Here is a 57,187-nt window from a genome sequence, read left to right on the forward strand (position 1 = left end):
CATCGCCAGCACCACCTCGCCCGCGCCGAGCGCGACGGCGTGATCCGACAGGCTGGAGATCGCCTCGCGCGGAACCGCGTCCGGCACCGCGCGCTCGCTGCCCGACATGGCGACGAACCCCGCGATGGCAAGGCCGCTGCCCGGCGCGTCGGCGAGCGCCCGCAGCCGCGCCGCGCGCTTGCCCGCGCCGAGCACCAGGATGCGCCGCCTGAACGCTTCGGCGCCCGCCACCTGCGTCAGCGCGAGCCGGATCACGAACAGGGCCGCGATCGCCAGTCCCATCGCATAGAGGCTGTTGACGCGCCACAATGTCGCGGAAGGCAGCAGAAAGCCGACGACCGAGATGAAGATTACGCCAAGCGAAACCGCGGCCAGCAGGCGCGCGGTCGCGAACTTCATCGATCGCAGCGCCTCGCTGCCATACATTCCGGTCGCCATCATCGCGAGCGAATTGGACAGCGCGAAGGTCGCGATCCGCGCCCAGCGCTCGCCGAACGTCCCGGCGTCGAAGCCGGAAAGATGGGCATAGATATGCCAGGCCGCCTCGGCCGAGCCGAGCAGCGCGATGAACTCGACCAGCGCCAGCCAGACCACGGCATGCGGCACATAATGTTTGAACAGACGGAACATCGAAAAGCCTGGCCCTTTCAGATGCCGACCCTAGCGCCGAGGTCTCAACTGTCGGTTAATTTTACACTCGTTTCGTCCCTATCGGGCAACGGTCCGCAGTCAAACGGCGGGATGGGACGGGGGATGTTGCAAGCCGCACCGGTCGCCGCCGGCCCGTTGATACCTGCCGCCGGTCTATTCGGGGGTGACCGCCGATATGCCGGGCGGTAGACTGCGGCAATGGTCGCATCCCCTTCCCTCACCGCCCCTTCCTTCGCGGACGCGCCTTTGGGCCTGCTCGCTCATGCCCCGAACGAACTCAGGGGTCGCCATTGCCACGACACGGCCTATGTCGCGATCATCCTCGAAGGCGGGTATCAGGAAGCCGGCGACGAAGGGCGCTTCGACGTGGGGCCGGGCGATGCGTTGATCCATCATGCCTTTGAATCGCATCTCGACCGGGTCGAAGCGCGCGGCGCGCGGGTGCTGATCCTCGACCTGCCGGCCGCGTTGACCGGCACGCCGCACGTCCGCGGCCGGGTGCGCGATCCCGATGCGCTGGTTCGTGTCGCCGGCCGCGACGCCGCGGATGCCGCCGCCCTGCTCATCGAGGATTTCGCGGTCGCGCCCGCTGCCGCGCATGATTGGCCCGATTTGCTCGCCCACGACCTTCGGACATTCGCCCCCTTCGCGCTTCGCGATTGGGCAGAGACCCACGGCGTGCGCGCCGAGACGCTGAGCCGGGGTTTCCGCACCGCTTATGGCTGCACGCCGAAGGCCTATCGCGCCGACATCCGCGCCCGCGCCGCTCTCGCCGCGGTCCGGACGAGCCACGAACCCCTCGCAGCCATCGCGCATCGCCTGCATTTCACCGATCAGGCGCATATGACCAGGGCCGTCGCGCGCATCAGCGGCGTCACCCCCGGCCGATGGCGCGAACATCAACTGGATACAATACGGCGCTGACCGGACGGGCTAGAACCGCTGCCGAAACATATTTTTTCGGAGATTTCCATGCTCGACCGCCGCACTCTTCTGGCCGCAATCGCCGCTGCATCCGCTGCCGCCGCTGCGCGGCCCGCCCGCGCGATGCTTGCCGATCCGGCGACAAGCGAAAGCGGCAGGTTGAACGCACTCTACGAATATCTGTTCGACATGCTCGTCGAAAACGACCCCGAATTCGCGACCGCCCTGGGGCTCGACAAGGGGCCCGGCGCCGCGGCCAAGTCGCGCCTCGCCGATCGGTCGCCCGCCGGGATCGAGCGCAGCCACGACCTTTATCGCGTCGGTCTGGAGGGACTTAAAAAGATCGACGCGTCGAAATTGTCGGGGATGGACCTCGTCAACTACGAAACCTTCCGCGGTCCGTGGGAGCATTATGTAAAGGCCTACGACAATTTCACTTACGGCCTGCATAGCTGGCCCGAACCGCATCCGGTCACCCAGCTCAGCGGCACCTATCGCTCGATCCCCGATTTCCTCGTCAACCAGCACGGCATCGCCGATGCCGCCGATGCGGAAGCCTATCTGTCGCGCTGCGAAGATTTCGCGGTCCAGCTCGACAATGAAACGGGTCGGATGAAGACCGACCATGCGGCCGGCATCCTCGCGCCCGATTTCGTCATCGACCGCACCCTCGGCCTCTATGAAAAGATCATGGCACCCGCCGCCGACGCCAATCGCCTCACCACCAATCTCAAGGCCAAGACCGAAGCCAAAGGCATCGCAGGCGACTGGGCGCGCCGCTGCGCGGCGATCGTCGATAGCAAAATCTACCCGGCGATGCGCCGTCAGGCGGCCGAACTGGCGCGCATCCGTCCCAGGGCCACGCACGACGCGGGGGTCTGGCGCCTGCCGAAGGGCGACGAATATTACGCCTATGCCCTGAATTTCGCGACGACGACCGAGATGTCGGCCGAGGAGATTCATCAACTCGGGCTCGAACGCATGGCCGACCTTTCCGCGCGCGCCGACGCGATCTTCCGCGAACAGGGCATGACCGGCGGGACGGTCGCGCAGCGGATGCGCGCGCTCGGCGCCGACAAGCGCTTCATCTATCCGAACACCGATGCCGGCAAGGCGGAGCTGATCGGCAAGCTCAACGAACAGATCGAGGAAATGCAGCGCCGCCTGCCCGAGATGTTCGGCCGCCTGCCCAAGGCGAAGGTCGAAATCCGGCGCGTCCCGGCCGAGATCGAGGACGGCGCAACCGGCGGCTATTATCAGATCCCGGCGCTCGATGGCTCGCGCCCCGGCGCCTATTATATCAACCTGCGCGACACGACCGAGAATCCGTCGTGGACGCTGCCGACGCTGACCTATCACGAAGCGACGCCGGGCCATCACCACCAGATCGCGCTTGCGCAGGAGGCAACGGGAATCCCCCGCCTGCGGCGCCTGCCCGCCTATTCGGTCTATACCGAGGGCTGGGGCCTCTATGCCGAACAGCTCGCCGACGAAATGGGGGTCTATGACCGCGATCCGTTCGGCCGCCTCGGCTATCTGCAATCCTATATGTTCCGCGCCGCGCGGCTCGTCGTCGATACCGGCCTCCACCATTATCGCTGGAGCCGCGAGAAGGCGATTGCCTATTATAACGAGGCGCTCGGCACGCCCGAGCCGTCGAACGTCACCGAGATCGAGCGCTATTGCGTCTGGCCGGGCCAGGCAACGAGCTACATGGTCGGGCAGACGCGCTGGGTCGCGACGCGCGAACGCGCGCGGGCGGCGCTGGGCGACCGCTTCGACATCCGCGCCTTTCACGACACCGCGCTCGCCGCGGGCGCAATGCCGATCGACGTGCTCGGATCGATGATCGACCGCTGGGTCGCAGCGCAGAAGGCCTGATGCGCGGCGGTCGGCGGGACTTTCCGTTCAAGAGAAAAATCCGATCCCGTTAAAGTCCGGCGCTTGCTAAACCCCGAGCTAGAGCATCGAGCCTCAAATCTGATCCACCGTCCCGTTCGTGTCGAGCGAAGTCGAGACACCCATCGGTGTCACGCAAGGCCGATGGGTGTCTCGACTTCGCTCGACACGAACGGATAAAAGGCGTTGCAGACTTAACGCACGATGCTCTAATCGCCCGCGAAATCGAACGCGCTGACCCCGCGCTCGCCCTCCCTGAATCGCAGCGGGCGGCCGAGCGGCGGCGTCGATCGCTGGACGCAGCCGGTGCGCGTGCAACGACGGCAGCCGAGTCCAACCGGCGTCGCGGGCGATCGCATCAGGTCGATGCCGCGCGCTGCAATCAACGGCGCGGCGACCTTGGCGTCGACGCCGACGCAGACGGCGAAGCGCGCGGGGGTGCCGCTGCCCGTCGCGCCGGGCGCCGCGACCGAGCGGCTTTGCGTGAACCAGCGCGAGCCGTCCTCGATCTCGACGAGATCGGCGACCACCTCCCCCGGCCGCGCGAACGCTTCATGGACGCCCCACAAAGGACAACGCGCGTCGCCGTCGACGAGCGGCGACTGGCTCGCCCCGGCATAGCGCTTGCTGCCCTGCCCCGCGCGATCGATCCGCAGCATGAAGAACGGCAGCCCGCGCGCGCCGACGCGCTGGAGCGTCGTCAGCCGGTGCGCGACCTGCTCGTATCCCGCGCCGAAACGCCGCTGAAGCAGCAGCAGGTCGTATCCCGTTGCGTCGCAGGCGCGCAGGAAGCGGCTGTACGGCATCATCAGCGCGGCGGCGAAATATTGGATCAGGTGGCGCTCGAACAGCCGCGCGGCAGCGCTCTCGGCGAATTCCGCCCCGGCGACGAGCGCGTCGATTTCGCCCTTCGCCTCGATCTGCGCCAGCGTCGCCGCCGCCTGAAAGGTCCGCGACGCCGGGCGCAGCAGTTCATTCAGCATGAGTTGCCGCGCATGCCAGTCGAGCCAGCGCAGCCGGTCGGGCATCACATCGCTCGGCAGGATGCGGATGCCGAGCTGGTGCCGCGTGCGCAGCCGCTCCGAAATCGTTCCGTACAGGTCACCCCCCGCTAGCCGCAGCTCGTCGGCAAGCTCCTCGGCGCGCGCGTCGAGATCGGGGAAATGGTTGCGCCATTTCTCGATCGCGCGGCGCACCGCGGCCACTTCGGGCGCGTCGCCCTGACCTTCGGCGCGCTCCTCGGGCGCCGCGTCGAACAATCGCGCAAAGGCCGCGGCGGTCGCGGGCGCGGTCTGCAACCATAGCTCGACCTCCTGCGCGCCGATGCCGAGATCGGCGAAGCGTGGATCGGCGAGCCGCCGCCGCAGGCCCGCGAGCCCACCCGGCACCTCCTCGGCGCCGAGCCTGGCGGCGTCGAAGCCGAAGCGCTCGGCCAGCCGCACGATTACCGTGGCGGAGAGCGGCCGCTGCCCATGCTCGATCAGGTTGAGATAGCTTGGCGAAATATCGAGCGCCTCGGCCATCGCCGCCTGCGTCATTCCCGCCTCGCGCCGCACCTTGCGCACCGCCGGCCCCGCAAACACGCGCCGTTCCGCCATGGATTGTAACTTTCTTTACTAATTTACACGCCGATTTACACCTAACCGGCATATTTCACAAATTTTATTGACAAATCTTTTCCCTTTCCGCGACACTTTCGCCACCTTCCACCCATCACCTCCTCACAAGGATACAGACGATGGGCTATCAGGAAGACATGGCGCAGGCAGGCCGCCTCATCCGCGATTACGACGGCACGTGGGACGGCATCAGCGGCGAAAGCATCGCCCGCATGCGCGCCCAGAACAAGTTCCGCACCGGCCTCGACATCGCGCGCTATACCGCGCGGATCATGCGCGCCGACATGGCCGCCTATGACGCCGATCCCGCCAACTACACCCAGTCGCTCGGCTGCTGGCACGGCTTCATCGCGCAGCAGAAGATGATCTCGATCAAGAAGCATTTCGGCACCGTCAAGGGCCGCTACATCTATCTCTCGGGCTGGATGGTCGCGGCGCTGCGCAGCGAGTTCGGCCCGCTGCCCGACCAGTCGATGCACGAAAAGACCAGCGTTCCCGCGCTGATTGAGGAAATCTACACCTTCCTCCGCCAGGCCGATGCGCGTGAACTGGGCGGTCTGTTCCGCGAACTCGACGCCGCGCGCGCCGCGGGCGACGAGGTGAAAGCAAAGCAGATCCAGCACGCGATCGACCATCACGAAACCCACGTCGTGCCGATCATCGCCGACATCGATGCGGGCTTCGGCAATGCCGAGGCGACCTATCTGCTCGCCAAGAAGATGATCGAGGCCGGCGCCTGCGCGCTGCAGATCGAGAATCAGGTCTCGGACGAAAAGCAGTGCGGCCACCAGGACGGCAAGGTCACCGTGCCGCACGAGGATTTCATCGCGAAAATCCGCGCCTGCCGCTACGCCTTCATGGAGCTCGGCGTCGAAGACGGCATCATCGTGACGCGCACCGACAGCCTCGGCGCGGGCCTGACCAAGCAGATCGCCGTCTCGAAGGAACCCGGCGACCTCGGCGACCAGTATAACGGCTTCCTCGACTGCGAAGAGGTCGAGGGCGCGGGCAACCCCGGCGACGTGCTGATCAACCGGGGCGGCAAGCTGATGCGCCCGAAGCGCCTGCCCTCGAACCTCTATCAGTTCCGCCCCGGAACCGGCGAGGATCGCTGCGTCATGGACTGCATCGCCAGCCTTCAGAACGGCGCCGACCTGCTGTGGATCGAAACCGAAAAGCCGCACATCGAACAGATCGCCGGCATGGTCGACCGCATCCGCGAAGTCGTTCCCAACGCGAAGCTTGCCTACAACAACTCGCCGAGCTTCAACTGGACGCTCAACTTCCGCCAGCAGGTGTTCGACGCCTGGGAAAAGGAAGGCAAAGACGTCAGCGCCTATGACCGCGCCAAGCTGATGAGCGTCGATTATGACGGCACCGCGCTGGCGGACGAAGCCGACAACCGCATCCGCACCTTCCAGCGCGACGCGGCGAAGCGAGCGGGCATCTTCCATCACCTGATCACGCTGCCGACTTACCACACCGCGGCGCTGTCGACCGACAATCTGGCGAAGGAATATTTCGGCGACGAAGCGATGCTCGGCTACGTCAAGAACGTCCAGCGCGCCGAAATCCGCCAGGGTATCGCCTGCGTGAAGCACCAGAATATGTCGGGCAGCGACATCGGCGACGATCACAAGGAATATTTCGCCGGCGAAGCGGCCCTCAAAGCCGCGGGCAAGGACAATACCATGAACCAGTTTGCGGCCTGATGGCAGCGGGGAATCAGTTCGCCGCTTAAGCGAGTTCGGCGCGAGGGGACCCGTTGCACCCCCTCGTGCCACCCTCTTTGGCGCGGGGCGCCTTGCACGAAACCCCGCGTCTCCCGAGCTTTCCTGGGGAGGAAAGCCTGTCCGTCGGAAGCCGCAAGGCCTCCGGCGGACATTTTTATTGGAGCCGCGAAAAGGAAAAGCTCGCTCTATGACAACGTTTTCCCTTGCCCCATTCGCCACGCCGATGCATTATGCTGCAACGCACAAATTCCCTCCAGACCCTCCCCGAGGCTATTTCGCGATGAATGACAACCGGCTGACGCTGATGGAAGCGATCGCCCGCCGCCGCAGGATCACGGCGCTCTACAACGGGACGCGCATGACGCTTGCCCCACATCAGTTGTTCGAGCGCCACGGCGCGCTGTTCGTCAGCGCCCTCAATCTCGACAAGAACTGGCGCTCCGAGGACGAGCGCCGGCTCGGCCATTTCAAGCTCGACGGCCTTGGCGCAGCCGCGCTCGAGGAAGAGGAGTTCGAACCGCTCCCCTCCTTCGAGGCCGCCGCGCCGCGCGACGACGACATCCTACTGATGGCGGTCTAACCGCCGGCGGGTTCCTCTGCCTTCGTCTTCACCAGCGACCAGATCACCCCGCCCGCGATCAGCGCGACCGTCACGCCCAGGCTGACGAGCGGCGGGAATTTGCCGCCGTCGAGCAGGAAATCGGCGACGAAGATCTTCGACCCGATGAAGACGAGCACCAGCGCCAGCGCATATTTGAGATAGTGGAAGCGATGCACCATCGCCGCGAGCGCAAAGTAAAGCGCGCGCAGGCCGAGGATCGCCATGATGTTCGACGTATAGACGATGAAGCTATCGGTCGTGATCGCGAAGATCGCGGGCACGCTGTCGACCGCAAACACCAGGTCGGCGAGGTTGATCACGACCAGCGCGAGAAACAGCGGCGTCGCGGCGAGCGCGAGCTTGCCGGTCTTCGTATCGGGAGCGCGCACGAAGAATTTCTCGCCATGCAGTTCGGAAGTGATCGGGATATGGCGCGACAGCCAGCGGACGACGGGGTTGCCCGCGACGTCCATCGGCTTGTCGCCCGCGAACAGCATCTTGACGCCGGTGAAGATCAGGAAGGCTGCGAAGACATAGAGCAGCCAGCCATATTCGGTGACCAGCGCCGCGCCGCCGGCGATCATGATCCCGCGCAGCACGATCACCGCGACGATGCCCCAGAGCAGGGCACGATACTGGTAGCGCGGCGGGATGGCGAAGGTCGCGAAAATCAGCGAAATGACGAAGATATTGTCGATCGACAGCGCCTTCTCGATGAAGAAGCCGGTGTAATATTGGAGGCCGGCCTCGCCGCCCTTCTCGGCCCAGATCCACGCGCCGAACGCAAGCGCGATGCCGATGTAGAGCAGCGAAAGCTTCAGGCTTTCGCCGATCTCCATCTCCTTGTTTTCGCGGTTGAGGATACCGAGGTCGAAGGCGGTCAGTCCCGCGACGAGGGCGATGAAGGCCAGCCAGAACCAGGCCGGGGTTCCCAGCCAGTCGGCGAATAGAAATTCCATGATGATCATCCCTGGCACACGCCGGGGACGCCGCCCCTTAAGGGCAGCGTCACCGGTCGCTTATCCTATTATTACAGCGCGAGCGCAGGCTGGCGCGACAAGCTCGCGAGCCGTTTGCGGATCGCGAGCTTCGCGGCCTTCAGCCGCAGCAGCCGGAACGGATCGGCGCCGCGGCGGCGGTTCTCGCGGCGGAGCGCGTCGTCGATCCGGCGATGCCATTCGGTCAGCCGGTAAAATTGGGAATTGAACGTCATAAGGGCCTCCTGATTGCTGAAATCAAGCAGGTGACGCCGACACCACGACCCGGATTTGAGGGGAGAGATGGGCCGCAAGCATCGGTGTCACCCGATGCGGTCCGACATCACGTGGCGGAATAACCTTCCGCCGACGCCAGAGGGGCCCGGCCCGCATGTCGACGATCTAGGATGGGGCGCGGGCCATTTCAACCCTTTGCCCTCGCCCCGCCTGTCGTGTTAGCCCGGAAAGACATCGGGTGGTCGAAGGGAGAATATGCGCATGACAGTGTCGGTCGACCGCGACGGCCCGGTGACGATCGTCACCATCGACCGCCCCGAAAAACGGGGCGCGGTCGATCCCGCGACCGCAATCGCCTTGCGTGCAGCCTTCGCCGCCTTCGCGAACGACGCCGAGGCGCGGGTCGCGATCCTGACCGGCAGCGCGGGGTATTTCTGCGCCGGCTTCGATCTCGGCGCGGTCGGCACGTCGGGCTATGATCCCAACGGCCCCGGCCCGATGGGCCCGACGCGAATGCTGCTCGAAAAGCCGGTGATCGCAGCAATCGAGGGCCATGCGGTCGCGGGCGGGCTCGAACTCGCGCTGTGGTGCGACATGCGCGTCGCGGCCGAAAGCGCGGTGTTCGGCGTCTATTGCCGCCGCTGGGGCGTGCCGCTGATCGACGGCGGCACCGTTCGCCTGCCGCGCATCGTCGGACAGGGCCGCGCGATGGACATGATCCTGACCGGCCGCCCGGTCGCCGCCGACGAAGCGCTGCGCATCGGCCTCGCCGACCGCGTCGTTCCCGACGGAACCGCGCTGACCGCCGCGATCGACCTTGCAAAGCAGATCGCCGCCTTCCCGCAAATCTGCATGAACAGCGACCGCCTCAGCGCCTATCGCCAGTGGGATTTCGATATCGAGGGGGCGCTGGCGCACGAAGCCCATGCCGGGGTCGCGCCGCTGCGCGAAGGCGCGGCGGCGGGCGCCCGACGCTTCACCGAAGGCGCCGGACGCGGCGGCAGCTTTACCGCTTTCAAGGGAGAATAGGATGCGACATCTGCTTGCCGCGGCCGCACTGGCCGCCCTGCCCTTCGCCGCGCAGGCCGAGGCGCCGGGCATTCCGGCCGCGATCTACACCGACCCGCCCGCCGACAAAGAGCATCCGGCGGCGATGGAGGTCGTCCATATTCCGAGCGGCGGGGTGGAGATCAACGGCGTCGTCTATGTCGCCGCGGGCGCCGGACCGCATCCGGCCGCCGTCCTCTGCCACGGGCTGCCGGGGCTCGAGAAGAATCTCGACCTTGCGCAGGCGATCCGGCGCGCGGGGTGGACGGTGATCACCTTCAACTATCGCGGATCGTGGGGAAGTCCGGGCGACTATCGCCTCGCGGGCAACCTCGACGACACCGACGCGGTGCTCGCCTTCGCGCGCGATCCCGTCAACGCCGCGAAGCTCCGGATCGACCCCGCGCGGCTGGTCGTCATCGGCCACAGCATGGGCGGCTGGGTGACCGCACTGACCGCGGCACACGACAAGAAGCTGCTCGGCGCCGCGATGATCTCGTCGGGTAATATGGGCGCGCTCGCCGGGGTGCCGCGCGATCAGGCCGCGGCGCTGCTCCGCGCCAACGGTCTCGAAGCACTCGCGGGCACCGGCCCTGACATCATGGCGGACGAAATCATCGCCAACAAGGAGAGCTTTGACTTCGTCAAGGCCGCGCCGCAACTCCTTGATACCAATTTGTTCGTGCTGACCTCCGACGACGGCTTCGCGTCGATGAGCGATGCGCTGAGCGACGCGATCAAGGCGAAGGGTGGCACGAAGCTCAAGACGCTGCATGTCGCGACCGACCATAGCTGGTCCGACGCGCGCATCCGGCTGGAGAGCGAGATCATCGATTGGCTCGGAACGCTGAAATAGGCCCCGAAATCGATCTATGCGGCGTTGCGTAACAGGGCGATCATGCTGGCTTCGAACTCGAACGGGCTACTTCGCCCATCGAGAATGTCTTGAGGCGCAAGCCGGCTTACGACCTTGCCATTTCCTATCAACAGGCCCTCGTCGCAAGCCGTGAGCGTGATCATGTCGTGAAGAGCGGTCAGGAGCGTAAGGCCGTCATCGACGCATTGGCGGAGCGCTTTGCGAAGGTCCAGCGCCGCAACCGGATCGAGCCAGTTGAACGGCTCATCGAGGATGACGAGCGACCGGCCGCTCGCAAAGGCACAACCAATTGCGACCCGCTGCTTCATACCGGCCGAACAGTCCCCGATTTTCATATCCAGGAGCCGGTCGAGGCCAAGGGGCCCGGCAATTCGTCCAATCGCCCGTAACCAGATATCTGGATCGGGCTCGATGAGGCCGAAAAGCTGACGTCCCGTCAATGCGCCCGGAAGATATTCGGCAGGTGGCATGAATCCGATGCTTTTGGCGCGGACCGCGGGCTGATCGCAAAGTTCGCGATCGTCGATACGGCACGATCCCATCGTGCAGGGCAGACGGCCGGCGAGTCCGCGTAAAAGACTCGTCTTTCCGGAGCCGTTGGCCCCGATGATACCGAACCAGCGTTCGCGACCGACCGTCATCGACACATCGTCCACCGCACGGGTGCGATGGCGCACGACCGTCAACTCGCGCAATGCAATGGCCGACGCAGTCACCACAGCATCCATGCCGTCCTCCCGGCGCGCCAGGCCAGCCAGCCGGCGACCGCGATCAGCAGCAGGGGCGCCGCCCAAGGGAGCGCCCCCCCTGTTGCCAACATGATGGAAAGCAGACACGCGAGCGTCAACTGGACTTGGCGACGCCCCATGACGCGCGACAGCAATATCTCCAGAATCTTATAGGCGGCCACCGCCAGCGCCGTCACCACGACGGCGGCAACAAGCTGTGCATTCCCGGCCGCTGCGGCAGCGATCGCCAGCGCCGAAGCCGCGAAAAGCCCGATCCGCAAGCGCGCGCGAACCGAACTGGCGGGCGAGTGGCCGATAATCCGCTCGAACGTTACGACGGCATGGTCGATCGGCGCATACCAAAGCATCAGGCCGATCGTCAGGAACGACGCAACCCCGGGGGCGGTTACCCTGTTCCCGAACAGCGCCGATGCGAAGACGATTGCGGCGGCGGCGGAAACGACCGGCAGCGCCCCAGAGCCGGCATGGCGCGAACGCCACAAATCGACGAGGAAGCCGAAAACACCGTTTGTCGTCGGAATCTGCGGCAGCCGCGCCAATGCCAGACACATCTGAACGGGAAGGAGAGCGAACCACCATGCAACCCAGACTTTGGCAAACAGGCCCAGATCGGGGAGGCAAATGAGGCCCGCGAGCACCGAACCGGCAAGAAGATGGAAAAAGAGGCGATATAGGATATCAGGACCTACCCTGAGCGCTACGGGCGAAAGCACGGATTCATGCCGAAAATATCGCAAGCGCGAATGCAAAGCGAGGTCGAGGGAGACAGCGGCGAACGAAGCCAGGCCCATGAGGAGGAATGGCCGCATGTCATCGGCCAGCATGTCGACCGACGCCCGGCCGAAACCGATCGCCATCGCGCCGGCCAGCGCCATCGTCAGCATGTCTTGCGGACGTCGAACCATCTGCCTTAGACCCGCCGCGGCGATAGCCAGGTCGTGCGCGAGCAGCGGGTTTCCGAACGGGACGTAACGGGCCGGGCGACGATGCCCCATCTTATCGATGTCCTTCACGATCGAAGCGACGCCTCCGGCGATATCCACGCTCTCCTGGCTCGAGCCGCCCCTACCCCTTCGCCATCAGTTTCATCGCCATCGACGTCAGCGCCTCGGTCGCGGTCGAGATGACCGCGGGAGCGTCGGGGGCCCAGAAGGGCGAGTGGAGGCTGGGGAGCGTCCGTCCTTCCTTCTTCGCCGCATCGAATTCACCCTGCGGAACGCCGCCGACCCAGATGATCAGGCTCTTGATGTCCTTGTTTTCGTCACGCGAATAGCGGCCGAAATCCTCGCCACCCATCACCGGCGGAAGCTGGACGACGCGCTGGTCGCCGAAGCGGGCTTTCAGGCCGGCCGCCATTTCCTCGGTGAATTCGGGGGTGTTGAAGGTCGCGGGGGTATATTCCTCCTTCTCGACGCTCACCACCGGCATCCGGTCCTCGGTTATGCCCGCGGCGATCGCCTCGCCCTTTGCGATGCGCGCGATGCCGTCGAGCAGCTTCGCGCGCACCTCGTCGGTATAGCTGCGCACCGTCAGTTGCAGCTTCGCCTCGTCGGGGATGATGTTGTGCTTGGCGCCGGCATGGAAGCTGCCGACGGTGACCACGGCGCTGTCGAGCGGGCTCGTCTCGCGCGACACGAGCGTCTGGAGCGAGGTCACGATCCGGCTCGCGAGCACGATCGGGTCCTTCGTCGCCTGCGGATAGGCGCCGTGGCCGCCGAGCCCCTTCACGAGGATATCGACGCTGTCGACATTCGCCAGCGCATAGCCCGGCGTATAGCCGATCATCCCCGCCGGAAACTGCGCCGCGTCGTGAAAGGCGATCGCATATTGCGGGCGCGGAAAGCGCGTATAGAGCCCGTCCGCCAGCATCATCCGCGCGCCCGCGCCGCGCTCCTCGGCGGGCTGGCCGATCATCACCAGCGTGCCCGACCATTTATCCTTGTTCGCCGCCATCAGCCGCGCGGTGCCGATCCAGCTCGTCATATGGGTGTCGTGGCCGCAAGCGTGCATCACCCCGGTCTCGACGCCCTCCTTGGTCGTCACCCGTACCTTCGACGCGCCGGGCCATCCGGTCTGCTCGGTCACCGGCAGCCCGTCCATGTCGGCGCGAATCAGTACGACCGGACCGGAGCCGTTCTTCATCACCGCGACGACGCCGGTGCCGCCGACCTTTTCGGTGACTGCGAAGCCGAGCTTGCGCGCCTCGGCGGCGAGGATGCCTGCGGAACGGACCTCCATGAAGCTGAGTTCGGGGTTGGCGTGCAGATCCTTGTAGATCGTCATCAGCGACGGCATCTGCTTCTGCACCTCGGCGCCCAGATCCTGCGCCGCGGCGGGCGCGCCGATGCCAAGGGCGGCCACGCCCATCCACAAGCTCCGCATCATCATCTTCCCCTTCGTTGTCAGCCGGCCGGAACGAGCTCGATCACGTCGAGCAAGGATTCATAGGTGGGCGACGGAAGCACCAGCCGCCAGCGATTGTCGCCGATCCGTTCGACCAGCCCCGCCATGTCGCGCATCCGGTCACTGCCATAGCTGACCGCGATCGACTCGTCGCCGAGCACCAGCGTGCCGAGAAAGACCTGCCGCGTCAGGCTGTCCGAAAAGATCAGCCCGACCGGCCGCTGCGACCCGGTGAGCTTGGTCAGGCTCATCAGCCCCTGTTCGGGCGCAACGCGGCAGCGGAACCAGTCATAGGCGATATAGCCGAGCGTCCCGCGCCCCTGCGTACCGACCTTGATCGTGCGGCAGCGATAGTCGCCCGGCGGCAGATGCGGGTTGGGCAGCGCGGCATTCGGCTGAAGCAGCACGCCTTCGTGCTCGATGCTTGCCCCATAGCCCTTGGCGCGCGCGCTGGCGAGCGCGGCGGTCCAGCTCGAATACCAGTTGCGGATGCGCTGCTTGTCCTGCGCGGTCGCCGTGGCGCGCCACGTCCCCGCCGGATCGGCGACCGGCGCGTCGGCGGCCGATGGCGGCACCGACGGCACCGTCTGACAGGCGCCGAGGGCAAGCCCCAGCGCCACGATGGATAGTTTTGGGATGCGACCCCGCATATCTTCCTCCTGCCCCCTGTTCGGTTAACCTTAAGAGCCGGAAGGAAAATGCTCAAGGCCGGAGCGTCTCAGGCCGCGGTCCATCCCCCGTCGACGCTGAGGTTGGCGCCGGTGATGTTCGCCGCCTCGTCGCGCGTCAGGAAGGCCGCTAGCGCCGCGACCTGATCGACGGTGACGAACTGCTTCGTGGGCTGGCCCGCGAGCAGCACGTCGTTGATCACCTGCTCGCGCGTCATGTGCCGCGCCTTCATCGTGTCGGGAATCTGGTTCTCGACCAGCGGCGTCCAGACATAGCCGGGGCTGATGCAGTTAACGGTGATTCCCGCGTCGGCAACCTCGATCGCGACGGTCTTGGTCAGCCCCGCGAGCCCGTGCTTCGCGGTGACATAGGCCGACTTGAACGGCGAAGCGACGAGCGAGTGCGCCGAGGCGGTGCCGATGATCCGCCCCCATTTCTTCTTGCGCATCCCCGGCACCGCGTGGCGGATCGTGTGGAAGGCCGCGGTCAGGTTGAGCGCGATGATCATGTCCCATTTCTCGACCGGGAAATCCTCGACCGGCGACACGAACTGCATCCCGGCATTGTTCACGAGGATGTCGACCCCGCCCAGATCCTTGTCCGCGCGCTGGAACATCGCCTCGATCTCGTCGGGCTTGGTGAGGTCGGCGCCGTCATAGACCGCCTTGCCGCCATTGAGCACGGCCAGCGCCGCGCGTTCGGCCTCGATCGCGTCGGCGTCGCCAAAGCCGTTGATGACGATGTTCGCGCCCGCGGCGGCGAACGCCTTGGCGATGCCGAGCCCGATGCCCGAGGTCGATCCGGTGACGAGCGCGGTCTTGCCTTTGAGATGCATGGATTAGTCCTTTCAGGTGGGGGAGAGGGTCAGCCGGCCTTGGGGCGAAGATCGCCTGACTGGACGGCAAAGCTGTCGGAGCGCCCTTCGGCGATACTGTCGGCGAGCAGGTGGCCGTCCTTCATTGCGGCCTCGACCGCGGCGCGGCCGAGCGCCCAATTGGCCTCCATCGTCGCGCGCGAAAATTCGAAATCGCGCACCCCGGTCTGCCACGCGGGCGGCTGGTGAATAAGCTGGACGACGTTGAGCGCCTTGGCGTCGATCATCCGCTCGACCGCTTTCACTTCCGGCAGGTCGCGCGCGTCGGGCGGCAGTTTGGCGAGCATCCGGTCGATCAGCCGATGCTCCTTGCGTCGGCGCACCAGCCCGTCGGAGATACGCCGCGTGCGGCTTGAATAGCGGATATCCTTCTCGCGCGACCAGGCTTCCTCCAGATCGTGCGGTCGCTCGCCGCGGGCGGGGAAAAGATCGACCTGAAAGACGAGCATGTCTTCGTGTCCGGCTTCGACGACATGCTCCAGCGGCGTATTCGAAACGAGGCCGCCGTCCCAATACCAGGTCCCGTCGATCTCGATCGGCGGCAGGCCCGGCGGCAGCGCGCCTGACGCCATGATATGCCGCGCGTCGATCGTGTCGGTGGTCGTATCGAAATAACGGAAATTGCCCGTCTCGACCGCGACCGCACCGACCGACAGCCGCACCTTGCCATGGTTCAGCCGGTCCCAGTCGACCAGCCGGTCGAGCGTCGCGGCGAGCGGCGCGGTGTCGTAGAAGCTGACCGCGGCGGGCGTCTGCCGCTCGGCGAACATCGGCGGCGGGATGCGCGGGACGAAGAAGCCCGGCACGCCGAAGCTCGCGACCTGCGCCGCCGCGCCCAGATGCACCCATTCGCGGATCAGGTCGTTGTCGACGCTCGGCAGCGAAGGCAGCGCCGACGATACGCCCTCCCAGAATTCGCGCATCCGCCCGACCGCCTCGTCACGCGGATTACCCGCGATAATCGCGGCGTTGACCGCGCCGATCGAAATGCCCGCGACCCAATCGAGCTCGATCCCGAGTTCGATCAGCGCTTCATAGATGCCCGCCTGAAACGCGCCGAGCGCGCCCCCGCCTTGCAGGACGAGGACGACCAGATCGGGAAGCGGCAAAGCGGCGCGGGCGGCACGGCGGGGCATGGACTCGAAACGATCCTTATTCTGCGTTCGGCACCCTTGGACTTTTGTGCACCGCAACAGACGAGATTGCAAGTCTCCGCTCCATGTCTCCGCAAGACGCGAAGCCCCTTCCAATTGCCCCGCGCTGCTGCCACTATCCGCCCCGGACAAACACTTAGCGGCGGGAGGGACCCCATGCGCCTCGACGATTATGATCCCGGCGACGATATTCAGGATCTCGGGCGCGGAAGCGGCGGCTTCGGCGGCGGCGGGGGCGGCGGCATGGGCGGCCTGCTGTTCGGGTTGCTGCCGATGCTCCTCGGACGCAAGATGGGGTGCGGGACGATCCTGCTGCTCGGCGTTGTCGCTTTCTTCCTGCTCGGGCCGGGTATGAACATGCTGGGGTCGGGCGGCAGCACGGCCGACCCGGCGGCCGACAGCAGCGGCGCGCAGGCCGGCGCAGCGGCGTGCGACACGCAGGCCGAACGCTTCGCCTGTCAGGTGTTCAGTTCGACCAACCGTTTCTGGGGCAGCCAGATCAGCGGCTATCGGGAACCGGGTCTGCGCTTTTTCACCGAGAAGAACATGTCGGGGTGCGGCGCCGCGCAGTCCGCCATGGGGCCCTTCTATTGCCCCGCCGACCAGCGCATCTATCTCGACACCGAATTCTTCGACGAACTCCAGAACAAATTCCGCGCGGCGGGCGACGCGGCGCAGGCCTATGTCGTCGCGCATGAAGTCGGTCACCATATCCAGACGATCACCGGCATCTCCGATCAGGTTCGCAACGCCCAGCAGCGCGCGTCGCAGGCCCAAGGCAACGCACTGCAGGTCCGCATGGAACTGCAGGCCGACTGCTACGCCGGCGTCTGGGCGAACCGCGCGCGCAACAAGGACGGCCAGCAAGTCATGGAGCCCGGCGACATGGAGGAAGCGATGCGCGCCGCCAATGCGATCGGCGACGACACGCTGATGCGCTCGGCGGGCCAGCGCCCGGTTCCCGAAAGCTTCACGCACGGGACGAGCGAGCAACGCATGACCTGGCTGCGCCGCGGCCTCGAAACGGGGGATCCGAAACAGTGCGACACCTTCAGCGCGTCGCTCTGATCGCGGTAGCGGCGGCGCTTGCCGCCGCGCCCGCTTCGGCTGAAACGCTTTATGTCCAGACCGGGCGATTGATCGACGGCGTCTCGAACGCGGTGCGCACCGGCCAGTGCGTGACGATCGAGGATGAGCATATCAGGGCGGTCGCCCCCTGCGGCCAGGCGCCCGCGGGGGCGACGGTCGTCGACTGGTCGGCCTATACGGTGCTGCCGGGGCTGATTGACCTGCACACCCACCTCGCCGACGTCGGGCAGAGCGCCGACGTCGCGGCGCCGATCAAGGCCTCGCCCGCCGAAACCGCGCTCGTCGGCGCGCGCAACGCGCGCGTGACGCTGAATGCCGGCTTCACCAGCGTGCGCGACGTCGGCACCTATCGCGGGCTGACCGACGTGGCGCTCCGCAACGCGATCGACCGCGGCGACGTGCCGGGGCCGCGCATGTGGGTCGCGGGTGCCTATATCACCATTCCCGGCGGCGGCGGCGAGGTGAACGGCGTCGTCCCGAACGACCAGCTTCCACCCGACATGCGCCTCGGCGTCGCCGCGACGCCGGAAGAGGCCGCGCAGAAGACCGCCTGGCTGCTCGACCATGGCGCCGATTTCATCAAGACGATCGCCACCGGCGCCGTGCTCGCGATCGGCACCGAACCCGGCGCGCCCGAACTCACCGAGGATCAGCTTCGCGCGGTCGTGACGGTCGCCCACGCCCGCGGCAAGCGCGTCACCGCGCACGCCCACGGTGCGGTCGGCATAAAGAATGCGATCCGCGCCGGGGTCGACAGCATCGAACATGCCAGCCTCGCCGACGAGGAAGCGCTGCAGATGGCGAAGGCACACGGCACCTGGCTCGTCATGGACATCTACAACGGCACCTATATCGACGAGGAAGGTACGCGCGAGGGCTGGCCCGAGGAATATCTCCGCAAGAACCGCGAGACCACCGATACCCAGCGCACGGCGTTCCGGCGCGCGGTCGAACTGGGGGTGAAGATCGGTTACGGCACCGACGCCGGCGTCTATCCGCACGGGCTCAACGCACGGCAATTCGCGAACATGGTCAAATATGGCATGACCCCGATGCAGGCCATTCAGGCCGCGACCGGCCGCGCCTCGGAGGAGATGGGCCGCGCCGACATCGGCGCGATCGTGCCGGGGCGCTATGCCGACATGGTCGCGGTCAAGGCCGACCCGCTGAAGGACATCACGGCGCTGGAAGCGATCGACCATGTAATGAAGGGCGGCGCGATCGTTCGATAACGTCCGGAAGCGGACCTATCTTGCATCGTCATCCCGGACTTGCTCCGGGATCCATTCTCTCGGCGCCGGATGAATGGATCCCGGATCAAGTCCGGGATGACGAGAGTCTGAAAGCGGCCGATTGTAGGCGTTCAAGTCCGAGCATAGCGCATCCGAAAGAGGAGGTTGTCTTTCAGAATATAGTGGTGAAACAGCGATGCCGCGGCGTGGAAACCGATTAACCAATATCCGATTGTGCCGCCGAGACCGTGGAGGTCTTCGATCTCTTTCGCCAGTGCCCCGTTCGGACCGATGAGTGGCGGGAGCTCCAAACCGAAGAAGGGGATGGACTTCCCCTCGGCGCTTAGGATGAGCCAGCCAGCGATTGGCATTCCGATCATCAGAAGATAAAGAGCAAAGTGGGTGGCATTTGCGATCAGCTTCTGCCAGCTTGGACCTTCCAAAGGCGCTGGTGCCGGCCATATGAGCCGCGCCACGACCCTGAACCAGACAAGTCCGAAGACGGACAATCCCAGCATGAAGTGCCAATTCTTGAGCGCGTCACGCGGTACACTGCCTTTGGGCCAGAACTCCCTGAGCTCGATTGCCGCATAGACCGCTGTGATGACCAGCAACATAAGCCAGTGGAGAGTTATCGACGGCAGACTGTAAGAATTCGATTTTCGCTCGCCTGCCATAATGATCCTCCGGCCGCCAAATTGCCCTGCACGAATCCGCACTGCATTGATCTGCATCAATCAGCACGGGATTGGCCACACGGCGACGCCCACTCCCCACCCCGAAGCCGCCCTTGATGTTCGACCGACACCACGAACGGGGTTGAACGCACGCGCGGCCCGGCTAAACCGCTTTCATGCGTAACCATATCCTCACCAGCGCTATCGCGCTTGCCGCCGCCCTCTCCTCCCCTGCACTCGCCCGGCCGATGACCGAGGTCGATCTCGCGACGCTGAAGCGCGTCGGCGCCCCGGCCGCGTCGCCCGACGGGCGCTGGGTGGTGTTCCAGATGACCGAGACCGCGCCCGACAGCTACAAGCGCTCGACCGGCCTCTGGCTCGTCGATCGCAAGGCGAAGGACGCCAAGCCGGTCCAGATCGCCGATACGCCGGGCAAGAACGAAACCGCGCCCGCCTTCGCGCCCGACGGCAGCCTCTATTTCCTCTCGAACGCCTCGGGCAGCGATCAGGTCTGGCGGATTGACGTCAAGGCCGGCGGCGCGGCGACGCAGGTCACCGACACCAAGGCCGATATCGCTGGCTTCAAGATTTCACCCGACGGGGCAAAGCTGCTCGCCTGGGGCGACATTCCGATGGAATGCACCGACTTCGGCTGCGACGCCAAGGATAAGGGCGCGCTCGTCGGCCCCGGCACCGGCCGCCTCTACAAGGACGGCGTCGGCTTCGTGCGTCATTGGGACGAATGGGAAACGCCCGGAACGCACAGCCGCCCCTTCGTCTTCAACCTTGCGGACGGCAAGGCGAGCGTCGCGCGCCCGATCGCCGCCGGGCTGGTCGGCGACACGCCATCGAAACCCTTTGGCGGCGGTGAGGAACTGGCGTGGGGGCCGGACAGCCGCACCGTCTATTTCACGATGCGCAAGGCCGACCGCAACGAGCCGCGCTCGACCAACCTCGATATCTATAGCTGGCTGGTCGACAGCCGGATGATGCCGGTCAATCTGACGCAGAGCAATGAGGCGACCGACACCCTGCCCGCCCCGTCGCCCGACGGCAAATGGCTCGCCTATGCTGCGATGGCGCGGCCCGGCTATGAAGCCGACCGGCAGGTGCTGATGCTGCGCAACCTCGAAAGCGGCGAGACGAAGAAGCTAACCGACGCCTGGGATCGCTCTGTCGGATCGATCGCATGGGCGGCGGACGGCAAGTCGCTCTACGTCACCGCACAGGACGTGCTCGATAATCCGGTGTTCAAGGTCGACGCTGCGACCGGCAAGGTCGAACGGCTCAAGGCGTCGACCGAGGCGTTCGACGGCAACATCGGCGACGTCAGCGTCCTGCCGGGCGGCGGGCTCCTCTATTCGCGCAACACCGCGCTGCTGCCGACCGACATCTATGCCCGCGACGCGAAGGGCAAGGTGACGCAGCTCAGCGCGGTCAATGCTGCGACCCTCGCGCAATTCGACCCGGTCAAGATCGACCGGATGCAGTTCGCGGGCGCGAACGGCGACAAGGTGTGGGGCATGATCCTGAAACCCGCGAACGCCGCCGCGAAGCTGCCGGTCGCCTTCATCGTCCACGGCGGCCCGCAGTCGAGTTTTGGCAACAGCTGGTCGACGCGCTGGAACCCGCGCCTTTTCGCCGAGCAGGGTTATGGCGTCGTCACCGTCGATTTCCACGGCTCGACCGGCTACGGTCAGGCCTTCACCGACAGCATCAACAAGGACTGGGGCGGCAAGCCACTCGAAGACCTCAAACTCGGCCTCGCCGCGGCGGGCAAACAGGATGCGCAGCTCGACATCGCCAACGCCTGCGCGCTCGGCGCCTCCTATGGCGGCTACATGATGAACTGGATCGCGGGTCAGTGGACCGACGGCTTCAAATGCCTCGTCCAGCATGACGGCGTCTTCGACGCGCGCGCCATGGCCTATGAAACCGAGGAGCTGTGGTTCGACGAGTGGGAGCATGGCGGCGCCTATTTCGAGGTTCCCGAGGAATTCGAGAAATGGAACCCGGTGAACCATGTCGACAAGTGGAAAACCCCGATGCTGGTGATCACCAGCGAAAAGGATTTCCGCATTCCCTACACGCAGGGGATCGCCGCCTTCACCGCGCTTCAGCGCCGCGGCGTTCCGTCGCAATTGCTCGTCTTCCCCGATGAAAATCATTGGGTGCTGAAGGGCGCGAACAGCGTCCAGTGGCACCGCACCGTGTTCGACTGGCTGGGGAACCATTTGAAGAAATAGGGCCGCGTGCTCCCGCGAAGGCGGGAGCCCATCACCGGTCGGCGCCATTTTGAACCGGCAGGAGATGGGTCCGCGCCTTCGCGGGGACACGCCCGTGTTTGACAAGGGCCGGTTCCCCCTTGCCGCGCTGCAGCATGGCTGGCAAAGGCGGCCGCTATGCCGATGGAAAAAACCTTCGATCCCGCCGCCATCGAGGCGAAATGGGCCCAGACATGGGAAAGCCGCGGGCTGTTCCGCCCTGCGCGCCCGGACGCGCAGCCGTTCACGATCGTCAACCCGCCGCCGAACGTCACCGGCGCGCTGCACATCGGCCATGCGCTCGACAATACGCTGCAGGACGTACTCGTCCGCTACGAACGGCTGCGCGGCAAGGATGCGCTGTGGGTCGTCGGCATGGATCATGCCGGAATCGCGACGCAAATGGTCGTCGAGCGCCAGCTCGAGGAGCGGCAGGACAAGCGCACCAACTATACGCGCGAAGAGTTCGTCGAGAAAGTGTGGCAGTGGAAGGCGGAGAGCGGCGGCCAGATCACCGGCCAGCTTCGCCGCCTCGGCTGCTCGATGGACTGGTCGCGAGAGCAGTTCACGATGGACCCGCATTTCACCAAAGCTGTGGTCAAGGTCTTCGTCGATCTGCACAAGAAGGGCCTGATCTACCGCGACAAGCGCCTGGTGAACTGGGACCCCAAGCTCAAGACCGCGATCTCGGACCTCGAGGTCGAGACGCACGAAATTCAGGGCGGCTTCTGGCACTTCAAATATCCGCTCGCCGATGGCGTCAAACTCGATGACGGACGCGATTATATCGAGGTCGCGACGACGCGCCCCGAAACGATGCTCGCCGACATGGCGGTCGCGGTCCACCCCGACGATGCGCGATACAAAAGCGTGATCGGCAAGGACATCCTCCAGCCGATCACTGGCCGCCGCTTCAAGGTCGTCGCCGACGAACATGCCGATCCCGAGCTCGGATCGGGCGCGGTGAAGATCACGCCGGGACATGATTTCAACGACTTCGAGGTCGGCAAGCGCGCGGGGTTCAAGCCCGGCGAGATGCTCAACATGCTCGACGGCGATGCGAACGTAATCCAGACGGCCGATGGGCTGGTCCCCGAGGACTATCTCGGCCTCCACCGCTTCAAGCGCGATGGCGTCGATGGCGCGCGCGAACTGGTCGTACAGCGGATGAAGGCGCTTGGCTTCCTGATCCCGCACGTCGACAAGGACGGCGCCGAGCATGACGCCGAGCCGCGCACGATCCAGACGCCCTTCGGCGACCGCGGCGGCGTGGTGATCGAGCCCTGGCTGACCGACCAATGGTATGTCGACGCCGAAACGCTGGCGCAGCCGCCGATGGCGGCGGTGCGCGACGGGCGCATCAACATCGTCCCCAAGACATGGGAAAAGACCTTCTTCAACTGGATGGAGAATATCCAGCCGTGGTGCGTGTCGCGCCAGCTCTGGTGGGGTCACCGGATTCCGGCTTGGTATGCCGACGACGGCCGCATCTTCGTCGCCGAGACCGAAGAGGAAGCGCAGGCTGAAGCGGGCGAAGGCGTGGCGCTTGCCCGCGATCCCGACGTTCTCGACACCTGGTTCTCCTCGGCTCTCTGGCCCTTCGCGACGCTCGGCTGGCCGGAAAACACCGACCTCCTGAAGCGCCACTACCCCAACGACGTCCTCGTCTCGGGATTCGACATCCTCTTCTTCTGGGATGCGCGCATGGCGATGCAGGGGATGGAGTTCATGGGCGATGTCCCGTGGAAGACGCTCTATCTCCACGGCCTCGTCCGCGCACCCGACGGCGCGAAGATGTCGAAGTCGAAGGGCAATGTCGTCGACCCACTCGGGCTGATCGACCAGTATGGCGCCGACGCCCTCCGCTTCTTCATGAGCGCGATGGAAAGCCAGGGCCGCGACATCAAGATGGATGACGCGCGCCTCGCGGGCTATCGCAATTTCGCGACCAAGCTCTGGAACGCCGCGCGCTTCTGCGAAGCCAACGGGATATCAGCCTCGGCCAGCCTCGAAGCACCCGCGGCGAGCCTGCCGGTCAATCGCTGGATCATCGGCGAGGTCGCCGACACCGTCGCGGCGATCGACAAGGCATTCGCCGCCTATCGCTTCGACGATGCCGCGAACGCGATCTACAGCTTTGCGTGGGATCGCTTCTGCGACTGGTATCTGGAACTGATCAAGCCTGTCTCGAGCGAAGTCGAGAGAGGCGCGATCGACGACGAGACGAAGGCGGTCGCCGGCTGGGTGCTCGACCAGATCCTCGTCATGCTCCACCCCTTCATGCCCTTCATCACCGAAGAGCTGTGGACCGGCCTCGGCGACCGCGACGCCTATCCGCTGATCACCGCGAAATGGCCCGAGCCGAAGGCAGAGCGCGACGCGGAGGCGAGCGCGGATATCGACTGGCTGATCAAGCTGGTCAGTGAACTCCGCGGTGCCAAGGCCGAACTCGGCCTGCCGCCGGGCGCGCGGCTGACCGCGCATTTCCCGGCGTCGCTGAAGGACCGTGCCGACAAGCTCGCGGCGCAGCTCGACCGCCTCGCGCGGCTCGACGCGATCAGTTTCGATCCCGCACCGGCGGGCGCGTCGGCCCAGCTCGTCGTCGAGGGCGAGACGATCATCATCCCACTCGAAGGCGTGATCGACATCGCCGCCGAGCGCGACCGCCTGACCAAGGCGCTCGCCGCCGCGGCCAAGGAGTTGGGCGGCCTCGCCGGCCGCCTGAACAACCCCTCGTTCGTCGAGCGCGCCAAGCCCGAAGCGGTCGAAAAGGCGCGCGCCGACCATGCCGCCAAGGCGGCCGAAGCCGAGCGCCTGACCGCGGCATTGGCACGGCTGGGGTGACCGACGGCGAAACGCCCGTCACGCCGCTGCCCGTCGCGGCCGCGGCCGACCCGGCCGCGGGGCCGATCCCGCCGCGCCAGAACGCGCGCGGCGGCGGGCGGATGGACCTGACCAGCGGGCCGATCACCAAGACGCTGATCCTCTTCGCGCTGCCGACGCTCGCGTCGAACATCCTGCAGACGCTGTCGAGCTCGGTGAACTCGATCTGGGTCGGCCAGTTCCTCGGCGAAAGCGCGCTCGCCGCGACCGCCAATGCCAACATCATCATGTTCCTGATGTTCGGTGCCTTTTTCGGGTTCGGCATGGCGGCGACGGTGCTGATCGGCCAATCGATCGGGCGCGGCGACATCGATGCGGCGCGGCGCGCGGCGGGCGGGGTCATCGGGCTCGCGCTGATCTTTTCGATCGCGATCGCGGTCGTCGGCTGGTTCGCATCCGACCGGATATTGCATTGGCTGAAAACCCCGCCCGAGGCGTTCGGGCTGGCGCACGACTATCTGCGCGTCACCTTCCTCGCGGTGCCCGCGAGCATGTTGTCGGTGACGCTGATGATGGCGTCGCGCGGCGCGGGCGATGCCGTGACGCCGCTGCGCTTCATGATGCTGACGGTCGTGCTCGACATCGTCTTCAATCCCGTGCTGATCCTCGGCCTCGGCCCGTTCCCGCGCCTTGGCATCGCGGGCAGCGCGCTTGCCACCGCGACCGCAGGGACGATCAGTCTCGCAGGGATGATCGCCTGGTTCTATGCTCGAAACCATGTGCTGCGCCTTCGCGGCCGCGAACTCGCCTATCTGTTGCCCACGGGGAGCGAGCTTCGCTTCATCGTCGGGCGCGGCCTGCCGATGGGCGCGCAGATGCTTGTCATCTCGGGCGCCGGGCTCGTCATGGTCGGACTCGTCAATCGCGAGGGACTCGTCACCGCCGCCGCTTATGGCGCGACGCTACAGCTCTGGAATTATGTCCAGATGCCTGCGCTCGCAATCGGCGCGGCGGTCAGCGCAATGGCGGCGCAGAATATCGGCGCGGCGCGCTGGGATCGCGTGGCGTCGGTGACGAACAGCGGCATGGCAATCAACCTCGTCATGACCGGCATCCTGATTGCGCTGCTTCTGACCTTTGACCGCGCGGCGCTCGCGCTGTTCCTTGGCAGCGAAAGCCCGGCGATCGAGGTGTCGCGCCATATCCAGTTGATCGCAACCTGGACCTTCCTGCCTTTCGGCACGACGATCGTGCTGATCGGCACGCTGCGCGCCAATGGCTCGGTCGTCCCGCCGCTGATCATCCTCTTCCTTTCGATGTTCCCGATCCGCCTCGGCATCTATTATTTCGGCTATGCGGCGATCGGCAGCGACATTTTATGGTGGAGCTTTCCGCTGTCCTCGCTCGCCTCGCTGGCGATGGCATGGGCGGTCTACAAGCGCGGGGGCTGGCGCCGCACGATGCCGCGGCCCGACCTCGGATAGCAGCTTTCGACCAAAGTCCGGGCCGCTTCGACTGGCGGCCCGGAGCCTGCTAGCCTTGCGGCGCCGTTTGGCGCTAAGGCAGCCTCGATGAACATGACTATCCGCAAAGATACGCTGCGCGATCAGCGAGCGAAGATGCTGGCCGCGGCGCCCGACTGGCGCGCCTCCGACGCACGCGTCAATCCGCGGGTCGCGATTGGCTCAATCGTCGCGATGTGGCTGCTCTATTTCCTGATCACCACGGGCCTCGGCATTCTCGCGGGGGCCGAGCAGTGGGAATATGCCGGCCGCCGCGCCACCGTCGTCGTTGCGGGCATTCTCTGCACCTTCGTCCTCTACCAGCTCATCCAGCGCGTCCAGCCGCGCGGCTTCGGCGCCCGGCTCGCCGTCGCGATGGGCGCCGCGATCCCGCTGGTCATCGTCTATGCGTGCATCAATCTGCTGGTCTTCTATTACTGGCTGCCGCTCCCGGACTCGGCCAAGATCATCGCCGACATCCAGGCGAAATTTCCGCTCGCGTGGGAAATCGTACTGATCCTCGACAGTTCGATTCGCTGGTATTTCTTCTTCGCGGTCTGGGCTGCGCTCTATGTCGCTTTCGGCTATGCCAACGAAATGCGCGCGGTCGAACGACGCGCGAACCATTTCCGCATCGAGGCGCAAACCGCGCAGCTCCGCGCACTCCACTACCAGGTCAATCCGCACTTTCTGTTCAATACCCTCAATTCGCTGTCAACGCTCGTCCTGCGCGGGTCGAAGAGCGAGGCCGAGACAATGATCATGAACCTGTCGTCCTTCCTGCGATCGAGCCTCGCGATCGATCCCGAACAGCTCGTCAGCCTCGACGAGGAGATCGCGCTCCAGCGGCTCTATCTCGATATCGAACAGGTTCGCTTCCCCGACCGGCTGCAGGTCGAGGTTGCGGTGCCGAAGGCGTTGGAAAACGCCTGCGTCCCGGTGCTGATCCTGCAACCGATCATCGAGAATGCGATCAAATATGGGGTCGCGCCCAGCAAGGGCCGGATCGCGATCCGGCTGACCGCGAGCAGCGAGCACGGCCTGCTCATCGTCCGCATCGAAAACGACATCGATCCCAAGGCGCCGATTCCCGCGCCGGGAACGGGTCTCGGCCTCGGCAACGTCCGCGAGCGGCTGCTGACCCGCTACGGTCCCGCGGCGGGCTGCGAATGGGGCCGGTCGGACAGCGGCGGCTTCTTCGTTTCCTTGTGGCTGCCGTTGGCACGGGAGGGATGTTGAGATGATGCGGACATTGCGCACGCTGATCGTCGACGACGAGCCGCTGGCAATCGAACGGCTGCAGATCCTTGCCGGGCAGCAGGACGGAATTTCACTTGTCGGAACCGCCAGCGACGGCGCCTCGGCGCTGCGCATGGTCGACGCGCTCGCTCCCGATCTCGTCCTCTGCGACATCGCGATGCCCGATCTCGACGGGCTGGCGGTCGCGGCGGCAATCGACAGGATCGACAATCCGCCCGCGGTCGTCTTCGTCACCGCTTTCGATCGCTATGCGGTGGCGGCGTTCGATGTCGCCGCGGTCGATTATCTGCTCAAGCCGGTATCGCCCGACCGCCTCGCCCGTGCGCTGGCCCGCGTGCGCGAGTGGAGCGCGACCGACCGCGCGCCCAAGCAGAAGAGCAAATGGATCACCGAATTCTGGGTCCAGAACCGCGGCGAGATGCTGCGCATCGATGCCGACCAGGTCGACCTGATCGAGGCCGAGCGCGATTATATGCGCCTGCATGTCGGCGGCCGAAGCTGGCTGATCCACCAGACCATCAAGTCGCTCGAAGTACGTATGAACCCCGATCAGTTCATGCGCATCCACCGGTCGAAGATGATCCGCCGCGACGGCATCGTCGGGCTCAAGCACCATGGCGACGGCGCGTGGAGCGTCGATCTGGGCGAAGGCGGCGTCCACCGGATCGGCCGCACCTATCTGCACGACGTAAAGGCGATCACGCACGGAGCATGATCGCCTTCGTCGGGGCCGCCCCCTGCTTGTGGGCGGCTTCGCCGATAACGGTCAGGGAGCGGCGACGACCGGCGGTTTCTCGCTCGCGAACCGGGCGCTGCTGCCTTTCAACAACGCCGCGAGCTGGGGTTCGGCGCTGCTCCGCGCCCGCGCTTCGCACGCCTGCTCGTCCGCGCGCTGTTCCAGCGAAGGACGGGGATCGACGCGGCACATCGTACGGATCGCGTTGCGAACGCGAAGGTCGAGCCGCTCGCGGCCATCGATCGTCTGAAGATCGAGATCGCCGTAACGCACCTCGACGCGCGGCGCGTCGTCGTCCTGCGCCATCGCGGGCGCGGCCATGCCGGTGGCGGCCATCGTCAGGGAGATCAAGGCAAGGGTCGGTTTGAACGTCGGTTTGAACATGGGGGGAGTCCTCTCAATCCGGGGTTATGATGCGGGACACGGCCTGATGTTAACCGGGGAAGATTGCACCAACCCGCATCCCGCACAGACGGAATGCGCCATTCGCGGCGCCCTCGCATGCGGGGTTCGACCGGTTCGGGAACCCGGTCGATCAGCCGGACGAAGTGCCTTTGGGCATCGACCAATGGCCGAAGGCTTGCAACCGGCCGTCACAATGTTTCTCTTCGTGAAATGAGAAGGAAATCCCGCCCCTCTCCGAGTCGCGGCCGGGCCGGGCGCCGGCTGGTCTGGGCGCTCGGGCTGAGCGTTGCCGGATTCGCGGGCGGGGCGCTGCTGGGCCTCGCGGTTGTCGACAAGGGGCTCGATCACGCAGCCGGCGGCGATGCTTCCTTTGCCGGACTCAGCGCCAACCCCGACGCACTCGTCACCGGGCAGACGGACGCCCCGCCCTGCCCCGACTGCGCCGACAGCTATGGCGTCGCCGCGCGACTGAACGCCCGGCGCGATCACCGGATGAGCGATGCCTTTCGCGAACTGGGCCAGGTCGATGGTGATATCATGCCATCGCCCGAACCGGCGGACAATTATCGCTATGGCGGCAGACTTCCCGATCCCGCGCCGCGCTCCGACCCGCGAGACGAGCCGGCAATGGTCATCCCCGTCGCGCTTCCGCCTCCCGCCGCGCGCGCGGCGCCGATTGCGCCGAAGCCGGCCGACGAACGGCAGCAAAAAGGCCCCGGCGAACCGCCGGCCCCTCCTGCCGATCCACGGTAGGAATCGTCAGCGCGTCAATTCCTGGGCTGCGGCTGCGCACAGCGTGACGTATCGCCCGCCTTGCAGGCCGCGACATCGGCTTCCCACTGAATCCGCTCTTCGGCCGACATGGCCGCCACGCGCGCCTTTTCGGCCTCATAGGCCTCGGTTTCCCTGACGAATTCGGATTGCGCGGCCGCTTCCTGCTGATCGCGTGCGGCGACCTGCGCTTCATAAGCCTGCGTCTCCGCATTGGCTTTCGCCAGTTGATCGGCGTTGAGCCGCGCCGTGTTCGCGCGTTCCTCTGTCGTCGTCCCATCGGGATTTTTCTGCATCGCACCCGCCTGTCCCGCCGCGAGCAGCGCCATCGCCGCGCCAGCCGTCAAAATCGCCCTGATCATCGAAGCGCTCCTTCCAATTCAGGCACCTGCCCATCCAACGTTTTGCTCGGCTCGTCGTTCCCCGTAACGCCGGCCCGATCGCATGGATTTGACGATGCCCCGCACAGCCGTCATTCTGACCCGGCTCTCCATGTCCGAACGGCGGATCATTTGCCAGCAGCTTCTCGCCACCCGCTCAATCGACCGGTCTTTTTCATTCCGCTGGCGATCCTGACGATCGCGCTGCTGCTCAGCGTCTGGCAGGGCGCGGCGTTCGTCGCGGCGGAAACTGCCGTCAACGACTGGATACTGCGCCGCCTCGGCCCGCTGTTCGCGGGCGCCGGCGTCGCGTTCCTCGCGCTGCTCGGCGCGGTTGCCCTGTCTCCGCTCGGCCGGACGATCATCGGCGGCGCGGGCGCGCAGCCGTTGCTGAACCGCTGGCGATGGTTCGCGGTGATGCTCTGCACGACGATCGCGACCGGAATCCTCTTCTGGGGCGCCGCCGAGCCGTTGTTCCACCTGAACGCGCCGCCGCCGATGCTCGGCCTCGAGCCCGGCAGCGACGCCGCAGCGGCCTTCGCCATGTCAACGATGTTCCTGCACTGGACGCTCACGCCCTATGGCATCTACACCGTCGCCGCGCTCGCCTTTGCGCTCGTCTATTACAACCGCGGTGAGCCCTTCAGCCTGTCGTCGCTGTTCGTGCCCTTGCTCGGGCACCGGGCGCGGGGGCCGGTCGGCACCGGCATCGATATCGTCTGCCTCTATGCGCTCGTCGCGGGGATGGCGGCGTCGATGGGCGCGGGCATATTGGCGATCGCGGGCGGCATCGAAACGCTCGGCGGTTTCGCGGGCGGCATGCCGCTTCGCTGGGCCGTCGCGATCCTGATCGTCGCGAGCTTCCTGATCTCGGCCGCCACGGGCTTGCAGAAAGGCATAGCGGGGCTTTCGGTACTCAACACCTGGCTCTTCTTCGCCATTATCGCCTTCGCGCTGATCGCCGGACCGACGGCCAAGATGTTCGGCCTGTCGCTGCGCGGCGGCGCCGAATATGTCGGCACCTTCGTTCCCCGCAACCTCGGCCTCGACGTCGATGGCGACTGGAGCCGCCAGTGGACAATCTTCTATTGGGGGAACTGGTTCGCCTGGGCGCCGGTCACGGCGCTGTTCCTCGGCCGCCTCGCGGTCGGCTACAGCGTCCGCGAATTCATCCTGATGAACCTTGTCCTGCCTTCGCTGTTCGGGGCGCTGTGGATGACCGCCATCGCCGGATCGGCGATCGTCCTCGACCAGCACAGCGGCGCCGGCCTTTATGCCGTCATCGCCGCCAAGGGGCCGGACTCGGTGCTCTTCCGCCTGTTCGACGCATTGGGCGGCGGTCCTGCGGTGACCGGGCTCATCCTCTTCACCATCTTCCTCTCCTATGTCGCCGGCGCCGACGCCAATGTCTCGGCGATGAGCGCGCTATCGACGCGCGGCATCACGCCCGACGCGCCCGAGGCGCCGATGGCGGTCCAGAGCGTGTGGGGGATCGCGGTGGGGCTGGTAGCGGTCGTGCTCGTCGCCGCGTCGGGGATCGACGGCATCCGCATGATGTCGGTCCTGGGCGGGGCGCCCGCGCTGTTCGTGATCATCGGCGCGGCGCTGTCGCTGGCCGTGATGATGGCGCGGGGGCAGCGCGCAGCGGCCGCCCCCGTCATCGTCGATTAGCCTTACCAGATCCGGGTGCGATCCTCGGGCTTCAGATAATATTTGGCATTCGCCAGGACGTTGAACGCCTTGTACCAGGCATCGACGTTGCGCAGCGGCCCGATGATGCGCCAGCGTGAGGGGCTGTGCGGATCGCTCGCCACCTGCTGCTTGATCGCATCGTCGCGCGCCTTGTCGCGCCACGCCTGAGCAAAGGCGAGGAAGAAGCGCTGGTCGCCGGTCAGCCCGTCGATCACCGGCGCTTCCTTGCCGCCCAGCGAGCGGTGATAGGCGTCGTAGGCGACCTCCAGCCCGGCAAGATCGGCCAGATTTTCGCCCATCGTCAGATCGGGGTTGATGAAAGCGCCAGGCGCCGCTTCATAGGTCGCATATTGCGCGCCGAACCCCTTCGCCTGCTCGTCGAAGCGCTTGGCGTCGGCGGCAGTCCACCAGTCGCGCACCGCGCCGTTGGCATCGATCTTGCGCCCCTGATCGTCGAAGCCGTGCGTGATCTCATGCCCGATCACCGCGCCGATCGCGCCATAATTGACCGCATCGTCGACGCTCTCGGCGAAATAGGGCGCCTGCAGGATCGCCGCCGGAAAGACGATCTTGTTTTCGAGCCCGCCGTTATAGGCGTTCACTTCCTGCGGGTTCATCGACCATTTCTTGCGATCGACCGGCTTGTCGAGATCGGACAGCGCATAGGCATATTCGAACGCCGCGCTGCGTTTCACATTGCCGTAGAGGTCGGCGGGGTCGATCTTCAGCCCCGAATAGTCGCGCCACTTGTCGGGATAGCCGACCATCACGTCCATCTTCTCGAGCTTCGCGATCGCCGCCGCCTTGGTCTCGGGCGCCATCCAGCCGTTGCCGCGGATGCGGTCGCCCATCGCGAGCTTCAGATTGGCGACCAGCGCCTCCATCTTCGCCTTGGCGCTCGCGGGGAAATAGGCCTCCGCATATTCCTTGCCGACCAGTTCGCCGAGGCTGTCGTCGACCAGCCGCAGCCCCCGCTTCCAGCGCGGGCGCAATTCGCTAACCCCACTCAGCGCCTTGGTATATTCAAAGCGGCTGTCGACCCAGTCCTGGGACAGGTAATTCGCCGCATTGTCGGCAACATGGAATAACTGCCACAGCTTGAGCGTGTCGAGCGGCGTCTTCGCATAAAGTGCGGCGATATCGCGGATCGCACTATTCTCGTTGACGATGATCCGTTTCTGCGGCGCGATGCCGGCACCGGCGAACCAGGCGTTCCAGTCGAGTCCCGGCGCATAGGCGGCGAGTTCGGCCGACGACATCGGATTGTTGATCTTGCCAATGTCGCGGCGGTCGGCGATCACCCAACTCGCCTTCGCGATTTCGGTTTCGAAGGCGAGAATCGTGTCAGCGGCCTTTTCGGGCGCCGGATCGCCGATCATTTTCATCGTGCGGACGATATAGGCGCGATAAGCGTCGCGCTGCGGCTTGAAGCTGTCGTTCAGATAATAGTCGCGGTCGGGAAGCCCGATCCCGCCCTGCCCCAGCCACAGCACGTTCCGCGTCGGATCATTGCTGTCGGCATAAGGACCGCCGCCGACGATCGAAACACCGAACGCCCCCTGCGACGCCCCCATGAAGCGCGCCATTTCGGTTCGGTCCTTGATCGCCTGCACCGCCGCGATATCGGCCATCAGCGGCTTGGCGCCGAGCGCCTCGACGCGCGTTTCGTCCATGAAGCTCTGATAGAGGCCGCCGACCTGGCTCGTGGCGGACGCGCCGGTGACGAGCTGACGGAGCTGGCGCTGCGTCAGGTTATAAACGTCGTAATCGACCCCCGCCGACGCCTGGTCGGCCGGAATCTCGGTGCGGGCAAACCAGCCGCCATTCGCATATTTGTCAAAGTCGTCGCCAGGCTTCACCGACGTATCACGCGCGCCGAGATCAACGCCCCATGTTCCGAAGGTCAGCGCCTTCAGCGATCCATCACCCGATGTGGACGCATCGTCATTCGCTTCGGCAAGCAGCGTCTTCGCCCCGGCGCCATCATGCGCCAGGGCCGGCGCCGCCGCCAAGGCAGCGGCAAGCGCGAGGCCGGCGGCCCCTGCAAAAAACTTCATCATTCCCCAGTCTCCTAAGTCTCGTGCGCCGTCCCCTTTCGGGGACGACGGACATGTCCGACTTGTCCGCCGGTGATGCAAACGGGTCAAGCGAGCCGCCGGGCATTGGTCGAAGCCTCTGGGATGTTGGTGGAAAGCCTCCGCATTGCGGCGCGGCATCCGACCCCCTATCTAGGCGGCGACGCGGCGCAAGCGGCCTCTTGCGCCTTTAGAACAAATCTGGAACACAGCCTTCCCATGAGTCTCACCCACATTTCGGTGCGCGGCGCGCGCGAGCATAATCTCAAGGGCGTCGACGTCGACCTGCCGCGCGACGCGCTGATCGTCATCACCGGGCTTTCGGGCAGCGGCAAATCGAGCCTCGCCTTCGACACCATCTATGCCGAGGGCCAGCGGCGCTATGTCGAGAGCCTGTCGGCCTATGCGCGCCAGTTCCTCGAAATGATGCAGAAGCCCGACGTCGAGCATATCGACGGGCTTTCCCCCGCGATCAGCATCGAGCAGAAGACGACGAGCCGCAATCCGCGCTCGACGGTCGCGACGGTGACCGAAATCTATGACTATATGCGCCTGCTCTGGGCACGTGTCGGCATTCCCTATTCGCCCGCCACGGGCGAGCCGATCAGCGCGCAGACGGTCAGCCAGATGGTCGATCGCGTCCGCGAGCTTCCCGAGGGCACGCGCGCCTATCTGCTCGCGCCGGTCGTGCGCGGCCGCAAGGGCGAGTATCGCAAGGAACTCGCCCAGTGGCAGAAGGAGGGCTTCACCCGCGTCCGCATCGACGGTGAATTCTACGAGATCGAGGACGCGCCGGCGCTCGACAAGAAATACAAGCATGACATCGAGGTCGTCGTCGACCGCATCGTCGTGCGCGAGGGGATCGAGACGCGGCTCGCCGACAGTTTCGAGACCGCGCTGAAGCTGGCCGAAGGGCTCGCCTATGTCGACCTCGCCGACGGCGTCGTGCCGGGTCGCGAGGAAGAAGATACCGGCGGCGCGATGAAGGGCGCGGGAATCCCCGCGAACCGCATCATCTTCTCCGAGAAATTCGCCTGCCCCGTCTCGGGCTTCACCATCGCCGAGATCGAACCGCGCCTGTTCAGCTTCAACGCGCCGCAAGGCGCGTGCCCGGCGTGCGACGGGCTCGGCGAGCGGCTGGAGTTCGATCCCGAGCTCGTCGTCCCCAATCACGCGCTGAGCCTGAAAAAGGGCGCCGTCGTGCCGTGGGCGAAATCGAATCCGCCCTCGCCTTATTATATGCAGGTGCTCGAAAGCCTCGGCAAAGCCTATGATTTTGGGCTCGAAACGCCGTGGCAGGATTTGCCCGGCGGGGTGCAGCAGATCATCCTGCACGGCACCGGCGGCATGCCCGTCGAGCTGACCTTCAAAGACGGCAAGCGCACCTATACGACGCACAAGGCGTTCGAGGGCGTGATCGGCAATCTCAATCGCCGGATGCTGCAGACCGAGAGCGCGTGGATGCGCGAGGAGCTGAGCAAATATCAGACCGCACAGCCGTGCGAGACGTGCCACGGCGCGCGCCTGCGCCCCGAACCGCTCGCGGTGAAGATCGCGGGCGAGGATATCAGCCGGTCGGCGCAGCGCTCGGTCGCCGACGCGCTCGCCTGGTTCAGCACGCTCGACGAAAAGCTGAACGAGACGCAGCGCCAGATCGCGAAAGCGATCCTCAAGGAGATCAACGAGCGGCTCGGCTTCCTCAACAATGTCGGGCTCGATTATCTCAACCTCAACCGCACGTCGGGCACGCTCAGCGGCGGCGAGAGCCAACGCATCCGCCTCGCCAGCCAGATCGGCAGCGGCCTGTCAGGCGTGCTCTACGTCCTCGACGAGCCGAGCATCGGCCTCCACCAGCGCGACAACGACCGGCTGCTCGCAACGCTCAAGAGGCTCCGCGACCTCGGCAACACGGTGATCGTCGTCGAGCATGACGAGGATGCGATCCGGCACGCCGATTATGTCGTCGACATGGGCCCCGGCGCGGGCGTCCACGGCGGCGAGATCGTCGCCGAGGGCACGCTGAAGCAGGTTCTCGCGAACAAGAAGAGCCTGACCGCCGCCTATCTGACCGGCGCGAAGAAGATCGAGGTGCCGGCGCACCGCCGCCCCGGCAACGGCTTCGATCTGGTGCTCAAGGGCGCGCGCGCCAACAACCTACGCAATGTCACCGCGAAAATCCCGCTCGGCACCTTCACCTGCGTCACCGGCCTGTCGGGGTCTGGCAAGTCGAGCCTCGTCATCGACACGCTCTATGCCAGCGCGGCGCGGACGCTCAACGGCGCGCGGATGGTCGCGGGGCCGCACGACGCGCTGACCGGCCTCGAGCATTGCGACAAGGTGATCGACATCGACCAGTCGCCGATCGGCCGCACCCCGCGCAGCAACCCAGCGACCTACACGGGCGCCTTCACGGTGATCCGCGACTGGTTCGCGGGCCTGCCCGAGGCGCAGGCGCGCGGGTACAAGCCCGGGCGCTTCAGCTTCAACGTCAAGGGCGGGCGGTGCGAGACCTGCACCGGCGACGGGCTGATCAAGATCGAGATGCACTTCCTGCCCGACGTCTATGTGACCTGCGAGACGTGCCACGGCAAACGCTACAACCGCGAAACGCTGGAGGTGAAGTTCAAGGGGCGGAGCATCGCCGACGTGCTCGACATGACGGTCGAGGATGCCGCCGATTTCTTCAAGGCGGTGCCCGCGATCCGCGACAAGATGGCGATGCTCGTCCGCGTCGGGCTCGGCTATATCAAGGTCGGGCAGCAGGCGACGACGCTGTCGGGCGGCGAAGCACAGCGCGTCAAACTAGCCAAGGAATTGTCGCGGCGCTCGACCGGGCAGACGCTCTACATCCTCGACGAACCGACGACGGGGCTGCATTTCGAGGATGTCCGCAAATTGCTCGAAGTGCTGCAGGCGCTGGTCGATCAGGGCAACAGCGTCGTGGTGATCGAGCATAATCTCGACGTCATCAAGACCGCCGACTGGATCGTCGACCTCGGCCCAGAAGGCGGCGTCAAGGGCGGCGAGATCGTCGCCGCGGGGACGCCCGAACAGGTGGTGAAGGAGAAGCGCAGCTTCACCGGGCAATATCTGGCGCCGCTGCTCGAAAAATAGGCAAAGCCCCTTCCCTTCGAGGGGAAAGTCCCCCCTGATCCGTCGCCGCCCCGGATCGGGCCGGAGTCGAAAGATCGGGCGAGCGTCGAAGATCGCGACCGAAGAAAGGGCAAGTGCAGCGCCCAAAGAAATCCCTCCGTTTCGGCGCGATTACTTACATCGTTGACAACGGTATTTCGCCCTCGCAAGAAGCGGTTGTCGCGTTCTGCGACATTGGGGGAAATGTCTATGAAATCCGTGAGGGTCGCCACCACTTTGGTTGGCGCGTTCGTCGTGCTCGCCGCAAATGTCCAGGCGCAGGAAGCCTCCGCGCCAGCCGCCGAAAGCCCCGCCGCCGAGGCAACGGCCGAAGCCGAAGCCGCACCGGCCGTCGCTCTGGTCGCTGCCCCGACGCCGACGCTGCTGCTGCCGCCGTATAGCGAGGTCATCCTGACCCCCGACGTCGAAGCGTCGAGCAAGAAGCTGCGCGAGGGCGACACCGTGCTGATGCACAGCCTGTTCGACGTGATGCACAACGGCGTCGTCGTGATCCCGAAGGGCACGCCGGCGCGCGCCACGGTGACCTGGCGCACCGGCAAGGGCGCGTTCGGCAAGTCGGCGAAGATGGAACTCACTTTCAACGAGCTGACGATGGCGAACGGTCAGAAGCTCGGCCTGTCGGGCCTGCACCGGCAGGAAGGCGCTGGCAACACCGGCGCCGCGGTCGGCGCGGTGGTCGCGGTCGGCGTCTTCGGCGCCTTCGTCACCGGCAAGTCCGCGATCGTCCCGGTCGGCCAGCAACTGACCGCGCGCACCGCCGAAGCGCTGCCCTATGTCATCCCGGCCGGCGCGAAGATCGTGCGGACCGCCGAGCTGGCGCCCGCAGCGCCCGCCGCCGCACCTGCCGCCGAACCCGATGCAGCTCCCGCCGCGGAGCCCGTCGTCACGACGACGCCCACCGCGGGCTGAACCAGCGGGCCAACCGGCCACAGTGGCGCCCCGGACGGGTTCCGGGGCGCTTTTCTTTTGCTCGCGCACGCGCGCCAGCCTCCCTCCCGTAGGCGGGAGGGAAGCAGACGGTCACCCCATCAGCTTCGCGGTGACATCCTCGGCCGCATAGATGCGGATCACCGGCGGCTGCGGCGACAGCGCGCGCATTTCGGCGACGAAGGCCCCCGAGGCGGGCACCGCGAAATGGGCGCGGACCGCGTCGACGCTCTCCCACTCCTCGACGAACATCATCCGGTCGCGGGTCTCGACATCGACATGGCAATGATGCGCCAGACACCCCGCCTCGCCCCGCGACCGCGCGCTATGCTCGGCCCCAAGCGCAATCATGCGCTCGCGATGCTGGGAAGTAAGGATGACGTGGCCGGTGATGAGGATCATGATCCGTCCCTTCGCTGCTTTCGCCTGCATGATAGGGGTTTTACGGCGCCATGCCACAGGGCTGTTCATGACACTTATATGACGTCCTCTGTCACAAACACGTCACACGAATCCCCCATTGGCGGCTCAGCGAGTCGCCCTCGGGGGTGGTGGCTTGGTTCGGTAACGACCCTCGACAGGATTTTCCCATGGTGAAGAAATTTGCCCTCACCGCTTGCGTCGCGACCGCCGCGCTGGCGCTTTCCGCGTGCCAGGACCAGGCCTCGTCAGGCGGCGCGGCGCGCGATTATATCAGCGCGGTCGGCTCCTCGACCGTCTATCCCTTCGCGACCGCGGTCGGCGAGAAGTTCGCCGAGGCAACCGGGAACAAGGTGCCGAAGATCGATTCGACCGGCACCGGCGGCGGCTTCGAGCGTTTCTGCCAGGGCGCGGGCGGCGACACGCCCGACATCGCCAATGCCTCGCGCCGGATGAAGAAGAAGGAATTCGACACCTGCGCCAAGAATGGCGTCACCGACATCGTCGAAATCCAGGTCGGCATCGACGGCATTGCGCTGGGCGAAGCGCAGCGCGGCCCCGGCTTCAAGCTGACCGAGGAAGACGTCTACAAGGCGCTTGCGGCGAACCCCTATGGCAAGCCGAACACCGCGAAGACGTGGAAGGACGTCAACCCGGCGCTCCCCGCGGTCGGCATCTCGGTCTTTGGTCCGCCGTCGACCAGCGGCACGTACGATGCGTTCAAGGAGCTGATCCTCGGCAAGGGCTGCGACGCCAACCCCGAGATGAAGGCGCTCAAGGACAGCGACAAGGACAAGCATGAGGCGGTCTGCACCGGCCTGCGCGGCGCGCCCTTCTATGTCGAGCAGGGCGAGAACGACAATCTGATCATCTCGAAGCTCGACAAGAACCCCGACAGCCTCGGCATCTTCGGCTTCTCCTACCTCGACGCCAACAAGGACAAGATCAAGGCGGTGCCGGTGCAGGGCGTGTCGCCGACCTATGACACGATCGCCGGCGGCAGCTATCCGGGGTCGCGGCCGCTGTTCATCTATATCAAGAAGGCGCATGTCGGCGTCGTCCCGGGGCTCGCCGAATATGTGGCGGAATTCCTGAAGGGTGCGGCGAAGGACGGCTATCTTGCCGCCAAGGGTCTGGTCATCTCGCCCCCCGACGTGGCGGCGAAGGCCGCGGCGAACGCCAAGGGCATGACACCGCTGAATGGCGCGGAACTGAAATAACCTTCCCCCCGCTGGTGGCTGGGGCGGGTTTCGTCCGGTCCGGCCACCATTTTTCCACGGATCGTCATTGCGAGGAGCGAAGCGACGCGGCAATCCAGAATATGCGGAAACCGCTCTGGATTGCGTCGCTTCGCTCGCAATGACGAAGGTTTTGACCGGATGACGATCAAGTGACCTTCAACGCCGCGGCCCTACTCCTGCTCATCGCAGGCCTCGCGCTGATCGGCTGGCTTGCCGGCCGCGGGCGCTCTGCATTGCTCGCGGAGCGCGCGGGTGCGAAACTGCATTCGCGGCCGCAATATCATGGCTGGTATGTTGCGCTGTGGCTGTTCGTCCCCGCCGCGATTTTCCTCGCCGTCTGGTCGAGCGTGTCGCCCGCGCTGATCACCAACAGCGTGCTCGCGAGCGACGCGGCGCAGAGCCTGCCCGCCTTCGGCTTCGAGCGCGGCGCGATCCTGTCCGACGCGCGCAACGTCGCGCAAGGCGCGCAGGCCGCGGTGCGCATTCCCGCCGCCGCGCCGCTGGTGAAACCCTATGCCGACGCGACGCATAGCTACGCGTGGATCGGCATCGCGGCGATGCTGGCGCTCGCACTCGCGGGCGGACTCTATGCCTTCACGCGGATCAGGCCCGATTTCCGGGCGCGGACGCGGGTCGAGAAGATCGTCATGGCGATCCTGCTGCTCGCCTCGCTCGTCGCGATCCTGACGACCTTCGGGATCGTGCTGTCGCTGCTCTTCGAATCGATCCGCTTCTTCAGCCTCGTCCCCGCGACCGAGCTGCTGTTCGGCACCTATTGGAACCCGCAGAGCGGCGCGGCGCAGCCCGATACCTTTGGCGGCATTCCGCTGTTCTGGGGCACGGTGCTGATCGGCGCGATCATCGCGATGATCGTCGCCATTCCGATCGGGATGATGACCGCGGTGTACCTCACCCAATATGCCGCGCCGCGCGTGCGCAAATGGGTGAAGCCGTTGCTCGAGATTCTCGCGGGGGTGCCGACGGTCGTCTATGGCTATTTCGCCGCGCTGACGGTGGCGCCGGCGCTGCGCGAGTTCGCGGTGATGCTGGGCATTCCGAACGCCTCGACCGAAAGCGCACTCGCCGCGGGCATCGTGATGGGGGTGATGATCATCCCGTTCGTGTCGTCGATGGCCGACGACAGCATCAACGCGGTGCCGCAGGCGATGCGCGACGGATCGCTCGCACTGGGCGCGACGCCGAACGAGACGATCCGGCAGGTGCTGATCCCCGCCGCGCTGCCCGGCGTGATGGGCGGCATCCTGCTCGCGGTCAGCCGCGCGATCGGCGAGACGATGATCGTGGTGATGGCGGCGGGGCTTTCCGCCAACCTCACTGCCAATCCCTTTGCCAGCGTCACCACGGTGACCGCGCAGATCGTCAAACTGCTGACCGGCGACCAGGAATTCGATAGCGCGAAGACGCTTGCGGCGTTCGCGCTGGGGCTGGTGCTCTTCCTCGTCACGCTGCTGCTCAACATCGTCGCGCTGCGCATCGTCAAAAAGTATCGCGAAGCCTATGAATAGAGACACCGCCCCCACCGACTGGAAGGGCATCGCGATGCAGAAGCGCATCGCGAGCCGCTATGCCGCCGAGCGCCGATTCAAGCTGTTCGGGCTGGGCGCGGTGCTGCTGTCGGGCGCTTTCCTGGCCTTCCTGCTGTTCGTGATGGTCGGCAACGGCCTGCGCGGCTTCACCTACACCAATGTCGAGGTGCCGATCGACTTCAAGGCGATGCCGCTAACGGTCGACGCATCACGGCTCGGCGACCCCGACGCCGACCGGGCGATCGCGAACGCGGGGCTGGCCGACATCGTCGCCTTCGCCGCCGACGAGGCGCTGGGCGCCGACGGGTCGAAGCTGCTTTCGGAAAATGCGTGGAAGGAAGTCCGCACCGCGATCAAGGCCGATCCCGAGCTGCTCACGGCAAAGACGGTCTTTCACCTTCCCGCCGCGTCCGAAGTCGATATCGCCGCCAAGGAAGGCGCCAAGGGCGCCCTCGGCGCGAAGGTCGAGGCGCTGGAGAAGGATGGCAAGCTGTCGACCGGCATCCACTGGTCCTTCTTCCGCAACGCCGATGCGACCGATCCCGCGGTCGCGGGCATCTGGGGGGCGCTCAAGGGATCGGTGCTGACGATCTTCATTGCCTTCCTCATCGCGTTCCCGACCGGCGTGCTCGCGGCGCTCTATCTCGAGGAATATGCGCCGAAGAACCGCTGGACCGACCTCATCGAAGTGTCGATCAACAATCTGGCCGCGGTGCCCTCGATCATCTTCGGCCTGCTCGCACTCGCGGTATTCATCAACTGGTTCGGGCTTTGCCAGGCGAGCGCGCTCGTCGGCGGGCTGACGCTGGCGCTGATGACGATGCCGGTGATCGTCATCGCCGCGCGCAACGCGATCAAGGCGGTGCCGCCATCGATCCGCGACGCCGCGCTCGGCGTCGGGGCCAGTCCCGTGCAGGTGGTGTTCCACCACGTCCTGCCGCTCGCGCTACCGGGCATCCTCACCGGCACGATCATCGGCATGGCGCGCGCGCTCGGCGAGACGGCACCGCTGCTGCTGATCGGGATGCGCGCCTTTATCGGCGACGTGCCGAACGGCATCTGCGCGCCCTCGACCGTACTGCCGATGCAGATTTTCCTCTGGTCCGACGAGGTCGACCGCGGCTTCGTCGAGAAGACCTCGGCGGCGATCATCGTGCTGCTCATCGTGCTGCTGTCGATGAACGCGCTCGCCATCTATCTCCGCAACAAATTCGAAAAACGCTGGTGAATATGACCCAAGACGATCTGACCATCGCCGATCCCAAGATGAAGGCCCAGGGGGTCGACGTCTTCTATGGCGAGAAACAGGCGATCAGGGATGTGTCGATCGACGTCGGCACCGATCTGGTCACCGCCTTCATCGGCCCTTCGGGCTGCGGCAAGTCGACCTTCCTGCGCTCGCTCAACCGGATGAACGACACCGTCGCCAGCGCGCGGGTCACGGGCACGATCCTGCTCGACGGCGAGGATATCTATGCGCCGTCGATGGACGTCGTGCAGCTTCGCGCGCGCGTCGGCATGGTGTTCCAGAAGCCGAACCCCTTCCCCAAATCGATCTACGACAATGTCGCTTATGGCTCGCGCATCCACGGACTCGCGGCGAACAAGGCCGACCTCGACGTCATTGTCGAACGCGCGCTGACCCGCGCCGGCCTGTGGGATGAGGTCAAGGATCGCCTCGGCGAGAGCGGCACGGCGCTGTCGGGCGGCCAGCAGCAGCGCCTCTGCATCGCGCGCGCGATCGCCGTCGATCCCGAAGTCATATTGATGGACGAGCCCTGCTCGGCGCTCGACCCGATCGCGACCGCGAAGATCGAGGAACTGATCCACGAATTGCGCGGCAAATATGCGATCGTGATCGTCACGCACAATATGCAGCAGGCGGCGCGCGTGTCGCAGCGCACGGCTTTCTTCCACCTCGGGACGCTGGTCGAATATGGCAAGACCACCGACATCTTCACCAACCCGCGGCAGGAACGCACCAAGGACTATATCACCGGCCGCTACGGTTGATCGTAGCGCAAGAGGACAAGAGTGATGGCACTTACCAACGATCATACCGTCAAGGCTTTCGACGAGGATCTGAACCGCCTGCGCGGGCTGATCAGCGAGATGGGCGGCCGCGCCGAGCAGGCGCTGCTCCAGGCGATGACCGCGCTCGGCAAGGGCGATCTCGCACTCGCGGCGCAGGTCGTGCAGGGCGACAAGAAGATCGACGCGCTCGAAACCGAGGTCGAGCAGCTCACCGTCCAGACGATCGCGCTCCGCGCCCCGATGGCCGACGACCTGCGCGAGATGATCGCGGCGCTCAAGATCGTCTCGGTCGTCGAGCGGATCGGCGATTATGCGAAGAATATCGCCAAGCGCGTCGCGCTGATGGACCCGACCCGCTCGATCGAGGCGATCCCGGTGCTGACGTCGATGTCCTCGCTCGTCGCCGAACTGATCCACGACGCGCTCGACAGCTTCGCCGCGCGCGACGCCGACCTCGCGGTGCGGGTCACCGTCCGCGACAAGAATGTCGACGATTTCTACAACAGCATCTTCCGCACGCTCGTGACCTTCATGATGGAAAATCCGAAGCACATCACCGAAAGCGCGCACCTGCTGTTCGTTGCCAAGAATCTCGAACGCATGGGCGACCATGCGACCAACATCGCCGAGATGGTCTATTATGTCGTCACCGGCGAACGAATGGAGGAGCGCGAGCGCGGCGAAAGCCCCGAAGGCGGCGCGGCCGCGGAGAAGGAGCAAGGCTGATGCCGCAGCCCGACCTGCTGCTGATCGAGGATGACGAGGCGATCGCCGAACTGATCGTCTGGCATTTCGCACGCGAAGGCTTTTCGGTCCGCCAGACCCCTGACGGCGAACAGGCGCTGATCCTGGTCGAGGAGCGCGTTCCCGACATCGTCCTGCTCGACTGGATGATCGAGAGCCTGCCGGGAATCGAAGTCTGCCGCCGCCTGCGCCGCAATCCCAAATCGGCGAACGTGCCGATCATCATGCTCACCGCGCGCGGCGAGGAGGAGGACCGCATCCGCGGCCTCGAAACCGGCGCCGACGATTATGTGACCAAGCCGTTCAGCCCGCGCGAGCTCGTCGCGCGCGTCTCGGCCGTGCTGCGCCGCCTGCGCCCCGCGCTCGCCGGCGAGCTGCTCGCCTATGCCGACATCGAGCTCGATTCGGTCGCGCACAAGGTGGTGCGCAATGGCCAGATCGTCGCGATGGGGCCGACCGAATTTCGCCTGCTCCGTCATTTCATGGAGCATCCGGGCCGCGTCTTTTCGCGCGGACAGTTGCTCGACAGCGTGTGGGGGCAGGACAGCGATATCGAGTTGCGCACGGTCGATGTGCATATTCGCCGCCTGCGCAAGGCGATCAACCTGCCCGGCACCGCGGACATCATCCGCACGGTGCGCTCGGCGGGCTATGCGCTCGACGCGGGCAAGAGCATTTAGGATCGCCGCGATCGGATGCGGGTGGAACCGCCCAAATCGCGCGCGCGTTAGGGCGGGATGACGAAACGAAACCACGCGGGCCTGCTGTCGCCCCTGATGCTGATGCTCGCGGCCTGCAATGGTGGGGGCGAGCAGCAGGCGGCACCATCCGGCCAATCCGCCGCCGACGCGCCGCCCGCGAAAGCCGCCGTCGAGACTGCATCCGGCACGCCGGCCACGACCGCACCCGCAGCCGCGCCCGCCGGGCCGCGATCCTGCGCGGCGGAAATCGGCCAGCAGGCAGCCGACCGCCGCGTCGCGATCTGCCGCAACCTGTCGCCCGCGACGCATCCGCCGTGCAACGCCGCCAACAGCTGCGCGATGATCGAGAATGAGATTGCGCGAAGCTGCGCGATGCTCGGCAAGGATGGCGCGCTGCCCGCGGATTGCCGCCCCGCGCCCGACAGCAAGGCGGCGGCGATCGGGGTCGTGAAGCTTTACTATTCCGCGATCGATGCCGGGGATTACGATACCGCGTGGCTGCAATGGGGCGAGAATGGCCCGCCGAAGCAGACGCCGGACGGGTTCCGCACCGGCTTTGCCCACACGCGCTCGACCCGCGTGACGATCGGCACGGTCGGGGATGCCGAGGGTGCCGCAGGCTCGATCTATCTGACGGTTCCGGTCACCGTCGAAGCGACGCTCGACACCGGCGCATCGCAGCGCTTCGGTGGAGATTATGTCCTGCGCCGCGTCAACAATGTCGACGGCGCGAGCGCGGACCAATTGCGTTGGCATATAACGTCCGCCAAGCTTCGGCCCCTGCCCGCGCGCTAATCTCGGATAAAAAAGCCGCGTGCTCCCGCGAAGGCGGGAGCCCATCTCCGGGCGGCGCGATCTTGAGCCGGTCGGAGATGGATCCCCGCCTTCGCGGGGACACACTTATGTTTCATCAATCGATGAAATGAAAAACCCGGCCGCCTGACAGGCGACCGGGCCGATAAGCTCATCTTGCGAACGCTCCGTCAGGGAAGCGTGGTCCGCCCGCCGCGTCCGAAGAGGAAGGCGACGACGAACAACACGACGCCGATGATCAACAGGATTTTCGCAAACTCGGCCGAAATGCCCGCAATGCCGCCGAAGCCGAGCAGCGCGGCAATAAGCGCCACGACCGCAAAAATAATAGCCCATCTGAACATGCCTATTCTCCCTATTGGCGCGCGACCTCACCCTCGCCCGCGCGTCGGGCGAAAGGGGCATCGCATCATCCTGTTTGGATGATCGAGAAACGCGCGCCAGTGCAGGAAGTTCCGGTGGCCCCGTGGCCGGTGCCGGTCAGCGCAGCCGCCACTTGGCGCCGATCTGCTCCGCCGGACACCAGCGCATCGGCGGGCCGGTATCCTGAATGGTAAGTTGGATGCGCGTCGGCGATAGGATTTTTACCTCCATTTCCCATTCGGGAAGGAAGAAGGAACCGCGCGATTTTTCGACCTTGCCGAGCGGACCGACGAAATTCTCCTCGAGGCCGCCCGGCGCGCCGCCGCCGCGCATCAGGCCGAGGCGCTTGCCGTCATAGTAGAGCGCCTCGAAGCCGGGGTTCGAGCAAGGCTCGGTCTCGTCCACATAATAACCCGATACGATGCCGAGCGGCGCGACGGGCTTTTGCCCCGCCGCCTGCGCGCCCGACGCCGCCCCCGCCGCCGAGGCGCATTGCGGAACGAGCGCGCGGATCGCGGCGGTCGAACCGCCAAGCGAGACATAGCTCAGATCCTTCCATTCATCGCCACCGTCGCTGCTCGCGATCAGCGACAGGTCGGTATCGCGGCCGCTGAGCAGGCTTTCGACGACCGGGTCGATCGTCCCGCTGAAATCGCCCTTCCCCGGCTCCTGCACGAGAGTCTGCGTTCCTTCGCGATCCTCCATCGAGCTTCGGAACGAAAGCAGCAGCGGATGCCCCGCGGCGGGAAGTGGAACGCCGGCTTTCGGCACGACGGTCATATAAAGACCGCCGCCGGGCTGACAGCGGATGCCGATCGCCGCGAATTCGGGGTGTCCGGTCACCGCCGCGATCGCACCCGATCCCGTCCCCGCGAACTGCCACCGCGCGGTGTGCTGGGGCGGCGGGGTAAAATTCTCTTCCTCGCCAGCACCGTCGCCGCCCTTCATCTTGGACGGATCGACGTTCCGCTGCATTCCGGTCTGCACCCATTTCTGGCCGTTCCAAACAAGGGTTTGTCCGCAAACCTCCGCGCCATATCCACCGCAGACGCTGCCGTGGGTCAACAGCATCAGCCCCTTGCGCTTCGCGTCGACGGATATGATGTCCCAGCCGCGGACATTGTCGTTGAAAATTTCGCGCAGGCCGTTCTTGGTCGAACCGAGGATGCCGATCACGCAACCCGCGGTCCCGCACCACGCCGAATAACCCGACGTCGTGCAGCGGGTCGCGGCATATTCGATCACCCAGTCGGGCTTGCCGTCGTTCGTCACCTCGACCTGGGTCGCGAAACCCGCGCGATCGGGAACGAACTTGCCGCCTTCGGCGCGGCAATCCTGCTTGAGCTGGTCATAGACCGCCTGCACCTCGCGCGGCCAGGGCTTCGGCGCGGTCTGGGCATCAACGGTGGCCTGCAGCGAACAGGCGGCAAGCGACATCAGAGCAAGGACAAAACGCATGATGTTCCCCCGGTTCAAAAATAGATCGATCGCGACGACTCACCTATCACGGCGCACGGTGCGTCTGCCGCCAAGTCTTCCCGTCACCTAAATGCGCGGCAACGGCAAAGTCTTGATGCCGCTATCAAGAATTTCTAAAGCTTGGGAAAAGCGGGCGTAACAGGGGGTCGTAAAGCCATGTCAGCTACTCATTCGTCGCGGCGGCGGCGGCGGTTATGGCGCTTTGTGAACGCTGAGTTCGACGAAGCGAGCTGGACGCTGCGCATCGGCGGCGCCCCCGTCGCGCTCGAGGGCAAGCCGCTCGAGGTGCTGCATGAACTGCTGCTGCGCGCGGGCGAAGTCGTCACCAAGGACGAGATTCTCGATGCGGTCTGGCCCGGCGTGACCGTGGTCGAGGGCTCTCTCGCGACCGCCATTTCGAAGCTGCGCAAGGCGCTCGGTACTGCGGGTTCGGACATCGTCGCCACCGTGCCGCGTGTCGGCTATCGCCTGACCGCGCCGGTCGAGGTCGAAAGCATCGACACGCCGCTCGCGCCGCGTTTCGCTTTCACCACCGGGGACAGTGTTCCCGGACGCAAGGCCTGGCAACTCGAACGGCCGCTGGGTGACACCGGCGCCGCGGACGTCTGGCTCGCGCACCAGGCCAAGACGGGCGAGCAGCGGGTGTTCAAATTCGCCGACGCGCCCGACCGGCTGCGCGCGCTGAAGCGCGAGGCGGCGCTGTCGCGCCTTGTGTCGGCCGGGCTCGGGAAGGCTTCGCCGCTTCCAGCGCTGCACGAATGGAATTTCGACGCGGCGCCCTTCTTTCTCGAATATGCCTGGGGCGGGCGCGATCTGCTTGCCTGGGCCGAAGGCGGCTTGTCCGCAATCCCGCTCGCCGAGCGGCTGGCGGTCGCGGCGATGGCAGCGCGCGCGGTCGCGGGCATCCACAGCGTCGGCGTCCTCCACAAGGATCTGAAGCCCGCCAACATGCTGATCGACGACAGCGAGAACGGCCCGGTGCTGCGGCTCGTCGATTTCGGCAGCGGGCGGCTGATCGACGACGCGCTGCTCGCCAGCTTTCAGATCACCAATCCGGGTTCGCTCGATACCGATCTCGGCAAGGACGAGCCGCGGTCGGGCACGCTCGCCTATCGTGCGCCTGAATTGGTCGGCGACGCGGTGCCGACGGTGAAGAGCGACATCTACGCGCTGGGGCTGATCCTCTATCAGCTCGTCGTCGGCGATTTCACCGCGGCGCTTGCGCCGGGCTGGGAGGAGCGGGTCGCCGACCCGCTGCTGCAGGGCGACATCGCGCGCGCTGCCGCGCTGACGCCGGGCGACCGGCTGGACAGCGCCGCCGACCTTGCCGAGCGGATCGAGCGGCTGGACGACCGCCGCGCCCAGGCCGCCGAAGCCGCCGAGCGCGCCGCCTTCCTGGCCGATCAGAAACGCCGCGAGGAGCGCCGCGCGGCGCAGCGGCCGTGGGTCCGCGCCGCCTTCGCGAGCCTGACCGCCGGGCTGCTCGCGACCTCGGCGCTCGCGGCCTATGCCTGGCACCAGCGGGGCGCCGCACTCGCCGCGCGCGAACTGACCGAGACCAGCTATGCCTTCATCGCCGAGGATGTGCTGGGCAGCCCCGACCCCGCCAAATCGAGTGCCGACGAAACCGTCGTCGACGCGATCAAGCGCGCGAGCGAGCAGATCGACCAGCGTTTCGCGGCCAATCCGGGGATCGCCGCGCGGCTGCACCTCGCCATCGCGCGCGCCTTTCACCAGCGCTCCGACCCCGACACCGCGCGCGGCGAATATGCGCGCGCCGACGCGCTGTTCGCGAAGGCAGGCGAGACCGAAAGCGACGACGCCATCACCGGCCGCCTCGACCGCATCAATATGGAGGCGACGTCGGGTCAGCCCGAGCGGCTCGAGGAGGCGGGTCGCCTGCTGGAGAAGGAGCGCGCGCGGCTCGGCAAGCGCGGCGAGACCGGCCGCATGGGCTTCGCGCTCGCGCGCGCCGAAGGCGCCTATGATTATTTCGCCGACATCGAACGGGCCGAGCCCGCGTTCCGCCGCGCGGTGGCGATCGGCGAAGCGAGCGGAGCCGATGTGCCGCCGGGGCAGTTACTCAAGGCGCGCTCGTCGCTGGTGCTGACTTTGATGCGGCTCGGGCAGGCCGACAAGGCCGAGCCGATCGCGCGCGCGATCGTCGCCGATTCGACGCGCATCCGCGGCGCCGATCATCCCGACACGCTCGTCACCCGCCAGCACTGGCTGAACAGCCTGTCGATGACCGGGCGCTACAAGGAAGCGCTGGACGGCAGCACGCCGCTGCTCGCGGCGATGGAAAAAAGGTTCGGCCCTGACCATCGTTTCACCCTCGGCCTGCGTTCGACCCGTTTCGAGAGCTTCGCCGCCCTCGGCCGCTATGCCGAGGCGGCAGCCGAGGCGGAGAAGGTCTGGAAAGGCGCGGCCACGCAGGCCGGGGCGCATTCGCATCAGGCGCTGACCGGGCAGATCGACTATGCCTCGGCGCTCTGCCAGACGCCGCAGCGGGCGAAAGCGCTGGGTCTCGCGCGCGACGCGCTCGACACCAGTCTTTCGGCGTTCGGCGCCGATTATCCGCTCACGCACGCAATCCGCTATTTCACCGCCGAATGCCTGATCGCCAACCAGCGCTTCGCCGAAGCCGGGCCGATGCTGGCCGCGGTCGACCGCGAAAAGACCGCGCAGCTTCTCGGCAATCCCGATTTCGACGCCACCGTCGACGTCGCGCTGGCCGAGGTCGCCGTCGGCGATCACGACAAGGCCGGGGCGCGGCGGCTGCTCGACAAGGCTGCCCCCGCGCTTGCGAAGACAAAGGACGAGATATTGCGCGCACGCGCGGCAAAGCTCGACCGGGCGCTGGCATCCTGAACGATGACGGCCGAGCGCAGCCCCCAGACCGACGGCGGCGGTTTCGACCTGCTGACCGACAAGCAGTCGGCGGTTCTGGACCTGCTCGCGAACGGCCGCACCTCAAAGGAAATCGCCGGCGCACTCGGTCTGTCCGAATCGGCGGTCAATCGCCGCATCGAGCTTTTGCGCATCCGCTTCGGCGGAATCACCCGCCTCGAACTCGCGCGGCGCTATCGCGATTGGGCTGCACTCCATGGCGCAACCGATGGTGTAGAAACTGACAGGCAAAGTCTTCGTCTCGCCGAACCCGTCGCCGCGGAGCAAGAGCCGGTCGAGGACGGCGAAGACGCCGCGTTGACCTTCAGGGATTCGGTCGCGATTTCGATCGATCCGCCCTGGACGGGCGCGGCCGAACCCAAAGTCGTCCCCAGGGTGCTCGACGGCGACAATGCCGTGCTGACCCGTGGCGCGGCGATCGCGGTCATGCTGCTCGCGACCATCGCCAGTCTCGTCCTCGGCCTTGCCGCCGCGGGCGCGCTCACGGCGACGCTCGGTCATTAGCCTTCCCTGATCCGATATTGGCGAGTTCCGGCCGCGAGCGCCGGGCCGCGGGGGAAGAAAATGACCGCCGTTCCAGCTTTCATGATCCGCATACGCAACCAGATCCGCGCCGCCGAGGCGAAGGCCGACGAGAGTCTGCTCGCCAAGCTCGACGTGATGAGCACGATCCTGCGCGCGCGGCAGGTCGAGGAGGTGCCCGCGCCGCACATCGGGCAGGACGCGATCGTCCGCCTGGGCCGCGCAATCCAATCCGACATCAGCGCCGCGAACGACGTGTTCCGCTCGCACGACGCGCTCGTCGAGGCCAGGGCGCGGATTACCGGCGGCCCCAATCACGACGACACGCCGATCTTTTCGGGCACGGGCGACCCCGGCAAGGAAGCTGCCGCCTAGGGGCCGGCCTTGGCGATTGACGCCGTTGCCGTGCAAAGCCAAACCCGCTCGGATGAGCTGGACCTGGACCTTCAATATCGTGACGATGCTGCTGCTCGTGGCCGCATCGCTGCGCTGGGGAGCCGGGCCCGAACGGATTTGCGCGGCGGTGATCGCCGCCATGGATGTCGGCGACCGCATCTATCACCTCGTGGTCGGACGCGGCACGATCTATGCATCGGTCGACGTCGGTCACTTGGTTTCCGACCTGCTCGCCGCGGCGGTCTTCATCGCCGTCGCGCTGCGGGCGAACCGGGTCTATCCTTTATGGCTTTCCGCCTTCCAGCTCGTTTCCGTCGTTTCCCATTTCGCGCGCGAAATGGACAGCAAGGTGGGAATTCTCGCCTATGCGGTGATGAATTACGCACCGTACAACCTGATCCTGCTGACGCTGGCGGGCGGAATCTGGGCGCACGCGAGGCGCGAGAGGCGCTACGGACCCTACCGGTCGTGGCGAACCTCCTCGAACCCTTCGCGGGCGGCCTCGCCGAAATCGCCGCCGACCGGCTGATCCGCCATTTCGGCGGTCTCGGCCGCGCGCTCGCCGCCTCTCCCGAACAGCTCGTCGCCGCGCTCGAAGGTGACCGGCGGCTGGCCGAGGCGATCGTCGCGGCGCGCACCCTGTTCGAGGCCGGACTGCGCGAGCGGATATCGCATGCGCCCGTATCGACGAGCGATCCGGCGTTCCGCGAATATCTGCGCTTCACCATCGGCAAGGCGCCGACCGAATGCCTGCACGCGACCTATGTGACCCGCGACTGGGGCTATCTGGCCGACGAGCAGGTAGCGAGCGGTTCGACCGGGCAGGTCGAGACCAGCCTGCGCCGCCTGCTCGGCCGCGCCTTCGACGTCGGCGCCCATGGCGTCATCCTCGCCCACAACCACCCATCGCGGTCCGCCGAGCCCAGTCCCGCCGACGTCGCGCTGACCCGGCGGATCGCCGAGCTCACCCGATCGGTCGATATCCGCCTTCTCGACCACCTGATCGTCGGCGGCACGGACATCGTCAGCATGCGCGAAAGAGGTCTGCTATGAGCCCGCAAAACTCACCTGCCCGGCCGCCCAGCGCGCACGATTCCGACGAGGCAAGCCGGCTCGTCGCGTTCGCGCAGGAGGATTATGCAAACCGGCGCCGGCGCGACCGGATTTTCCGCGCCGGCGTCTTTGCCGAGCCTGCGTGGGACATGCTGCTCGACCTCTATGTCCAGGAACATTTCGGGCGCGCGGTCAGCATCCAGAGCCTGTGCGTCGCCGCCGTGGTGCCTCCGACGACGGCGCTGCGCTGGATCGGCAGGCTCGTCGATCGCGGGCTCGTTCTCCGCACACCGTCGCGCCACGACAACCGCGTCGTCCATATCAGCCTGACGGCGGACGGGCGCGCCGGGATGGAGCAATATCTGCGCGGCCGCCGGTCTGCGAACGGAGGCGGCGTCTAGCCGGCCAGTCAGGCGTTTGCCGATTGCAGGCGGCGGCATCTGCGCTATGGGCAGCGGGTCTCAGATCGAAACCGGAAAGCCAGCGATGCCCGAAGCCTCCCATCCCGAAATCCGCGAATCCGTCCGCCGGCTGTGCGCCGACTTTCCCGGCTCCTACTGGCAGGCGCTCGACCGCGACCGCATCTATCCGACCGAATTCGTTCGCACGCTGACGCAATCGGGCTTTCTCTCGGTCCTCGTGCCCGAGGAGTTTGGCGGGGCCGGGCTCGGCCTGTCGGCGGCGACGGCGATCCTCGAGGAAATCCACCGTTCGGGCTGCAACGGCGGGGCGTGCCACGCGCAGATGTACACGATGGGCACGATCCTGAAGCACGGATCGGCCGAGCAGAAGCAGCGCTATCTGCCCGGCATCGCCAGCGGCGAGCTGCGCCTCCAGGCCTTCGGCGTCACCGAGCCGACGAGCGGCACCGACACGACGCGGATCAAGACCTTCGCGCGCCGCGACGGTGATGACTATGTTGTTTCGGGGCAGAAGATCTGGATCAGTCGCGCCGAGCACAGCGATCTGATGGTGCTGCTCGTTCGTACCACGCCGCGCGATCAGGTCGCCAAATCGTCCGACGGAATGAGTGTGCTGCTCGTCGACATGCGCGAAGCGGTCGGCAATGGCCTGACGATCCGCCCGGTGCGTACGATGCTCAACCATGCGACGACCGAACTCTTCTTCGACGACCTCCGCGTCCCCGCCGCGAACCTGATCGGCGAGGAAGGCAAGGGTTTCAAATATATCCTCGACGGCATGAATGCCGAGCGCATCCTGATCGCGAGCGAATGCATCGGCGACGGGCGTTTCTTCATCGACCGCGCGTCGGCCTATGCTTCGGGGCGCGAAGTGTTCGGGCGGCCGATCGGCGAAAATCAGGGCATCCAGTTCCCGATCGCGCGCGCGCATGTCCAGCTATCGGCGGCGGCGGCGATGGTCGATCAGGCGGCGGCGATGTTCGAGGCGGGCGAGCCGTGCGGCACCGAAGCCAATATGGCGAAGATGCTGGCGTCCGAAGCAAGCTGGTATGCCGCCGACATGTGCATCCAGACCCACGGCGGCTTCGGCTTCGCCGAGGAATATGACATCGAACGCAAGTTTCGCGAAACGCGGCTCTATCAGGTCGCGCCGATCAGCACGAACCTGATATTGAGCCATGTCGCGACGCATGTGCTGAAACTGCCGAAGAGTTTTTAAACCCGGCTTATATTCGTGTGTCCCCGCGAAGGCGGGGACCCATCTCCGGTCGGTGCGGATAGAACCGACCGGAGATAGGCCCCTGCCTTCGCAGGGGCACGACGCAACTTTTAATGCCGCCCCAGTTCCTCGCGGCCCACCACCATATAATGAACCTCGTCGGGGCCATCGGCGAAGCGCAGATGACGAACGTCGGCATAGAGGTCGGCCAGCGGCGTCCAGTGCGAGATGCCGGTCGCGCCGTGAATCTGGATCGCCTGATCGATAATCTGACACACGCGTTCGGGCACCATCGCCTTGGCCATGCTCACCCAGACGCGCGCCTGGCGATTACCGAGCAGGTCCATCGCCTTCGCCGCCTTCAGCACGATCAGCCGCAGCGCCTCGATATCGCAGCGCGCCCGCGCGATGACCTCGAGATTCTTGCCGAGCTGAGACAGCGGCCGCCCGAAGGCGGTACGCGAATTGCCGCGCTTGACCATCAGGTCGAGCGCCAGTTCAGCCTTGCCGATCGTGCGCATACAGTGATGGATGCGGCCCGGGCCGAGGCGCATCTGCGAAATTTCGAACCCCCGCCCCTCGCCGAGGAGAATATTCTCGCGCGGCACCCGGACATTGTCGAAACGCATATGCATATGGCCCTGCGGCGCATGGTCGGCGCCGAACACGCGCATCGGGCCGAGCACCTGCACGCCCGGCGTGTCCATCGGCACGAGGATCTGCGAATGCTGCCCCTTACGCGCGGCTTCGGGATTGGTCCGAAGCATGCAGATCAGGATCTTGCAGCGCGGATCGCCGGCGCCGCTGATGAAATATTTCTCGCCGTTGATCACCCATTCGTCGCCGTCGAGTACCGCGCTGGTTTCGAGATTGCTCGCGTCCGAGGAGGCGACGCCGGGTTCGGTCATCACATAGGCAGAGCGGATTTCGCCGTTCAGCAGCGGCTTCAGCCATTGCTCCTTCTGCGCGGGCGTGCCGACCATTTCGAGCACTTCCATATTGCCGGTATCGGGCGCCGAGCAGTTCAGCGATTCCGATGCGAGCGGCGATTTGCCGAGTTCGGCGGCGATATAGGCATAGTCGAGGTTGGTGAGCGGCGTCCCGGTGTCGCCGTGCGGCAGGAAGAAATTCCAGAGACCCGCGGCCTTCGCCTTGTTCTTCGCGCCTTCGAGCAGGTCGAGCTGACCCGGCGCCCAGCTCCAGCGATCGGCGCGGCCCTCGCCGAGCCGGAAGAATTCTTCGGTGATCGGATCGACATTCTCGGCGATGTGGCGCTTCACCGCGTCGAAGAGCGGCTGCGCCTCCTTCGACATGCGCAGGTCGTTGAGTTCGGCTTCGAGTTCGATCTCGGTCATAGGGGGTCTCCGCTGTGATTTGCGGCGACGCTAGCGATAATCATCCATCGATAGAAATGATAGGTTTGAATATTCGATATTCGCTTGAATAATATCCTTCCGTCATCCCGGCGAAAGCCGGGATCTCACCGGTGCATTACAAAACAAGGGCGAGATCCCGGCCTTCGCCGGGATGACGATAAAGGCGAACCTATTCCGACTTCCCCAGTTCATCCGCGATGATCGCGCGCAGCCAGCGCAGGCCGGGGTCGGCATCGGCCGCCTGGTGCCAATAGAGATAGCTGCCCCCCTGCTCGACCGGCAGCGGCATCTCGACGAGCTGCATCGGCCACATCGCATCGAGCACTTCGGCGTGCGATCGCGGCAGCGAAAAGAGCATGTCGGACGCGGCGACGATCTGCCACGCCGTGATCGCGTGCTGGCACCGCACCGCGACGCGGCGCGCGAGGCCCAGGCGGTCGAGCGCCATATCCTCCATCCCCGGCCCGTGCGGCCGCGCGGTAGCGACGATATGGTCGAGCGCCAGATAGGTATCGAGGTCGATCGCGCCATCGATGCGCGAATGCCCCTTGCGCGCCACGATGACGGGCGGCTCGGTGCCGAGATAATGGCGGCAAAGCCGGTCGTCGGCGGGCAAGGCGACATCGAGCGCGAGGTCGAGGTCACCGTTCGCGAGCGCCACCACCAGGTCGCGGCGGCGAAAGGTCACGCTCGCCAACATCGCCCGCGGCGCCTCGCTCCGCACGCGCAGCGCAAGCGCGGAGAAACGCGGCATCTCGCCCGACAGGCGCACCCCGATGCGAAATTCGCGCGCCGTTTCGGCCGGGTCGAAGGCGGTCGCGGCGTCGAGCGCGGCGTCCAGCCCGCGCAGCGCCTCGCGCACCGGCCCGGCGATCGCGCGCGCGGCCGAGGTCGGCACCAGCCGGTTGCCCTGCCGCACGAACAGCGGATCGCCGAACGCATCGCGCAGCTTCGCGAGCGCATGGCTGATCGCGGGCTGCGACAGGTTGAGGTGGCGCGCCGCCGCCGACACCCCGCCCTTCGCGTGGATCGCATCGAACACCTGGAGCAGGTTGAGATCGAAGCGCGCGAGCCGCCGCATCATTTCACCTGCCGTTTCTCGAGCTTCCGCGCGAGCGTCCGCCGGTGCATCCCCAGCCGCCGCGCGGCCTCCGAAATGTTGAAATTGGTCTCGACCAGCGTCTGGTGGATATGCTCCCACTCGACGGTCTTGATCGACGAGGGCCGCGCGTCGAGCGGGGCATCGACATTCCCCTCCGACCGATCGAACGCCGCCTCGATATCGTCGGTGTTCGACGGTTTGGCGAGATAATAGGACGCGCCCAATTTGATCGCCTCGACCGCCGTCGCGATGCTCGCGAAGCCGGTGAGCACGACGATCCGCATCGCCGGATCGGCGGCGCGCAGCATCTGGACCGCGACAAGCCCCGACGCATTGCCGAGCTTGAGATCGACCACCGCGAAGCCCGGACGCCACCCGGCCAGCAGCATTTCGGCTTCGTCGGGGCTTGCCGCGACGCGCACCTCATAGCCGCGGCGTTCGAACGAGCGCTTGAGCGTCCGCGCGAAGACGTCATCGTCCTCGACGATCAGCAATTGCCGCCGGTCGCTCATGCGCTCTCGCTTTCACGGGCCGCGACCGCCGCGAGCGGCAGCATGATCCGCACCACCGCGCCGCCGGCATCGCGATTCTCGGCGCTCGCCCAGCCGCCGAGTTTGCGCAGCACGTTGACGAGCAGGAAGAGCCCGAGCCCGCCGCCGGGGCGTCCCTTGGTCGAGCGATAGGGCTGGCCGAACCCGTCGAGCATCGCTTCGGCGAAACCCGGACCATGATCGGCGATCTCGATCACCGCGGTCTCGCCGTCGCGCGACGCGGTGATGCCGATCCAGTCGGGCGACACTTCGGCGGCGTTGTCGATGACGTTGCCGATCACCTGCCGCAGCGCCGGGTCGGAGACGATCGCAACATCAGCGCCGAAGCGGTCGCTAAGGTCGATGCGCCCGGCGAAGCGGGCCGCGTGGTCGGCGACGATATCGCCGAGGAAGGTCCGCATCGTCGTCATTTCGGGCGCGATCCCGCGCGCCTCCCCCGCCGACATCAGGATGCCGCTGACGATCGCCTTGCAGCGCCGCACCGCCGCGTCCATGTCGGCCAGATCGTCCTGAAGCTCCGCCTTTGCGAGGTCCGGCGCCCCCTTCCAGTCGCCGATCAGCACCGACAGCGTCGATAGCGGCGTCCCGAGCTCATGCGCAGCGCCCGACGCAAGCAGCCCCATGCGGACGATATGATCCTCCTCCGCCGCGCGCTGGCGGCTCGCAGCGAGCGCGGCGTCGCGGTCGCGCAGATTGCGGCTGATCCGGGTGACGAAGGCGACGAGCAGCACCGCGATCAGCAGGAAGCAGACGAGGCTGCCCTTGAGATAGAGCGCCATCGGATCGGCGGCATAGGGCGGCGGCAGGATCAGCGGGGTCGGCTCGACCGCGAGTACCCCGATCGCCGCAAGCGCCGCGACGACGATCGCCCACGACGAGGCGGGCGTGAGCAGG

52 protein-coding genes (2 of these 52 cut by a window edge) are annotated in these 57,187 nt (G+C 66.1%); 31 read left to right on the forward strand and 21 right to left on the reverse strand.

All coding sequences use genetic code 11. The features are described 5' to 3' along the window. Positions 1-630, reverse strand: partial view of a TIGR03013 family XrtA/PEP-CTERM system glycosyltransferase gene (locus ACVENA_RS10270; RefSeq protein WP_449328704.1) — the 5' portion only. 759 nt of this gene lie to the left of the window's left edge; the window shows 630 of its 1,389 coding nt (coding positions 1-630); its start codon is at positions 628-630; its stop codon lies beyond the left edge, outside the window. Positions 631-897: 267 nt separating this feature from the next. Here ACVENA_RS10270 and ACVENA_RS10275 point away from each other — a divergent pair, with 267 nt between their 5' ends. Beyond that, the gene (locus tag ACVENA_RS10275; RefSeq protein WP_449328705.1) at positions 898-1,575 is read left to right on the forward strand and encodes a helix-turn-helix domain-containing protein; all 678 of its coding nucleotides are present in this window, start codon (positions 898-900) and stop codon (positions 1,573-1,575) included. Between the two features lie 48 nt (positions 1,576-1,623). Then, positions 1,624-3,456, forward strand: coding sequence for a DUF885 domain-containing protein (locus ACVENA_RS10280; protein WP_449328706.1), 1,833 nt, complete (start codon positions 1,624-1,626; stop codon positions 3,454-3,456). Positions 3,457-3,683: 227 nt separating this feature from the next. Here ACVENA_RS10280 and ACVENA_RS10285 read toward each other — a convergent pair whose 3' ends face one another. Beyond that, positions 3,684-5,072 carry a helix-turn-helix domain-containing protein gene (locus ACVENA_RS10285; RefSeq protein ID WP_449328707.1) on the reverse strand — a complete coding sequence of 463 codons (1,389 nt, stop codon included), beginning with the start codon at positions 5,070-5,072 and terminating at the stop codon, positions 3,684-3,686. 140 nt (positions 5,073-5,212) lie between these two features. Between ACVENA_RS10285 and ACVENA_RS10290 the strand changes: the two genes are divergently transcribed. Continuing rightward, positions 5,213-6,805, forward strand: coding sequence for an isocitrate lyase (locus ACVENA_RS10290; RefSeq protein ID WP_449328708.1), 1,593 nt, complete (start codon positions 5,213-5,215; stop codon positions 6,803-6,805). A gap of 301 nt (positions 6,806-7,106) precedes the next feature. Then, complete coding sequence (locus ACVENA_RS10295; RefSeq protein ID WP_257550657.1) at positions 7,107-7,406, forward strand: WYL domain-containing protein; 300 nt, start codon at positions 7,107-7,109, stop codon at positions 7,404-7,406. On the opposite strand, the gene ACVENA_RS10300 is transcribed toward ACVENA_RS10295, so the two are convergent. Together ACVENA_RS10300 and ACVENA_RS10305 are read right to left on the reverse strand one after the other, a co-directional pair. Further along, a complete protein-coding gene (locus ACVENA_RS10300; RefSeq protein WP_449328709.1) occupies positions 7,403-8,386 on the reverse strand; it encodes a TerC family protein in 984 nt (327 codons plus the stop codon). The genes ACVENA_RS10295 and ACVENA_RS10300 overlap by 4 nt on opposite strands. Before the next feature lie 71 nt (positions 8,387-8,457). Further along, positions 8,458-8,640 carry a DUF465 domain-containing protein gene (locus ACVENA_RS10305; protein WP_449328710.1) on the reverse strand — a complete coding sequence of 61 codons (183 nt, stop codon included), beginning with the start codon at positions 8,638-8,640 and terminating at the stop codon, positions 8,458-8,460. 262 nt (positions 8,641-8,902) lie between these two features. Here ACVENA_RS10305 and ACVENA_RS10310 point away from each other — a divergent pair, with 262 nt between their 5' ends. Together ACVENA_RS10310 and ACVENA_RS10315 are read left to right on the forward strand one after the other, a co-directional pair. Beyond that, positions 8,903-9,670 carry a crotonase/enoyl-CoA hydratase family protein gene (locus ACVENA_RS10310; RefSeq protein WP_449328711.1) on the forward strand — a complete coding sequence of 256 codons (768 nt, stop codon included), beginning with the start codon at positions 8,903-8,905 and terminating at the stop codon, positions 9,668-9,670. A 1-nt stretch (position 9,671) separates the two neighbouring features. Continuing rightward, positions 9,672-10,544, forward strand: coding sequence for an alpha/beta hydrolase family protein (locus tag ACVENA_RS10315; protein ID WP_449328712.1), 873 nt, complete (start codon positions 9,672-9,674; stop codon positions 10,542-10,544). A 14-nt stretch (positions 10,545-10,558) separates the two neighbouring features. Here ACVENA_RS10315 and ACVENA_RS10320 read toward each other — a convergent pair whose 3' ends face one another. The 6 genes from ACVENA_RS10320 to ACVENA_RS10345 form a co-directional block, all read right to left on the reverse strand. Next, on the reverse strand, positions 10,559-11,293 hold the full coding sequence (locus tag ACVENA_RS10320; RefSeq protein WP_449328713.1) for an ATP-binding cassette domain-containing protein: 735 nt from the start codon (positions 11,291-11,293) through the stop codon (positions 10,559-10,561). Beyond that, a complete protein-coding gene (locus ACVENA_RS10325; protein ID WP_449328714.1) occupies positions 11,278-12,357 on the reverse strand; it encodes a hypothetical protein in 1,080 nt (359 codons plus the stop codon). Before ACVENA_RS10325 ends, ACVENA_RS10320 begins: the two co-directional genes overlap by 16 nt. A 22-nt stretch (positions 12,358-12,379) precedes the next feature. Next, positions 12,380-13,681: an amidohydrolase gene (locus tag ACVENA_RS10330; RefSeq protein WP_449328715.1), complete on the reverse strand. Its 1,302-nt coding sequence runs from the start codon at positions 13,679-13,681 to the stop codon at positions 12,380-12,382. A 35-nt stretch (positions 13,682-13,716) separates the two neighbouring features. Next, a complete protein-coding gene (locus ACVENA_RS10335) occupies positions 13,717-14,367 on the reverse strand; it encodes a DUF4893 domain-containing protein (RefSeq protein WP_449328716.1) in 651 nt (216 codons plus the stop codon). A gap of 68 nt (positions 14,368-14,435) precedes the next feature. Next, complete coding sequence (locus ACVENA_RS10340) at positions 14,436-15,221, reverse strand: 3-hydroxybutyrate dehydrogenase (protein ID WP_449328717.1); 786 nt, start codon at positions 15,219-15,221, stop codon at positions 14,436-14,438. A gap of 29 nt (positions 15,222-15,250) precedes the next feature. After that, positions 15,251-16,396, reverse strand: coding sequence for a patatin-like phospholipase family protein (locus ACVENA_RS10345; RefSeq protein WP_449328718.1), 1,146 nt, complete (start codon positions 16,394-16,396; stop codon positions 15,251-15,253). A 174-nt stretch (positions 16,397-16,570) separates the two neighbouring features. Here ACVENA_RS10345 and ypfJ point away from each other — a divergent pair, with 174 nt between their 5' ends. Next, positions 16,571-17,482 (forward strand): KPN_02809 family neutral zinc metallopeptidase, encoded by a 912-nt coding sequence (gene ypfJ / locus ACVENA_RS10350; RefSeq protein ID WP_449328719.1) that lies wholly within the window; start codon positions 16,571-16,573, stop codon positions 17,480-17,482. Continuing rightward, positions 17,455-18,735, forward strand: coding sequence for a Xaa-Pro dipeptidase (locus ACVENA_RS10355; RefSeq protein ID WP_449328720.1), 1,281 nt, complete (start codon positions 17,455-17,457; stop codon positions 18,733-18,735). Before ypfJ ends, ACVENA_RS10355 begins: the two co-directional genes overlap by 28 nt. Before the next feature lie 131 nt (positions 18,736-18,866). Here the strand turns inward: ACVENA_RS10355 and ACVENA_RS10360 are convergent, their stop codons facing one another. Then, complete coding sequence (locus ACVENA_RS10360) at positions 18,867-19,469, reverse strand: cytochrome b (protein WP_257550684.1); 603 nt, start codon at positions 19,467-19,469, stop codon at positions 18,867-18,869. A 119-nt stretch (positions 19,470-19,588) separates the two neighbouring features. Here ACVENA_RS10360 and ACVENA_RS10365 point away from each other — a divergent pair, with 119 nt between their 5' ends. The 5 genes from ACVENA_RS10365 (at position 19,589) to ACVENA_RS10385 (ending at position 27,976) form a co-directional block, all read left to right on the forward strand. Further along, positions 19,589-21,658, forward strand: coding sequence for a prolyl oligopeptidase family serine peptidase (locus ACVENA_RS10365; RefSeq protein WP_449328721.1), 2,070 nt, complete (start codon positions 19,589-19,591; stop codon positions 21,656-21,658). A 156-nt stretch (positions 21,659-21,814) separates the two neighbouring features. Next, positions 21,815-24,520 carry a valine--tRNA ligase gene (locus ACVENA_RS10370; RefSeq protein ID WP_449328722.1) on the forward strand — a complete coding sequence of 902 codons (2,706 nt, stop codon included), beginning with the start codon at positions 21,815-21,817 and terminating at the stop codon, positions 24,518-24,520. After that, complete coding sequence (locus ACVENA_RS10375) at positions 24,517-25,983, forward strand: MATE family efflux transporter (RefSeq protein WP_257550707.1); 1,467 nt, start codon at positions 24,517-24,519, stop codon at positions 25,981-25,983. The genes ACVENA_RS10370 and ACVENA_RS10375 overlap by 4 nt, the downstream gene beginning before the upstream one ends. 93 nt (positions 25,984-26,076) lie before the next feature. Beyond that, complete coding sequence (locus ACVENA_RS10380) at positions 26,077-27,240, forward strand: sensor histidine kinase (RefSeq protein WP_449328723.1); 1,164 nt, start codon at positions 26,077-26,079, stop codon at positions 27,238-27,240. Between the two features lies 1 nt (position 27,241). Then, positions 27,242-27,976, forward strand: a complete 735-nt coding sequence (locus tag ACVENA_RS10385; RefSeq protein WP_257550719.1) for a LytR/AlgR family response regulator transcription factor — start codon at positions 27,242-27,244, stop codon at positions 27,974-27,976. A 51-nt stretch (positions 27,977-28,027) separates the two neighbouring features. On the opposite strand, the gene ACVENA_RS10390 is transcribed toward ACVENA_RS10385, so the two are convergent. Beyond that, positions 28,028-28,381: a UrcA family protein gene (locus tag ACVENA_RS10390; protein ID WP_449328724.1), complete on the reverse strand. Its 354-nt coding sequence runs from the start codon at positions 28,379-28,381 to the stop codon at positions 28,028-28,030. Positions 28,382-28,612: 231 nt separating this feature from the next. Here ACVENA_RS10390 and ACVENA_RS10395 point away from each other — a divergent pair, with 231 nt between their 5' ends. Continuing rightward, positions 28,613-29,155 carry a hypothetical protein gene (locus ACVENA_RS10395; protein ID WP_449328725.1) on the forward strand — a complete coding sequence of 181 codons (543 nt, stop codon included), beginning with the start codon at positions 28,613-28,615 and terminating at the stop codon, positions 29,153-29,155. Positions 29,156-29,169: 14 nt separating this feature from the next. On the opposite strand, the gene ACVENA_RS10400 is transcribed toward ACVENA_RS10395, so the two are convergent. Next, a complete protein-coding gene (locus ACVENA_RS10400; RefSeq protein ID WP_449328726.1) occupies positions 29,170-29,535 on the reverse strand; it encodes a hypothetical protein in 366 nt (121 codons plus the stop codon). Positions 29,536-29,685: 150 nt separating this feature from the next. Between ACVENA_RS10400 and ACVENA_RS10405 the strand changes: the two genes are divergently transcribed. Further along, complete coding sequence (locus tag ACVENA_RS10405; RefSeq protein ID WP_449328727.1) at positions 29,686-31,224, forward strand: BCCT family transporter; 1,539 nt, start codon at positions 29,686-29,688, stop codon at positions 31,222-31,224. Positions 31,225-31,226: 2 nt separating this feature from the next. Here ACVENA_RS10405 and ACVENA_RS10410 read toward each other — a convergent pair whose 3' ends face one another. Then, entirely contained in the window at positions 31,227-33,305 is a 2,079-nt protein-coding gene (locus ACVENA_RS10410) for a M13 family metallopeptidase (RefSeq protein WP_449328728.1), read from the reverse strand. A 234-nt stretch (positions 33,306-33,539) separates the two neighbouring features. Between ACVENA_RS10410 and uvrA the strand changes: the two genes are divergently transcribed. Both uvrA and ACVENA_RS10420 read left to right on the forward strand, forming a co-directional pair. Next, entirely contained in the window at positions 33,540-36,434 is a 2,895-nt protein-coding gene (uvrA, locus tag ACVENA_RS10415; RefSeq protein ID WP_449328729.1) for an excinuclease ABC subunit UvrA, read from the forward strand. 228 nt (positions 36,435-36,662) lie between these two features. Further along, positions 36,663-37,382 carry a hypothetical protein gene (locus ACVENA_RS10420; protein WP_449328730.1) on the forward strand — a complete coding sequence of 240 codons (720 nt, stop codon included), beginning with the start codon at positions 36,663-36,665 and terminating at the stop codon, positions 37,380-37,382. 111 nt (positions 37,383-37,493) lie between these two features. On the opposite strand, the gene ACVENA_RS10425 is transcribed toward ACVENA_RS10420, so the two are convergent. Beyond that, on the reverse strand, positions 37,494-37,802 hold the full coding sequence (locus ACVENA_RS10425) for a putative quinol monooxygenase (protein WP_449328731.1): 309 nt from the start codon (positions 37,800-37,802) through the stop codon (positions 37,494-37,496). 188 nt (positions 37,803-37,990) lie between these two features. Here ACVENA_RS10425 and ACVENA_RS10430 point away from each other — a divergent pair, with 188 nt between their 5' ends. The 7 genes from ACVENA_RS10430 to ACVENA_RS10460 all read left to right on the forward strand — a co-directional run bounded on the left by ACVENA_RS10430 (position 37,991) and on the right by ACVENA_RS10460 (position 44,882). Next, positions 37,991-39,040, forward strand: coding sequence for a substrate-binding domain-containing protein (locus tag ACVENA_RS10430; protein ID WP_449328732.1), 1,050 nt, complete (start codon positions 37,991-37,993; stop codon positions 39,038-39,040). Between the two features lie 170 nt (positions 39,041-39,210). After that, on the forward strand, positions 39,211-40,587 hold the full coding sequence (gene pstC, locus ACVENA_RS10435; protein ID WP_449328733.1) for a phosphate ABC transporter permease subunit PstC: 1,377 nt from the start codon (positions 39,211-39,213) through the stop codon (positions 40,585-40,587). Beyond that, the gene (gene pstA, locus ACVENA_RS10440; protein WP_449328734.1) at positions 40,580-41,836 is read left to right on the forward strand and encodes a phosphate ABC transporter permease PstA; all 1,257 of its coding nucleotides are present in this window, start codon (positions 40,580-40,582) and stop codon (positions 41,834-41,836) included. Before pstC ends, pstA begins: the two co-directional genes overlap by 8 nt. A gap of 2 nt (positions 41,837-41,838) precedes the next feature. Further along, entirely contained in the window at positions 41,839-42,621 is a 783-nt protein-coding gene (pstB, locus tag ACVENA_RS10445) for a phosphate ABC transporter ATP-binding protein PstB (RefSeq protein WP_449328924.1), read from the forward strand. Between the two features lie 24 nt (positions 42,622-42,645). Further along, complete coding sequence (phoU, locus tag ACVENA_RS10450) at positions 42,646-43,368, forward strand: phosphate signaling complex protein PhoU (protein ID WP_257550780.1); 723 nt, start codon at positions 42,646-42,648, stop codon at positions 43,366-43,368. Then, positions 43,368-44,066, forward strand: coding sequence for a phosphate regulon transcriptional regulator PhoB (gene phoB, locus ACVENA_RS10455; protein WP_058815332.1), 699 nt, complete (start codon positions 43,368-43,370; stop codon positions 44,064-44,066). Before phoU ends, phoB begins: the two co-directional genes overlap by 1 nt. A gap of 57 nt (positions 44,067-44,123) precedes the next feature. Further along, positions 44,124-44,882, forward strand: a complete 759-nt coding sequence (locus ACVENA_RS10460) for a hypothetical protein (protein ID WP_449328735.1) — start codon at positions 44,124-44,126, stop codon at positions 44,880-44,882. Positions 44,883-45,070: 188 nt separating this feature from the next. On the opposite strand, the gene ACVENA_RS10465 is transcribed toward ACVENA_RS10460, so the two are convergent. Together ACVENA_RS10465 and ACVENA_RS10470 are read right to left on the reverse strand one after the other, a co-directional pair. Next, entirely contained in the window at positions 45,071-45,244 is a 174-nt protein-coding gene (locus ACVENA_RS10465) for a DUF1328 domain-containing protein (protein WP_257550800.1), read from the reverse strand. A gap of 136 nt (positions 45,245-45,380) precedes the next feature. After that, positions 45,381-46,721, reverse strand: coding sequence for a hypothetical protein (locus tag ACVENA_RS10470; protein WP_449328736.1), 1,341 nt, complete (start codon positions 46,719-46,721; stop codon positions 45,381-45,383). 177 nt (positions 46,722-46,898) lie between these two features. Between ACVENA_RS10470 and ACVENA_RS10475 the strand changes: the two genes are divergently transcribed. The 7 genes from ACVENA_RS10475 to ACVENA_RS10505 all read left to right on the forward strand — a co-directional run bounded on the left by ACVENA_RS10475 (position 46,899) and on the right by ACVENA_RS10505 (position 53,264). Beyond that, positions 46,899-49,613: a protein kinase domain-containing protein gene (locus ACVENA_RS10475; protein ID WP_449328737.1), complete on the forward strand. Its 2,715-nt coding sequence runs from the start codon at positions 46,899-46,901 to the stop codon at positions 49,611-49,613. Between the two features lie 3 nt (positions 49,614-49,616). Continuing rightward, a complete protein-coding gene (locus ACVENA_RS10480) occupies positions 49,617-50,156 on the forward strand; it encodes a helix-turn-helix domain-containing protein (RefSeq protein WP_449328738.1) in 540 nt (179 codons plus the stop codon). 81 nt (positions 50,157-50,237) lie between these two features. Beyond that, on the forward strand, positions 50,238-50,549 hold the full coding sequence (locus ACVENA_RS10485) for a hypothetical protein (protein WP_449328739.1): 312 nt from the start codon (positions 50,238-50,240) through the stop codon (positions 50,547-50,549). A gap of 52 nt (positions 50,550-50,601) precedes the next feature. After that, positions 50,602-51,099, forward strand: a complete 498-nt coding sequence (locus ACVENA_RS10490; protein WP_449328740.1) for a hypothetical protein — start codon at positions 50,602-50,604, stop codon at positions 51,097-51,099. Next, positions 51,039-51,623, forward strand: a complete 585-nt coding sequence (locus tag ACVENA_RS10495; protein ID WP_449328741.1) for a JAB domain-containing protein — start codon at positions 51,039-51,041, stop codon at positions 51,621-51,623. Before ACVENA_RS10490 ends, ACVENA_RS10495 begins: the two co-directional genes overlap by 61 nt. After that, positions 51,620-52,024 (forward strand): winged helix DNA-binding protein, encoded by a 405-nt coding sequence (locus ACVENA_RS10500; RefSeq protein WP_449328742.1) that lies wholly within the window; start codon positions 51,620-51,622, stop codon positions 52,022-52,024. Before ACVENA_RS10495 ends, ACVENA_RS10500 begins: the two co-directional genes overlap by 4 nt. A gap of 85 nt (positions 52,025-52,109) precedes the next feature. After that, entirely contained in the window at positions 52,110-53,264 is a 1,155-nt protein-coding gene (locus ACVENA_RS10505; RefSeq protein ID WP_449328743.1) for an acyl-CoA dehydrogenase family protein, read from the forward strand. A 110-nt stretch (positions 53,265-53,374) separates the two neighbouring features. On the opposite strand, the gene ACVENA_RS10510 is transcribed toward ACVENA_RS10505, so the two are convergent. From ACVENA_RS10510 to ACVENA_RS10525, 4 genes are all read right to left on the reverse strand, one after another. After that, positions 53,375-54,619 (reverse strand): acyl-CoA dehydrogenase family protein, encoded by a 1,245-nt coding sequence (locus tag ACVENA_RS10510; protein WP_257550832.1) that lies wholly within the window; start codon positions 54,617-54,619, stop codon positions 53,375-53,377. Positions 54,620-54,809: 190 nt separating this feature from the next. Next, positions 54,810-55,724, reverse strand: coding sequence for a LysR family transcriptional regulator (locus ACVENA_RS10515; protein WP_449328744.1), 915 nt, complete (start codon positions 55,722-55,724; stop codon positions 54,810-54,812). Then, a complete protein-coding gene (locus tag ACVENA_RS10520; RefSeq protein ID WP_449328745.1) occupies positions 55,721-56,254 on the reverse strand; it encodes a response regulator transcription factor in 534 nt (177 codons plus the stop codon). The genes ACVENA_RS10515 and ACVENA_RS10520 overlap by 4 nt, the downstream gene beginning before the upstream one ends. Beyond that, positions 56,251-57,187, reverse strand: partial view of an ATP-binding protein gene (locus tag ACVENA_RS10525; RefSeq protein ID WP_449328746.1) — the 3' portion only. 368 nt of this gene lie beyond the right edge of the window; the window shows 937 of its 1,305 coding nt (coding positions 369-1,305); the start codon falls outside the window, past its right edge — the gene reads right to left on this strand; its stop codon occupies positions 56,251-56,253. Before ACVENA_RS10525 ends, ACVENA_RS10520 begins: the two co-directional genes overlap by 4 nt.

The sequence above is a fragment of the Sphingopyxis sp. 550A genome (assembly GCF_053569535.1).

Bases quoted from the DNA above. Each gene is read 5' to 3' on its own strand.
- ACVENA_RS10400 (WP_449328726.1), bottom strand. From the start codon at position 29,535: ATGATCAGGGCGATTTTGACGGCTGGCGCGGCGATGGCGCTGCTCGCG.
- ACVENA_RS10360 (WP_257550684.1), bottom strand. From the start codon at position 19,469: ATGCAGATCAATGCAGTGCGGATTCGTGCAGGGCAATTTGGCGGCCGG.
- ACVENA_RS10315 (WP_449328712.1), top strand. From the start codon at position 9,672: ATGCGACATCTGCTTGCCGCGGCCGCACTGGCCGCCCTGCCCTTCGCC.
- ACVENA_RS10480 (WP_449328738.1), top strand. From the start codon at position 49,617: ATGACGGCCGAGCGCAGCCCCCAGACCGACGGCGGCGGTTTCGACCTG.
- ACVENA_RS10510 (WP_257550832.1), bottom strand. From the start codon at position 54,619: ATGACCGAGATCGAACTCGAAGCCGAACTCAACGACCTGCGCATGTCG.
- ACVENA_RS10500 (WP_449328742.1), top strand. From the start codon at position 51,620: ATGAGCCCGCAAAACTCACCTGCCCGGCCGCCCAGCGCGCACGATTCC.
- ACVENA_RS10345 (WP_449328718.1), bottom strand. From the start codon at position 16,396: ATGCCCCGCCGTGCCGCCCGCGCCGCTTTGCCGCTTCCCGATCTGGTC.
- ACVENA_RS10370 (WP_449328722.1), top strand. From the start codon at position 21,815: ATGCCGATGGAAAAAACCTTCGATCCCGCCGCCATCGAGGCGAAATGG.
- ACVENA_RS10280 (WP_449328706.1), top strand. From the start codon at position 1,624: ATGCTCGACCGCCGCACTCTTCTGGCCGCAATCGCCGCTGCATCCGCT.
- ACVENA_RS10340 (WP_449328717.1), bottom strand. From the start codon at position 15,221: ATGCATCTCAAAGGCAAGACCGCGCTCGTCACCGGATCGACCTCGGGC.
- ACVENA_RS10465 (WP_257550800.1), bottom strand. From the start codon at position 45,244: ATGTTCAGATGGGCTATTATTTTTGCGGTCGTGGCGCTTATTGCCGCG.
- ACVENA_RS10335 (WP_449328716.1), bottom strand. From the start codon at position 14,367: ATGCGGGGTCGCATCCCAAAACTATCCATCGTGGCGCTGGGGCTTGCC.
- ACVENA_RS10485 (WP_449328739.1), top strand. From the start codon at position 50,238: ATGATCCGCATACGCAACCAGATCCGCGCCGCCGAGGCGAAGGCCGAC.
- ACVENA_RS10420 (WP_449328730.1), top strand. From the start codon at position 36,663: ATGAAATCCGTGAGGGTCGCCACCACTTTGGTTGGCGCGTTCGTCGTG.
- ACVENA_RS10520 (WP_449328745.1), bottom strand. From the start codon at position 56,254: ATGAGCGACCGGCGGCAATTGCTGATCGTCGAGGACGATGACGTCTTC.
- pstB (WP_449328924.1), top strand. From the start codon at position 41,839: ATGACCCAAGACGATCTGACCATCGCCGATCCCAAGATGAAGGCCCAG.
- ACVENA_RS10295 (WP_257550657.1), top strand. From the start codon at position 7,107: ATGAATGACAACCGGCTGACGCTGATGGAAGCGATCGCCCGCCGCCGC.
- ACVENA_RS10460 (WP_449328735.1), top strand. From the start codon at position 44,124: ATGACGAAACGAAACCACGCGGGCCTGCTGTCGCCCCTGATGCTGATG.
- ACVENA_RS10300 (WP_449328709.1), bottom strand. From the start codon at position 8,386: ATGGAATTTCTATTCGCCGACTGGCTGGGAACCCCGGCCTGGTTCTGG.
- ACVENA_RS10430 (WP_449328732.1), top strand. From the start codon at position 37,991: ATGGTGAAGAAATTTGCCCTCACCGCTTGCGTCGCGACCGCCGCGCTG.
- ACVENA_RS10365 (WP_449328721.1), top strand. From the start codon at position 19,589: ATGCGTAACCATATCCTCACCAGCGCTATCGCGCTTGCCGCCGCCCTC.
- ACVENA_RS10285 (WP_449328707.1), bottom strand. From the start codon at position 5,072: ATGGCGGAACGGCGCGTGTTTGCGGGGCCGGCGGTGCGCAAGGTGCGG.
- phoB (WP_058815332.1), top strand. From the start codon at position 43,368: ATGCCGCAGCCCGACCTGCTGCTGATCGAGGATGACGAGGCGATCGCC.
- ACVENA_RS10395 (WP_449328725.1), top strand. From the start codon at position 28,613: ATGAGAAGGAAATCCCGCCCCTCTCCGAGTCGCGGCCGGGCCGGGCGC.
- ACVENA_RS10490 (WP_449328740.1), top strand. From the start codon at position 50,602: ATGAGCTGGACCTGGACCTTCAATATCGTGACGATGCTGCTGCTCGTG.
- ACVENA_RS10505 (WP_449328743.1), top strand. From the start codon at position 52,110: ATGCCCGAAGCCTCCCATCCCGAAATCCGCGAATCCGTCCGCCGGCTG.
- ACVENA_RS10330 (WP_449328715.1), bottom strand. From the start codon at position 13,681: ATGGGCGTGGCCGCCCTTGGCATCGGCGCGCCCGCCGCGGCGCAGGAT.
- phoU (WP_257550780.1), top strand. From the start codon at position 42,646: ATGGCACTTACCAACGATCATACCGTCAAGGCTTTCGACGAGGATCTG.
- ACVENA_RS10410 (WP_449328728.1), bottom strand. From the start codon at position 33,305: ATGATGAAGTTTTTTGCAGGGGCCGCCGGCCTCGCGCTTGCCGCTGCC.
- ACVENA_RS10470 (WP_449328736.1), bottom strand. From the start codon at position 46,721: ATGCGTTTTGTCCTTGCTCTGATGTCGCTTGCCGCCTGTTCGCTGCAG.
- ACVENA_RS10425 (WP_449328731.1), bottom strand. From the start codon at position 37,802: ATGATCCTCATCACCGGCCACGTCATCCTTACTTCCCAGCATCGCGAG.
- uvrA (WP_449328729.1), top strand. From the start codon at position 33,540: ATGAGTCTCACCCACATTTCGGTGCGCGGCGCGCGCGAGCATAATCTC.
- ACVENA_RS10290 (WP_449328708.1), top strand. From the start codon at position 5,213: ATGGGCTATCAGGAAGACATGGCGCAGGCAGGCCGCCTCATCCGCGAT.
- ACVENA_RS10515 (WP_449328744.1), bottom strand. From the start codon at position 55,724: ATGATGCGGCGGCTCGCGCGCTTCGATCTCAACCTGCTCCAGGTGTTC.
- ACVENA_RS10475 (WP_449328737.1), top strand. From the start codon at position 46,899: ATGTCAGCTACTCATTCGTCGCGGCGGCGGCGGCGGTTATGGCGCTTT.
- ACVENA_RS10390 (WP_449328724.1), bottom strand. From the start codon at position 28,381: ATGTTCAAACCGACGTTCAAACCGACCCTTGCCTTGATCTCCCTGACG.
- pstA (WP_449328734.1), top strand. From the start codon at position 40,580: ATGAATAGAGACACCGCCCCCACCGACTGGAAGGGCATCGCGATGCAG.
- ACVENA_RS10385 (WP_257550719.1), top strand. From the start codon at position 27,242: ATGATGCGGACATTGCGCACGCTGATCGTCGACGACGAGCCGCTGGCA.
- ACVENA_RS10305 (WP_449328710.1), bottom strand. From the start codon at position 8,640: ATGACGTTCAATTCCCAATTTTACCGGCTGACCGAATGGCATCGCCGG.
- ACVENA_RS10380 (WP_449328723.1), top strand. From the start codon at position 26,077: ATGACTATCCGCAAAGATACGCTGCGCGATCAGCGAGCGAAGATGCTG.
- ACVENA_RS10310 (WP_449328711.1), top strand. From the start codon at position 8,903: ATGACAGTGTCGGTCGACCGCGACGGCCCGGTGACGATCGTCACCATC.
- ACVENA_RS10320 (WP_449328713.1), bottom strand. From the start codon at position 11,293: ATGGATGCTGTGGTGACTGCGTCGGCCATTGCATTGCGCGAGTTGACG.
- ypfJ (WP_449328719.1), top strand. From the start codon at position 16,571: ATGCGCCTCGACGATTATGATCCCGGCGACGATATTCAGGATCTCGGG.